This window comes from Bradyrhizobium sp. LTSPM299 (assembly GCF_000938235.1).
Taxonomy (GTDB): domain Bacteria; phylum Pseudomonadota; class Alphaproteobacteria; order Rhizobiales; family Xanthobacteraceae; genus Bradyrhizobium.
Genome location: NZ_JYMU01000055.1, coordinates 1 through 57,226, shown reverse-complemented (window position 1 = coordinate 57,226; position 57,226 = coordinate 1). Strand labels below are relative to the sequence as shown.

49 protein-coding genes, 1 tRNA gene, 1 pseudogene and 1 riboswitch (1 of these 52 cut by a window edge) are annotated in these 57,226 nt (G+C 63.8%); of the genes and pseudogenes, 23 read left to right on the top strand and 28 right to left on the bottom strand.

The genetic code is table 11. The features are described from left to right. From UP10_RS28345 to UP10_RS28305, 9 genes are all read right to left on the bottom strand, one after another. Positions 1–871: the 5' portion of an ABC transporter substrate-binding protein gene (locus UP10_RS28345; protein WP_044590520.1), read on the bottom strand. The gene continues 356 nt to the left of window position 1, outside the view; only the first 871 of its 1,227 coding nucleotides appear in the window; it begins with the start codon at positions 869–871; its stop codon lies beyond the left edge, outside the window. A 214-nt stretch (positions 872–1,085) separates the two neighbouring features. Further along, positions 1,086–2,315 carry an ABC transporter substrate-binding protein gene (locus tag UP10_RS28340; RefSeq protein ID WP_044590519.1) on the bottom strand — a complete coding sequence of 410 codons (1,230 nt, stop codon included), beginning with the start codon at positions 2,313–2,315 and terminating at the stop codon, positions 1,086–1,088. A 181-nt stretch (positions 2,316–2,496) separates the two neighbouring features. Then, entirely contained in the window at positions 2,497–3,723 is a 1,227-nt protein-coding gene (locus UP10_RS28335) for an ABC transporter substrate-binding protein (protein WP_044590518.1), read from the bottom strand. Between the two features lie 117 nt (positions 3,724–3,840). Next, a complete protein-coding gene (locus UP10_RS28330; protein ID WP_044590517.1) occupies positions 3,841–5,070 on the bottom strand; it encodes an ABC transporter substrate-binding protein in 1,230 nt (409 codons plus the stop codon). Positions 5,071–5,099: 29 nt separating this feature from the next. Beyond that, on the bottom strand, positions 5,100–6,143 hold the full coding sequence (locus UP10_RS28325; RefSeq protein WP_044590516.1) for a branched-chain amino acid ABC transporter permease: 1,044 nt from the start codon (positions 6,141–6,143) through the stop codon (positions 5,100–5,102). 2 nt (positions 6,144–6,145) lie between these two features. Continuing rightward, a complete protein-coding gene (locus UP10_RS28320) occupies positions 6,146–7,024 on the bottom strand; it encodes a branched-chain amino acid ABC transporter permease (RefSeq protein WP_044542865.1) in 879 nt (292 codons plus the stop codon). 12 nt (positions 7,025–7,036) lie between these two features. Beyond that, positions 7,037–7,750, bottom strand: coding sequence for an ABC transporter ATP-binding protein (locus UP10_RS28315; protein WP_044590515.1), 714 nt, complete (start codon positions 7,748–7,750; stop codon positions 7,037–7,039). Beyond that, positions 7,747–8,544: an ABC transporter ATP-binding protein gene (locus UP10_RS28310; RefSeq protein ID WP_044590514.1), complete on the bottom strand. Its 798-nt coding sequence runs from the start codon at positions 8,542–8,544 to the stop codon at positions 7,747–7,749. The genes UP10_RS28315 and UP10_RS28310 overlap by 4 nt, the downstream gene beginning before the upstream one ends. A gap of 69 nt (positions 8,545–8,613) precedes the next feature. Then, a complete protein-coding gene (locus tag UP10_RS28305; protein ID WP_044543177.1) occupies positions 8,614–9,480 on the bottom strand; it encodes an IclR family transcriptional regulator in 867 nt (288 codons plus the stop codon). Positions 9,481–9,661: 181 nt separating this feature from the next. Between UP10_RS28305 and UP10_RS28300 the strand changes: the two genes are divergently transcribed. The 5 genes from UP10_RS28300 to UP10_RS28280 all read left to right on the top strand — a co-directional run bounded on the left by UP10_RS28300 (position 9,662) and on the right by UP10_RS28280 (position 17,079). Continuing rightward, positions 9,662–11,758, top strand: a complete 2,097-nt coding sequence (locus tag UP10_RS28300; protein WP_044590513.1) for a 3-hydroxyacyl-CoA dehydrogenase NAD-binding domain-containing protein — start codon at positions 9,662–9,664, stop codon at positions 11,756–11,758. A gap of 154 nt (positions 11,759–11,912) precedes the next feature. After that, positions 11,913–13,577: a dicarboxylate--CoA ligase PimA gene (gene pimA / locus UP10_RS28295; protein WP_044590512.1), complete on the top strand. Its 1,665-nt coding sequence runs from the start codon at positions 11,913–11,915 to the stop codon at positions 13,575–13,577. 54 nt (positions 13,578–13,631) lie between these two features. Further along, positions 13,632–14,822 carry a pimeloyl-CoA dehydrogenase large subunit gene (gene pimC, locus UP10_RS28290; RefSeq protein WP_044542870.1) on the top strand — a complete coding sequence of 397 codons (1,191 nt, stop codon included), beginning with the start codon at positions 13,632–13,634 and terminating at the stop codon, positions 14,820–14,822. 186 nt (positions 14,823–15,008) lie between these two features. Next, complete coding sequence (pimD, locus tag UP10_RS28285) at positions 15,009–16,151, top strand: pimeloyl-CoA dehydrogenase small subunit (RefSeq protein WP_044590511.1); 1,143 nt, start codon at positions 15,009–15,011, stop codon at positions 16,149–16,151. A 154-nt stretch (positions 16,152–16,305) separates the two neighbouring features. Then, the gene (locus tag UP10_RS28280) at positions 16,306–17,079 is read left to right on the top strand and encodes an SDR family NAD(P)-dependent oxidoreductase (protein WP_044590510.1); all 774 of its coding nucleotides are present in this window, start codon (positions 16,306–16,308) and stop codon (positions 17,077–17,079) included. A 146-nt stretch (positions 17,080–17,225) separates the two neighbouring features. On the opposite strand, the gene UP10_RS28275 is transcribed toward UP10_RS28280, so the two are convergent. Next, complete coding sequence (locus UP10_RS28275) at positions 17,226–18,419, bottom strand: O-succinylhomoserine sulfhydrylase (RefSeq protein WP_044590509.1); 1,194 nt, start codon at positions 18,417–18,419, stop codon at positions 17,226–17,228. Positions 18,420–18,495: 76 nt separating this feature from the next. Then, positions 18,496–18,575: riboswitch (SAM riboswitch) on the bottom strand. Positions 18,576–18,698: 123 nt separating this feature from the next. On the opposite strand from UP10_RS28275, the gene UP10_RS28270 reads away from it, so the two are divergent. From UP10_RS28270 to UP10_RS28260, 3 genes are all read left to right on the top strand, one after another. Further along, the gene (locus tag UP10_RS28270) at positions 18,699–19,805 is read left to right on the top strand and encodes a 2'-deoxycytidine 5'-triphosphate deaminase (protein ID WP_044590508.1); all 1,107 of its coding nucleotides are present in this window, start codon (positions 18,699–18,701) and stop codon (positions 19,803–19,805) included. A 189-nt stretch (positions 19,806–19,994) separates the two neighbouring features. Continuing rightward, positions 19,995–21,044: a hypothetical protein gene (locus UP10_RS28265; RefSeq protein ID WP_044590507.1), complete on the top strand. Its 1,050-nt coding sequence runs from the start codon at positions 19,995–19,997 to the stop codon at positions 21,042–21,044. Positions 21,045–21,163: 119 nt separating this feature from the next. After that, the gene (locus tag UP10_RS28260; RefSeq protein ID WP_044590506.1) at positions 21,164–22,606 is read left to right on the top strand and encodes an MATE family efflux transporter; all 1,443 of its coding nucleotides are present in this window, start codon (positions 21,164–21,166) and stop codon (positions 22,604–22,606) included. Between the two features lie 166 nt (positions 22,607–22,772). On the opposite strand, the gene UP10_RS28250 is transcribed toward UP10_RS28260, so the two are convergent. The 5 genes from UP10_RS28250 to UP10_RS28230 form a co-directional block, all read right to left on the bottom strand. Next, complete coding sequence (locus UP10_RS28250; RefSeq protein ID WP_044590504.1) at positions 22,773–23,261, bottom strand: hypothetical protein; 489 nt, start codon at positions 23,259–23,261, stop codon at positions 22,773–22,775. A 101-nt stretch (positions 23,262–23,362) separates the two neighbouring features. Next, a complete protein-coding gene (locus UP10_RS28245; protein WP_044590503.1) occupies positions 23,363–23,779 on the bottom strand; it encodes an SRPBCC family protein in 417 nt (138 codons plus the stop codon). A gap of 156 nt (positions 23,780–23,935) precedes the next feature. Continuing rightward, entirely contained in the window at positions 23,936–24,295 is a 360-nt protein-coding gene (locus UP10_RS28240) for a VOC family protein (RefSeq protein WP_044590502.1), read from the bottom strand. Between the two features lie 54 nt (positions 24,296–24,349). Beyond that, positions 24,350–25,189: a helix-turn-helix transcriptional regulator gene (locus UP10_RS28235; RefSeq protein ID WP_044590501.1), complete on the bottom strand. Its 840-nt coding sequence runs from the start codon at positions 25,187–25,189 to the stop codon at positions 24,350–24,352. 99 nt (positions 25,190–25,288) lie between these two features. Then, positions 25,289–25,867: a methylated-DNA--[protein]-cysteine S-methyltransferase gene (locus tag UP10_RS28230; protein WP_044590500.1), complete on the bottom strand. Its 579-nt coding sequence runs from the start codon at positions 25,865–25,867 to the stop codon at positions 25,289–25,291. A 212-nt stretch (positions 25,868–26,079) separates the two neighbouring features. Here UP10_RS28230 and UP10_RS28225 point away from each other — a divergent pair, with 212 nt between their 5' ends. Both UP10_RS28225 and UP10_RS28220 read left to right on the top strand, forming a co-directional pair. Further along, complete coding sequence (locus UP10_RS28225) at positions 26,080–27,600, top strand: glycosyltransferase family protein (protein ID WP_044590499.1); 1,521 nt, start codon at positions 26,080–26,082, stop codon at positions 27,598–27,600. A 109-nt stretch (positions 27,601–27,709) separates the two neighbouring features. Beyond that, positions 27,710–27,783, top strand: a tRNA-Gly gene (locus UP10_RS28220). 71 nt (positions 27,784–27,854) lie between these two features. Here UP10_RS28220 and UP10_RS28215 read toward each other — a convergent pair. Further along, positions 27,855–28,874, bottom strand: coding sequence for an LLM class flavin-dependent oxidoreductase (locus UP10_RS28215; RefSeq protein WP_044590498.1), 1,020 nt, complete (start codon positions 28,872–28,874; stop codon positions 27,855–27,857). A 164-nt stretch (positions 28,875–29,038) separates the two neighbouring features. On the opposite strand from UP10_RS28215, the gene UP10_RS28210 reads away from it, so the two are divergent. The 3 genes from UP10_RS28210 (at position 29,039) to UP10_RS28200 (ending at position 32,428) form a co-directional block, all read left to right on the top strand. Beyond that, the gene (locus tag UP10_RS28210; protein ID WP_044590497.1) at positions 29,039–30,205 is read left to right on the top strand and encodes an NADH:flavin oxidoreductase/NADH oxidase; all 1,167 of its coding nucleotides are present in this window, start codon (positions 29,039–29,041) and stop codon (positions 30,203–30,205) included. Between the two features lie 23 nt (positions 30,206–30,228). After that, positions 30,229–31,158, top strand: coding sequence for a dihydrodipicolinate synthase family protein (locus tag UP10_RS28205; RefSeq protein ID WP_044590496.1), 930 nt, complete (start codon positions 30,229–30,231; stop codon positions 31,156–31,158). Positions 31,159–31,324: 166 nt separating this feature from the next. Continuing rightward, positions 31,325–32,428 (top strand): hypothetical protein, encoded by a 1,104-nt coding sequence (locus tag UP10_RS28200; RefSeq protein ID WP_044590495.1) that lies wholly within the window; start codon positions 31,325–31,327, stop codon positions 32,426–32,428. 274 nt (positions 32,429–32,702) lie between these two features. On the opposite strand, the gene UP10_RS28195 is transcribed toward UP10_RS28200, so the two are convergent. The 5 genes from UP10_RS28195 to UP10_RS28175 all read right to left on the bottom strand — a co-directional run bounded on the left by UP10_RS28195 (position 32,703) and on the right by UP10_RS28175 (position 38,026). After that, entirely contained in the window at positions 32,703–33,953 is a 1,251-nt protein-coding gene (locus UP10_RS28195; protein WP_044590494.1) for a DUF445 domain-containing protein, read from the bottom strand. Continuing rightward, a complete protein-coding gene (locus tag UP10_RS28190; RefSeq protein ID WP_044590493.1) occupies positions 33,953–34,801 on the bottom strand; it encodes an EcsC family protein in 849 nt (282 codons plus the stop codon). The genes UP10_RS28195 and UP10_RS28190 overlap by 1 nt, the downstream gene beginning before the upstream one ends. After that, entirely contained in the window at positions 34,798–36,891 is a 2,094-nt protein-coding gene (locus tag UP10_RS28185; RefSeq protein ID WP_245321905.1) for a heavy metal translocating P-type ATPase, read from the bottom strand. Before UP10_RS28185 ends, UP10_RS28190 begins: the two co-directional genes overlap by 4 nt. A 49-nt stretch (positions 36,892–36,940) precedes the next feature. Then, positions 36,941–37,498 carry an HMA2 domain-containing protein gene (locus UP10_RS42200; protein ID WP_050043829.1) on the bottom strand — a complete coding sequence of 186 codons (558 nt, stop codon included), beginning with the start codon at positions 37,496–37,498 and terminating at the stop codon, positions 36,941–36,943. 138 nt (positions 37,499–37,636) lie between these two features. Further along, positions 37,637–38,026, bottom strand: a complete 390-nt coding sequence (locus UP10_RS28175; RefSeq protein WP_082070411.1) for a DUF5132 domain-containing protein — start codon at positions 38,024–38,026, stop codon at positions 37,637–37,639. A gap of 506 nt (positions 38,027–38,532) precedes the next feature. Between UP10_RS28175 and UP10_RS28170 the strand changes: the two are divergent. Next, positions 38,533–40,274, top strand: a pseudogene (locus tag UP10_RS28170) (nitrilase-related carbon-nitrogen hydrolase). A 12-nt stretch (positions 40,275–40,286) separates the two neighbouring features. Here the strand turns inward: UP10_RS28170 and UP10_RS28165 are convergent. The 4 genes from UP10_RS28165 to UP10_RS28150 all read right to left on the bottom strand — a co-directional run bounded on the left by UP10_RS28165 (position 40,287) and on the right by UP10_RS28150 (position 43,806). Then, on the bottom strand, positions 40,287–41,456 hold the full coding sequence (locus tag UP10_RS28165) for a cytochrome P450 (RefSeq protein WP_044590491.1): 1,170 nt from the start codon (positions 41,454–41,456) through the stop codon (positions 40,287–40,289). A 98-nt stretch (positions 41,457–41,554) separates the two neighbouring features. Next, entirely contained in the window at positions 41,555–42,352 is a 798-nt protein-coding gene (locus UP10_RS28160; RefSeq protein ID WP_044590490.1) for a helix-turn-helix transcriptional regulator, read from the bottom strand. A gap of 73 nt (positions 42,353–42,425) precedes the next feature. Further along, entirely contained in the window at positions 42,426–42,788 is a 363-nt protein-coding gene (locus UP10_RS28155; protein WP_044590489.1) for a nuclear transport factor 2 family protein, read from the bottom strand. A 109-nt stretch (positions 42,789–42,897) separates the two neighbouring features. Then, positions 42,898–43,806 (bottom strand): LysR family transcriptional regulator, encoded by a 909-nt coding sequence (locus UP10_RS28150; RefSeq protein ID WP_044590488.1) that lies wholly within the window; start codon positions 43,804–43,806, stop codon positions 42,898–42,900. A gap of 107 nt (positions 43,807–43,913) precedes the next feature. Here UP10_RS28150 and UP10_RS28145 point away from each other — a divergent pair, with 107 nt between their 5' ends. Further along, positions 43,914–44,981, top strand: a complete 1,068-nt coding sequence (locus UP10_RS28145) for an aromatic ring-hydroxylating dioxygenase subunit alpha (RefSeq protein ID WP_044590487.1) — start codon at positions 43,914–43,916, stop codon at positions 44,979–44,981. An 81-nt stretch (positions 44,982–45,062) separates the two neighbouring features. On the opposite strand, the gene UP10_RS28140 is transcribed toward UP10_RS28145, so the two are convergent. Further along, positions 45,063–45,413 carry a RidA family protein gene (locus UP10_RS28140; protein WP_044590486.1) on the bottom strand — a complete coding sequence of 117 codons (351 nt, stop codon included), beginning with the start codon at positions 45,411–45,413 and terminating at the stop codon, positions 45,063–45,065. 127 nt (positions 45,414–45,540) lie between these two features. After that, positions 45,541–46,983 carry a CDGSH iron-sulfur domain-containing protein gene (locus UP10_RS28135; RefSeq protein ID WP_044590485.1) on the bottom strand — a complete coding sequence of 481 codons (1,443 nt, stop codon included), beginning with the start codon at positions 46,981–46,983 and terminating at the stop codon, positions 45,541–45,543. A gap of 104 nt (positions 46,984–47,087) precedes the next feature. Between UP10_RS28135 and UP10_RS28130 the strand changes: the two genes are divergently transcribed. After that, positions 47,088–47,435 (top strand): winged helix-turn-helix transcriptional regulator, encoded by a 348-nt coding sequence (locus UP10_RS28130; RefSeq protein WP_044590484.1) that lies wholly within the window; start codon positions 47,088–47,090, stop codon positions 47,433–47,435. A gap of 160 nt (positions 47,436–47,595) precedes the next feature. Then, positions 47,596–49,353, top strand: a complete 1,758-nt coding sequence (locus UP10_RS28120) for an adenylate/guanylate cyclase domain-containing protein (RefSeq protein ID WP_082077283.1) — start codon at positions 47,596–47,598, stop codon at positions 49,351–49,353. Positions 49,354–49,723: 370 nt separating this feature from the next. Here the strand turns inward: UP10_RS28120 and UP10_RS28115 are convergent, their stop codons facing one another. Further along, the gene (locus UP10_RS28115; RefSeq protein WP_044590481.1) at positions 49,724–51,382 is read right to left on the bottom strand and encodes an FAD-binding dehydrogenase; all 1,659 of its coding nucleotides are present in this window, start codon (positions 51,380–51,382) and stop codon (positions 49,724–49,726) included. Between the two features lie 285 nt (positions 51,383–51,667). On the opposite strand from UP10_RS28115, the gene UP10_RS28110 reads away from it, so the two are divergent. The 6 genes from UP10_RS28110 to UP10_RS28085 all read left to right on the top strand — a co-directional run bounded on the left by UP10_RS28110 (position 51,668) and on the right by UP10_RS28085 (position 57,123). Beyond that, on the top strand, positions 51,668–52,138 hold the full coding sequence (locus tag UP10_RS28110) for a hypothetical protein (RefSeq protein WP_044590525.1): 471 nt from the start codon (positions 51,668–51,670) through the stop codon (positions 52,136–52,138). 145 nt (positions 52,139–52,283) lie between these two features. Then, on the top strand, positions 52,284–52,511 hold the full coding sequence (locus UP10_RS28105; protein WP_349643981.1) for a hypothetical protein: 228 nt from the start codon (positions 52,284–52,286) through the stop codon (positions 52,509–52,511). Between the two features lie 22 nt (positions 52,512–52,533). Continuing rightward, the gene (locus UP10_RS28100; RefSeq protein ID WP_044590480.1) at positions 52,534–53,124 is read left to right on the top strand and encodes an SCO family protein; all 591 of its coding nucleotides are present in this window, start codon (positions 52,534–52,536) and stop codon (positions 53,122–53,124) included. Between the two features lie 93 nt (positions 53,125–53,217). Beyond that, the gene (locus UP10_RS28095) at positions 53,218–54,255 is read left to right on the top strand and encodes an ABC transporter substrate-binding protein (protein ID WP_044590523.1); all 1,038 of its coding nucleotides are present in this window, start codon (positions 53,218–53,220) and stop codon (positions 54,253–54,255) included. 168 nt (positions 54,256–54,423) lie between these two features. Next, positions 54,424–56,064, top strand: coding sequence for a lysine--tRNA ligase (locus UP10_RS28090; RefSeq protein WP_044590479.1), 1,641 nt, complete (start codon positions 54,424–54,426; stop codon positions 56,062–56,064). Between the two features lie 273 nt (positions 56,065–56,337). Continuing rightward, a complete protein-coding gene (locus UP10_RS28085) occupies positions 56,338–57,123 on the top strand; it encodes a class II aldolase/adducin family protein (protein ID WP_044590522.1) in 786 nt (261 codons plus the stop codon). The last annotated feature ends 103 nt before the right edge of the window (positions 57,124–57,226 follow it).

Below are 57,226 nucleotides of genomic sequence, written 5' to 3'. Positions count from 1 at the left end.
CCTTGGCGTAGGCCGCCGAGATCACGCCCTGCGCGTTGTCTATGCCCGCCGGTCGCATCACGGTCGCGGTCGAGGCCGAGACGTTGGAGACGATGGTGACCGGCTTCCAGTTCATCTCACCGACCTTCTTGATCGCCTGCGCGCCGAATTTCGGCGTGGTGAAGAAGATGATGACGTCGGGGTTGGATGATTTAAGCCGCACCACATGCGAGTCGATGGTGGGCTCGGCGACCTCGTAGCTCTCCTCGGCGACAATGCGCGCAGGATCGCTGGCGAAGCCATCCTTGAGGCCCTTGAGATAGTCCTTGCCCATGTCGTCGTTCTGGTAGAGCACTGCGACCTTCGCGGCAGGCTTCTCCTTGATCAGATATTTCGCGTAGATGCGCGACTCGCTCTGGTAGCTGGGCAGCCAGCCCATGGTCCAGGGGAAGGCCTGCGGCGCGTTCCACTTGGTAGCACCCGTGGCGACGAACAGCTGCGGCACCTTCTTGGCGTTGAGGTATTTCTGGATCGCGGTGTTCGATGCGGTGCCGAGCGTGCCGAACAGGAACAGCACCTCATCGCTCTCGACCAGTTTGCGGGCCTGCTCGACCGCCTTGGGCGGCGAATAGGCGTCGTCATAGGAGATGAAGTTGATCTTGCGCCCGTTGATGCCGCCGTCGTCGTTCACCTTCTTGAACACGGCGGTCATCGCCTTGCCGACCACGCCATAGGCCGAGGCAGGGCCGCTATAGGGCACGATGTTGCCGATCTTGATCTCGGTGTCGCCGGCGCCCGTATCGTATTTCTTCTGCGCCAACGCGGCGCTGCTGGTCGCAGCAGCAACGGTGAGGCCGAGGAGGGCGGTCGCGACGCGATGTCTGATCGGCATGGACACTTGAAGGTCTCCCGGTTCTTGCGCGCCTCATGGAAAGGCGCCGGCTTGTTGTTCGCTCTGCCGCATCGATACCTAGCGCATCGCCAAGTGGAGTGTAAACGGCCGGGCCGTCTTCGGTTTTATCGGTGAGGCATCGGAAGCGAAAGACAAAGCAAAACCCCCTGCGAAAGTGTCGCAGGGGGCAGGAATCTCACGATATGGGAAAATTTTAGCCGCCGACGTCGGCGCTGATCACGTCGCCGAACAGTTCCCACCTCTCGCCTTTGAACTTCATCAGCTGAAGCTGGCTGATCGGGGCGAAATCGCTCGGGCCGGTGTTGATCTTGATGCCCGGCAGCAGCACCTCGGTACGGAAGTCCTGCAGGTTCGCTGCCTGCTTCATGACGTTCTCGCGGGTCAGATTATCGCCGCACTGCTTCAGCACCTGCACCAGGGTCTGGGCCACGCCGAAGCCGACAACGGTGCCGCCGTCGAGCCTGTCGCCTTCAGGAAAATCCTTGGCCATGAAGGCATAGAACTCCTTCATGCCGGGATCATTGTCCCATTGCCTGTCGGAGGCGTCCTTCAGGTAGTTGGCCGAGATGATGTCCTGCGCGTTCTCATAGCCGGCCGGCCTGATCACCGAGCCGACCGAGGCCGACACGTTGTTGAGGAAGTGGGTCGGCTTCCAGCCGAGCTCCGTGACCTTCTTGATCGCCTGTGCCGCGAATTTCGGCGTTGCGATGTCGATGAAGACATCGGCGTTGCTCGACTTCAGCTTGACGATGTGGTTGTCGATGGACGGCTCGGAGGTCTCAAAACTCTCCTCGGCGACGATCATGCTCGCGGCCTTCTGGCCGAGCCCGTCCTTGAGGCCCTTCAGGTAGTCCTTGCCGTAATCGTCATTCTGGAAGATCACCGCGATCTTGGCGTTCGGCATGTTCTTCAGGATGTACTTCGCGTAGATCTGGGTTTCGCTCTGATAGTTGGGCTGCCAGCCCATGGTCCAAGGAAACTCCTTCGGGTCGTTCCATTTGGTGGCGCCGGTGGCGACGAACAGCTGCGGCACCTTTTTGGAGTTCATGTACTTCTGGATCGCCGAGTTCGACGGTGTGCCGAGCGAGTTGAAGACCAGCAGCACCTCGTCGCTCTCGACCAGCTTGCGCGCCTGCTCCACCGCCTTCGGCGGCGAGTAGGCGTCGTCATAGGAGATGAAGTTGATCTTGCGGCCATTGATGCCGCCGGCATCGTTGATCTTCTTGAAGTAGGCGGCCTCGGTGCGGCCGATGATGCCGTAGGCGGACGCGGGGCCGCTGTAGGGCATAATGTTGCCGATCTTGATCTCGGTGTCGGTGGCGCCGGTGTCGTATTTCTTCTGGGCGACGGAGGGGTCGGTGGTTGCTGCGAGCAGTGCGAGGGCAGCCGAAAAGGCCCCCAATCGCAAATGGATAGCAGGCATTTTGATCTCCCTTGGATCACGATGAATGTGTCATGTTTTTTTGATTGAGAGCACTTCGCGGCTCCTCGCGATATTGAATACCTTTCGCCCTTTGCCAGCAACAAAAAGCCCCCCGCGGTCGTGGCACGGGAGGCGTCATTTAGTCGAAGGCGCGGACCCGGGAAGCGCCGGGCGCGGACGATCAGTGGCTCATATTGCTTGAAATGATGTCGCCGAACAACTCCCACTTGTCGCCCTTGAAGCGCATCAACCGCAGCTGCTTGATCGGCGCGAAGTCGGTCGCGGACGTGTTGATGGTGATGCCGGGCAGCAACGTGTCGGCGGTGAAGTCTTTCAGGCTCGCGGCCTGCTTCATGACGTTGGCGCGGGTGAGATCGTCGCCACACATCTCCAGCACCCTCACCATGGTCTGCGCGGCGCCGTAACCGAAGGCTGTAGCGCCGTCGAGCCTGTTGCCTTCAGGATAATCCTGCTTGAGGAAGGCAAGGAATTTCTGCATGCCGGGGTCGTTATTCCATTGCGGGTCGGCGCCGTCCTTGAGGTAGGCGGCCGACAGGATGCCCTGGGAATTCTCGAAGCCCGCCGGCTGCATCACGCCGCCGACGGACGCCGAGACGTTGGCGACGATCTGCAGCGGTGTCCAGGCGATCTCAGCGGCCTTCTTGATCGCCTGTGCCGCGAATTTCGGCGTCGCGATGCTGATGAAGGTGTCGGTGCCGGCGGCCTTGAGCTTGACGATGTGATCGTCGATCGTGGGCTCCGAGGTCTCGTAGCTTTCCTCGGCGACGATCATCGATGCCTTGTCGCCGAAGGCGTGCTTCAGGCCCTTGAGGTAGTCCTTGCCGAAGTCATCGTTCTGGTAGAACACGGCGACCTTCGCGTTCGGCTTCTCCCTGATGATGTATTTCGCATAGATATGCGCCTCGTCCTGGTAGCTGGGCTGCCAGCCGATGGTCCAGGGAAATTCCTTCGGGTTGTTCCATCTGGAGGCACCGGAGGCGACGAACAGCTGCGGCACCGTCTTCTGGTTCATGTATTTCTGGATCGCCGTGTTGGTCGAGGTGCCGAGCGAGTTGAACACCAGCAGCACCTCGTCGCTTTCGACCAGCTTGCGCGCCTGCTCCACCGTCTTCGCCGGCGAGTAGCCGTCGTCGTAGGAGATGAACGTGATCTTTCGGCCGTGGATGCCGCCCTGTGCGTTGATCATCTTGAAATAGGCGGCCTCGGTCTTGCCGATCACCCCGTAGGCCGAGGCGGGACCGCTGTAGGGCATGATGTTGCCGATCTTGATCTCGGTGTCGCTGGCCCCGGTGTCGTAGGTCTTCTGGGCCATTGCGACATCGCCACTCGCCACGATCAGTGCAAGCGCCGTCAAGAGCGCCGTCAGGGACAGGCGTACAGCAGTCATGGTTTCCCCACCCCGTGTTCTTGGTCTGCGCATTCAATACCATCGGCACGGGCCGTCAACAAAAAGCCCCCGCGACGTCAGCCGCGGGGGCTCTCGGTTCATTTTTGCACTGCAACGTTATTCGGCAGCGACGTCACCCGAGATGGTCTCGCCGAACAGTTCCCACTTCTGACCCTTGAAGCGCTGCATCTGCAGTTGCGAGATCGGCGCGAAGTCGGTCGCCGAGGTGTTGATCTTGACGCCCGGCAACAGCGTGTCGGGCGTGAAGTCCTTCAGGCTCGCCGCCTGCTTCATGACGTTGGCGCGGGTGAGGTCGTCGCCGCACATTTCGAACACCTTGGCCAGCGTTTGCGCCGCGCCATAGCCGTATACGACACCACTGTCGGTCTTGTCGGCACCCGGCATGTACTTGTCGACGAACGCGGACCATTTCTTCATGCCGGGATCGGTGACCCATTGCGGGTCGGTGCCGTCCTTGGCATAGGCGGCCGAGAGCACGCCCTGGGCATTCTCGAAGCCGGCCGGCTGCATCACGCTGCCGACCGAGATCGAGACGTTGGTGACGATCTGCAGCGGCTTCCAGCCGAGTTCGCCAGTCTTCTTGATGGCCTGCGCGGCAAATTTCGGCGTGGCGTAGATCAACAGCACGTCCGGATTGGCGGCCTTGATCTTGACGATATGGCCGTCGATCGAAGGCTCCGACACCTCATAGCTCTCCTCCATGATGATGGTGGAGGCCGCCTTGGCGCCGAACCCGTCCTTGGTGCCCTTGAGGTAGTCTTTGCCGAAATCGTCGTTCTGATAGAGGATCGCGACCTTGGCGTCGGGCTTCTCCTTCATCAGCCATTTGGCATAGATTTGTGCCTCGCTCTGGTAGCTCGGCTGCCAGCCGATGGTCCACGGGAAGGCCTTCGGGTCGTTCCACTTGGTTGCACCGGTGGCGACGAACAGCTGCGGGATCTTCTTGGCGTTGAGGTACTTCTGGATCGCGGTGTTCGACGGCGTACCGAGCGGATTGAACACGACGAGGACCTCGTCGCTTTCGGCCAGCTTGCGCACCTGCTCGACCGCCTTCGGCGGCGAGTAGGCGTCGTCATAGCTGACGAAGCTGACCTTGCGGCCGTTGATGCCGCCCTGATCGTTGATCATCTTGAAATAGGCTTCTTCGGTCTTGCCGATCACGCCGTAGGCGGAAGCTGGTCCGCTGTAGGGCATGATGTTGCCGATCTTGATCTCGGTGTCGGTCGCGCCAGTGTCGTATTTCTTCTGGGCGAAAGCGGCAGTGGATGTCGCAGCAAAAGCAACGACCGCCACGGCAGCCGCGGCGATCCTTAGTCTCGAAAGCATAGTGTCTCCTGGTTTCTTCTTTGAGGTTCTTAGTTCTTCTTGAGTTTTCCGATAAGTTGCTGGGCAACGATCGCAACTTGCCTGGCGCCATGCGGCACGAGGAAGATGACGAGGAACAGCAGCACGCCGAACACCGCGCCGGAGAGGCCCTTGGAGAAGCTCTCGGCGATGTTGGGCACGAAGATGATGAAGGCACTTCCTACGATCGAGCCCGGCAGCCAGCCGACGCCGCCGACCACCATGCCGAGGAACAGCTGGATCGCGAGCGTGATGGTGTAGCCGTCGGGCGCCACGAATTGCACCGCGATGGCGCCAAGACCGCCGGCGACGCCGGTGATGCCGGCCGAGACGCCGAACGCCAGCGTCTTGTACAGCGCGACGTCGACGCCCATGGCGGAGGCCGCGATCTCGTTGTCGCGGATCGCCATGAAGGCGCGGCCCGAACGCGAGCGCAGCAGGTTCACCGAAGCGATGTAGATCGCGATCCCGACCGCCAGCGTGAAGTAATACAGCCACATGTCCTGCGAGATCGACTTGTGGAACCACGAGGCCACAGCCTGCAGCAATTCGGGCGCGTCCGGCTTGGTCACGACCAGGCCTTGCACGCCGCCGGTCCAGTGCTCGAAATAGCCGAGTTTCAACAGCTGCGGCATCGCGGTGGCGAGCGCAAACGTCGCAAGCGCCAGGTAGACGCCGCTGAGCCGCAGCGCCGGCTGGCCGAACAGGAAGCCGAAGCCGAAGCAGACGATGCCGGCAATCGGCAGCGTCAGGGCATAGTTCATGCCCACATGCTCCATCAGGATCGCCGAAGTGTAGGCGCCGACCGCGTAGAACGCGCTCTGGCCGAGCGAGAACTGCCCGCTGCCGCCGGTCAGGATGTTCAGCGCCAGCACCGCGAGCGCGTAAATCAGCAGCATCGTCAACTGAAAGATGATGAAGTTCTTCACGAACAGCGGGACGAGGATGAGCACGGCCAGCACCACGAGTGAGGTGCCGAAGCCGAGCGTCATGGCTCGCTTGGGAACGGCCTCGACGGCCGGGGCTTCGGTGACGATGTCTTCAGCGGTGCTCATGATCAAACTCGCTTGACGATGGGCCGGCCAAACAGCCCAGCCGGTTTGACGACCAACACGGTGATGATCAGCGCAAGCGCGATCGGTAGCTTCAATTCATTGCCGACGCCGGGGATATAGGTCCCGACCAGGTTTTCGAAGATCCCGACCAGGAAGCCGCCCATGACAGCACCGAACGGACTGGTCAGGCCGCCGAGCACGGCGGCGGCAAATCCGTAAATCAGCACGCCCAGCATCATGTTGGGCTCGAGGAACACCACCGGCGCGATCATCATGCCGGCGACCGAGCCGATCGCGGCGGCCATGCCCCAGCCCAGCGCGATCATCCACGAGGTGTTGATGCCGACCAGCCGCGCCGATTCAGGCAGCGACGCGGCCGCGCGCATCGCGAGGCCCACCCGGGTGAAGCGAAAGAAGAAGAACAGCATGACCAGCATCAACAGCGTAATGCCGATCATGCCGGCCTGATGGGTCGAGATCAGCTGGCTGCCGAGGAAGGGCGAAGAGCCGAACGGCGTCGGATATTGCTTGATGGTGAAGTCCCAGATCAGGCCGGCGACGCTGTTGATGATCGCATACAGCGCGATGAAGCCGGCGACGTTGGTCAGGATCGGCGCCTTCGCCAGCGGCTTGAACAGCAATCGCTCGATCGCGATGCCCGCGGCGAACGAAAACGCGACGGTGAGGACGAAAGCTCCCCAGTAGGGGATGCCCCATTGCATCAACTGCCAGGAGACGAAGGTCGAGAACATCGCCATTTCGCCCTGGGCGAAATTCAGATGGTCGATGGCCTGGTAGATCATGACCACCGCGAGCGCCATGCAGGCATAGATCGCGCCGGTGGCGATGCCGGCCAGGACCTGGTTGGCAAAAAGCTCCATTGTCCTTGCTCCTCAGTAGCCGAGATAGGATTTGCGGACGTCTTCGTTGTTGGCGATGTCCTTGGCGTTGCCCGACATCACGATCCGTCCGGTTTCGATCACATAGGCCTGGTCGGCGAGCTCGAGCGCGAGTTGCGCGTTCTGCTCGACCACCAGGATGGTGACCTTCTCCTCGCGATTGATCTTGCCGAGAATGCGGAACAGGTCGCGCACGATCAGCGGCGCAAGGCCGAATGACGGCTCGTCGAGCAGCATCAGCCGCGGCCGCAGCATCAGCGCGCGGGCGACCGCGAGCATCTGCTGCTCGCCGCCCGACAGCGTGCCGGCCTGCTGGGTGTAGCGCTGCTTCAGCACCGGGAAATGGTCGTACATCCGCTCGATGTCGGCGACGATGTTCTTCTTGTCGGATCGGCTGATGGCGCCGAGCTGCAGGTTCTCCTCCACCGTCAGGGTGGTGAAGGTACCGCGGCCCTGCGGCACATGCGCGATGCCAAGGCGGACCACGTTCTCGGTCGAGCGGGTGCCGATCGGCTTACCCTCGAACTCGATCGCGCCGGTCGAGCGCACCATGTTGCAGATCGCCCGCAACGTGGTGGTCTTGCCGGCGCCGTTGGCGCCGAGCAGCGTGGTCAGCGAGCCCTCGTTGAGCTGGAAGTTGAGGCCGTGCAGGGCCTGGACCTGGCCGTAATAGGCGCGCAGGTCCTTGACGTTGAGCATCGAGGTCATTGGTCCTTGCTCCCCAGATAGGCCTTGATGACATCCGGGTCGGCCTGGACCTGGGCCGGCGTGCCCTCGGCGAGCTTGCGGCCGAAATTGAGCGCCACGACGTGGTCGGCGATCGACATCACGAGGCCCATGTGGTGCTCGACCAGCAGCACGGTGATCTTGCGGTCGTCACGGATTTTGCGGATCAGGTCGCCGAGGACGTAGACTTCCTCATGGTTGAGGCCGCCGGCCGGTTCGTCGAGCAGCAGGATCTTCGGGTCTGCGGCCAAAGCGCGCGCCAGCTCGACGCGCTTCTGGGTGCCGAAGGGCAGGCCGGAAACCACGGTGTGGGCGGCGCTCTCGAGGTCGAGATAGCCGAGGATCGCGTGAACCTTCTTGTTCACGTCGGCTTCGCCGCGCCGAATCCAGGCCAGCCGCAGCGAGTCGCTGACGATGTCGCTCGAGCTGCGCGCATGCGCGCCGACCCGCACATTGTCGATCACGGAAAGATTGGGAAACAATGCGACGTTCTGGAAGGTGCGGCCGATGCCGATCTCGGCGATCCGGTGCGGCGGCCGCTTCAGGATGCTCTCACCTTCCATCAGGATGTCGCCGGACGACGGCTGGTAGAGCCGCGACAGACAGTTGAACAGCGTCGTCTTGCCGGCCCCGTTCGGTCCGATCAAGCCGAGGATCTGCCCCTGATGCATGTCAAAGGACACGCCATTCAGCGCGATGATACCGCCGAACACGACGCTGACGTCGCGAACCGCGAGCAGGGGTGATTGTCCCTGCGCGAGCTGTGCCTGCGTCATCTCGTCTCGCCCGCCATCTTCACGCGATGCGAGCGAACCTGCGAAACCTCTCGCTGGTCGTGATGGAGGCTATCTGATCCCCTCGGCCAAACGTGCAACTTTCCCTCCTACTCTAGACTTTTTGCTTTCTTGTTTTTTTGATTGCGGCGCCATCCCACCCAGCACCTGCTCGATGTTCCTTACCATCGCGACAAGACGAGGTCCAATGTCGTTGATCAATCGGTCTTCCGTGAAGCGGAATGCCGGCGCGCCACAATTGAAGGCGTAGGGTCCGGTTCCGTCATTCAGCGTCAAGCCGACGCCGACTGCGGCGACATCGTCCTGCCAGTCGCCTGTGGACATGGTGAACCCGTACTTCGCCACCGTCTCGCCGGAGCGCTCGATGCCATCGCGCATCTTGGGCCAGCGGCTGCCATAGTGCTCGCGCAGTTCACGCAATAAAGCGGCACGCTCGTCGGGAGGCAATGCCCAAATATAGGCACGGCCCATCGCCGTGGTTGCGATGGGTACCCGTGAACCGACGTCGAGTTGCACGCCGAGCGCCAAGCCATTCCGGCTCTGGCCAAAGTAGATCATGCTGTGACGGTCGCGGCCGCCAACCGCGACGGCGCCGCCGGTCTGGCGCATCACGTCCTCCCGATAGGGCTCGGACAAATGCCGAACGCCGAGATTGGCGAGCGCCGCATAGCCCAGCGCCATGGCCGATGGCGCAAGCTGGTACTTCTCGAACCGCGGCACGGGTGTAAGGTAGCCCAGCTTGGTCAACGTATAGGTCAGCCGGGAGATGGTCGGCTTCGGTAATTTTGTACGGGCGGCGATCTCTTGATTGCCCAGGAGTCCGTCATTGGGCTGGAATGCGCGCAGAACATCAAGTCCGCGGGAAAGCGCGACGACGAAGTTGCGATCGGTCGCTGCCTTCTTGCCAGAACGTTTCATTCCCTGCCGCTTTGTCATGCTCGTTGACAAGGCTCGTGCTTCAAAATAACCCTCCGTGTCAAGGTGTGGAATTCAATTTCGCAGTGCGAAATTAGTCTAAATCGCGAGAACGTAGCGGCTCGACGCAAGTCGGGCAGCTACTCAACACAAGTTCAAGAACAAGCATCCAGGGAGAGTCCCGGTGAGTGAAGTGGTCAAGCTCGAACGTCATGACAACATTGCTGTCGTTACGGTTAACAGTCCTCCCGTGAATGCGCTAAGCGCCGCGGTGCGCGGCGGCATTTTTGAATGCATCAAGAGCGCGATCGCCGATACGCAGGTTCAGGGCATCGTGCTGACCTGCGATGGCCGTACCTTCATCGCGGGCGCCGATATCACCGAATTCGGCAAGCCGCCGAAGCCGCCCGGTCTCGCCGAAGTGCTGAGCCTGATGGAAGATTCGCCGAAGCCGATCGTTGCCGCAATTCACGGCAACGCGCTCGGTGGCGGTCTCGAGGTTGCACTGGCCTGCCACTATCGGGTCGCCACCAAGGACGCCAAACTCGGCCTGCCCGAGGTGAAGCTCGGCCTGTTGCCGGGCGCCGGCGGCACCCAGCGCCTGCCGCGCGCGGTCGGACCCGAGCTCGCGGTCAAGATGATCGTCGGCGGCGATCCGATCTCCGCTCCCGAAGCACTGAAGCACGGCCTGATCGAGGAGATCGTGGAAGGGCCCGCGTCGGGCGGTGTGGCATTTGCGCGCAAGCTGGTCGCCGAGAAGCGACCGCTGCGCAGGCTGCGCGATGACAATTCCAAGCTCGCCGCGGCCAAGGCCGATCGTTCGATCTTCACCAACGCCGTCGCCGCGATGACCAAGAAGGCGCGCGGGCTGGAAGCGCCTTTCGCGGCTGCGGATGCCGTCGGTGCGGCGATCGACCTGCCGTTCGACGAGGGCCTGAAGAAGGAGCGCGAAGGCTTCCTCAAGCTGGTCTCGAGTGACCAGTCCAAGGCGCAGCGCTACGCCTTCTTCGCCGAGCGCGAAGCCGCCAAGATCGCGGGCGTGCCCGAGGGCACCAAGCCGCGCAACGTCGCGCGCGTGGCCATCCTCGGCGCCGGCACCATGGGCGGCGGCATCGCGATGTCCTTTGCCAATGCCGGTATCCCGGTCACCCTGATCGAGACCGCTGAGGAGCAGCTCAAGCGCGGCATGGGCATCATGCAGAAGAACTACGAAGCGACCGCTGCGCGCGGTGGCATCCCCGCGGACGCGCCCGCCAAGCGCATGGCGCTGATCAATGGCGTCGTCGGCATCGAGAACATTGGCGACGCCGATCTCGTCATCGAGGCGGTGTTCGAGACCATGGCGGTCAAGAAGGAAGTGTTCGGCAAGCTCGACCAATACGCCAAGCCTGGCGCGGTGCTCGCGTCCAACACCTCCTACCTCAACATCGACGAGATCGCGAAGGCGACGAAACGTCCGCAAGACGTGCTCGGCATGCACTTCTTCTCGCCGGCCAACGTGATGAAGCTGTGCGAGATCGTGCGCGCCGACAAGACCGCGCCGGATGCGCTGGTTACCGCCGTCTCGATCGCGCGCAAGATCGCCAAGGTGCCGGCGGTGGTCGGCGTCTGCGACGGTTTCGTCGGCAATCGCATGCTGGCGCAGCGCGGCAAGCAGGCCGAGAAGCTGTTGTTCGAAGGCGCCTTGCCGCAGCAGGTCGACGCCGTGGTGACAAAGTTCGGCATGCCGATGGGCCCGTTCGCGATGGGCGATCTCGCCGGCCTCGATATCGGCTGGCGCTCGCGCAAGGACCGCGGCATCAAGTCGGAAATCGCGGATGCGCTGTGCGAAGCCGGTCGCTTCGGCCAGAAGACCGGCAAGGGCTACTACAAGTACGAAGCCGGCTCGCGGTCGGCGCTGCCCGATCCGGAGGTCGAGAAGCTGATCGACGAGACCCTGGCGCGCCTCGGCCGCAAGAAGCGCGCCGTGTCCGACGACGAGATCCTCGAGCGCATGATGTATCCGATGATCAACGAGGGCGCGAAGATCCTTGAAGAGGGCATCGCGGCGCGGCCGAGCGATATCGATGTGGTCTGGCTCTATGGCTATGGCTGGCCGATCTATCGCGGCGGCCCGATGTTCTGGGCCGATACCGTCGGGCTGAAGCACATTGCCGATCGTCTCGCCTTCTACGCCAAGGAGACCAACGATCCCTCGCTTGAGCCGGCGCCGCTGCTGAAGAAGCTCGCGGGTGAGGGCAAGACCTTCGCGTCGCTCGCCACGCCGTCGAAAGCGGCGTGATTGGCCAAAGGCCCAACAATGTGTCGTTCCGGGGCATCGTAAAGCGATGAGCCCGGAACCCATTGCGCCTCAGAGCATGCGGCCTGATGGATTCCGGGCCTGGCCCTTCGGGCCATCCCGGAATGACGACCTTTAGAGTCCTGCGAAGGCATTCATGATCCATCCCGGCGAACCATATTATCCGAACGGCGTGCACTGGAGCGACGAGATCGCGCGTGGCACGTTGCCTGATCTGCTTTCCGCGGCCGCTGCCGAGTACGGCACGCGCCCCGTGCTCGAATTTCGCGAACGACCGATCAGCTACAGCGAGCTCGAAGCCCTGGTTGAAACCGCAGCTAGCGCCTTCATGCGCGCCGGCTACGGCAGGGGCGCGTCGGTCGCGCTGTTCCTCGGCAACACGCCGGATCATCCGATCAACTTCTTCGGCGCCCTGAAGGCTGGCGCCCGTGTCGTGCATCTGTCGCCGCTCGACGGTGAGATCGCGCTGTCGCACAAGCTCTCTGACTCCGGCGCGCGCGTGCTCGTCACCAGTAATGTGTCGGCGCTGTTGCCGACTGCGTTGAAATTCCTCGCCAAGGGGCTGCTCGACCGGCTGATCGTCTGCGAGGACGACAATTGGGGCAAGGCCGGCACAGCGCAGACGGCGTTGCCCGACAACCCTGCTGTGGTCACGCGCAGCCAGTTCATCGATGGTGCGACCAAGCCGGCGCAATGGCCTGCGATCGACGTCGAGGACGTCGCGCTGCTGCAATATACCGGCGGCACCACCGGCCTGCCGAAAGGCGCGATGCTGAGCCACGGCAACCTAACTGGGGCGGTGTCGATCTACGACGTCTGGGGCAAGCCGGCGCGGCTCGAGCGCAGCGCGATCGAGCGCGTGATCTGCGTGCTGCCGCTGTTCCATATCTATGCGCTCACCGTCGTGCTGCTGTCGGCGATCCGCCGCGGCCACCTGATCTCGCTGCACCAGCGCTTCGACGTCGAGGCAGTGATGCGTGACATCGAGGTCAAGCGCGCCACGGTGTTTCCCGGCGTACCGACGATGTGGATTGCGATCGCGGGGCTACCCGATCTCGACAAGCGCGACCTGTCGTCGCTGGTCTCCTGCGGCTCCGGCGGCGCGCCGCTGCCGGTCGAAGTCGCAAAGATCTTCGAGCGCCGCGTCGGCATGAAGCTGAAGAGCGGCTGGGGCATGACCGAGACCTGTTCGCCCGGCACCGGCCATCCGAAGGAAGGGCCGGACAAGGTGGGCTCGATCGGGCTGATGCTGCCCGGCATCGAGATGGATGTGGTGTCGCTGGACGATTCGACGAAGCTGATGCCGGTCGGCGAGGTCGGCGAGATCCGTATCCGCGGCCCGAACGTCACCAAGGGCTACTGGAACCGGCCGAAGGAAACCGCGGAAGCCTTCGTCGGCGACCGCTTCCTGACCGGCGACATCGGTTACATGGATGTCGACGGCTACTTCTATCTGGTCGATCGCAAGAAGGACATGATCATCTCCGGCGGCTTCAACGTCTATCCGCAGATGATCGAGCAGGCGATCTACATGCATCCCGCCGTGCAGGAGGTGATTGTGATCGGCATCTCCGACGATTACCGCGGCGAGGCGGCGAAAGCTTTCATCAAGCTGCGCGACGGGCAACAACCGTTCTCGCTCGACGAGCTGCGTGCGTTCCTGACCGGCAAGCTCGGCAAGCATGAATTGCCCGTTGCGGTCGAGTTCGTCGCCGAACTGCCGCGCACTCCGGTTGGAAAACTGTCGCGCCACGAATTGCGCCAGCAGCAGCCGAAAACCCTTCAACCCACACCGCAGTAGAACAATACGACCAAGACTGTTCGTTCAAAGACTGTTCGTTCAAAGGAGGATCCGATGGATCTCGCTTTCACCAAGGAAGAGATAGCGTTTCGTGAGGACGTGCGGGCGTTCTTCAAGGCCAACGTCCCGCCGGACACGCGCCGCAAGCTGCAGGAAGGCCGCCATCTGTCGAAGGATGAGATGGTCACCTGGTGGCGCATCCTCAACAAGAAGGGCTGGGGCGTCACCCATTGGCCGAAGGAATTCGGCGGAACGGGCTGGACCTCGGTGCAGCACTACATCTTCAACGAGGAGCTGCAGTCCTATCCGGCGCCGCAGCCGCTCGCCTTCGGCGTCAGTATGGTCGGCCCTGTCATCTACACCTTCGGCAACGAGACGCAGAAGAAGCAGTATCTGCCGCGCATCGCCAATGTCGACGACTGGTGGTGCCAGGGTTTTTCGGAGCCCGGCTCCGGCTCTGACCTCGCCTCGCTGAAGACCAAGGCCGAGCGCAAGGGTGACAAGTGGATCATCAACGGCCAGAAGACCTGGACCACGCTCGCCCAGCACGCTGACATGATCTTCTGCCTCTGCCGCACCGACAACAATGCGAAGAAGCAGATGGGCATCTCCTTCATCGTGTTCGACATGAAGTCGAAGGGCGTCACCGTGCGCCCGATCCAGACCATCGACGGCGGCGTTGAGGTCAATGAAGTTTTCTTCGACGACGTCGAGGTGCCCTATGAGAACCTGATCGGCGAGGAGAACAAGGGCTGGGACTACGCCAAATTCCTGCTCGGCAACGAGCGCACCGGCATCGCCCGGGTCGGCGTGTCGAAGGAGCGGCTGCGCCGCATCCGCGCGCTGGCTTCCAAGGTTGAGGCCGGCGGTCGGCCCGTGATCGAGGATCCGGCGTTCCGCGAAAAGCTCACCGCCTGCGAGATCGAGCTGAAGGCGCTCGAGCTCACTCAGTTGCGCGTCGTCGCCGACGAGGGCAAGCACGGCAAGGGCAAGCCCAATCCGGCCTCCTCGGTGCTGAAGATCAAGGGCTCCGAAATCCAGCAGACCACGACCGAGCTCCTGATGGAGGTGATCGGCCCGTTTGCCGCGCCCTATGACGAGCACGGCGACGCCGGCTCCAACGAGAGCATGGATTGGAGTGCACAGATCGCGCCGAGCTACTTCAACAACCGCAAGGTTTCGATCTACGGCGGCTCCAACGAGATCCAGCGCAACATCATCAGCAAGGCGGTGCTGGGGCTGTAAGCCACAAGTTCAGCTGTCGTCCCCCGCCTTGTGCGCAATTGCGCACTGGGGCGGGGGACCCAGCACGCCGCGGCGTCCGTAGGTCACGATGACAGCCGGTGTGTACTGGATCCCCGCATTCGCGGGGATGACGAGGGGAGATCGGGGCGGCAGTGGTGCCCCATGCGATTTTGGAGAGACGGTAACATGGATTTTGATCTGTCCGAGGAGCAGCGGCTTCTCAAGGAAAGCGTCGACGGGCTTCTCACGGATGCCTACGATTTCGATGCGCGCAAGAAGTACATGAAGGAGAAGGGCGGCTGGAGCAAAGCGCTCTGGGGCAAGCTTGCCGAGCAGGGCCTGCTTGGTCTGCCCTTTGCGGAGGCCGATGGCGGCTTCGGCGCCGGCGCGGTCGAGACCATGATCGTGATGGAGGCGCTCGGCAAGGCGCTGGTGGTCGAGCCTTATCTGGCCACGGTCGTCATCGCCGGCAGCTTCCTGCGCCACGGCGGCTCGGCCGAGCAGAAGGCGACATATATTCCCGGCATCATCGACGGCAGCAAGACCTTCGCGTTCGCGCAGCTTGAGAAGAGCTCGCGCTACGATCTGCACGACGTCGTTACGACGGCGAAGAAAAAGGGTGACGGTTGGGTGATCGACGGCGAAAAATTCGTCGTGCTCAACGGCGAGAACGCCGACACCTTGATCGTCACTGCGCGCACCAAGGGCGGCCAGCGCGACAAGACCGGCGTCGGCGTGTTTCTTGTGCCGGCAGACGCCAAGGGCATCACTCGCAAGGGCTATCCGACCCAGGACGGCCTGCACGCGGCCGACATCACCTTCACCAATGTCGAGGTCGGCGCTGATGCCGCGATCGGCGATCCTGAGAATGCGCTGCCGCTGATCGAGCGCGTGGCGGACGAAGCCCGCACCGCAATCTGCGCGGAAGCCGTCGGTGCGATGGACGAGTCGTTGACGAGCACGGTCGAGTACATCAAGACGCGAAAGCAGTTCGGCGTTGCGATCGGCTCGTTCCAGAGCCTGCAGCACCGCGCCGCGGACATGTTCGTGGCGCTGGAGCAGGCCCGCAGCATGTCGATGCTCGCGACCATGGCGTCGGACTTCGACAACGCCAAGGACCGTGCCAACTCGGTCGCCGCGGCCAAGGTGCAGATCGGCAAGTCGCTGAAGTTCGTCGGCCAGCAGTCGATCCAGCTCCATGGCGGCATCGGCATGACCATGGAGGCCAAGATCGGCCACTACTTCAAGCGACTGACCATGATCGAGAACACGCTCGGCGACACCGACTACCACCTCCGCCGCGTCAGCGAGGGCGGCGGGCTGCTCTAGCCTCATGATGACTGTCATCCCCCGCCTTGTGCGCACTTGCGCACTGGAGCGGGGGATCCAGTACACCGCGGCTTCTCGGTTCTAGCTGCGCCGCCTCTGGAATACCGGATCGCCCGCGTTCGCGGGCGACGACACCAAGTGGAGCCCAACAACAATGAAAAACACTCCATTCGATCTCACCGGCACCGTCGCCGTCATCACCGGCTCGAGCCGCGGCATCGGCCGTTCCTCCGCCGAACTGCTCGCAAAGCTCGGCGCCAAGGTCGTGATCTCCTCGCGCAAGGCGGACGCCTGCAAGGAGGTCGCTGACGGCATCAACAGCAACGGCGGTGATGCGATCGTCATCCCCTGCAACATCTCGCGCCGCGAAGAGGTCGAGGCGCTGATCTCGGGCACGATCAAACATTACGGCAAGATCGACACGCTGGTCTGCAACGCAGCGGTGAACCCCTATTACGGCCCGCTGCTCGACATCAAGGACGAGGCCTTCGACAAGATCATGGGCTCGAACGTCAAGAGCAACATCTGGCTCTGCGCGCTCGCCGTTCCGCAGATGGCCGAGCGTGGCAAGGGCTCGGTCGTGATCATCTCCTCGATCGGCGGCTTGCGCGGCTCGACGGTGATCGGCGCCTACGGCATCTCGAAAGCGGCCGACTTTGCGCTGTGCCGCAGCCTCGCCGGCGAATGGGGTCCGAAGGGCGTGCGCGTCAATTGCGTGGCGCCGGGCCTGGTGAAGACCGATTTCGCTCGCGCGCTGTGGGAGGATCCGGAGAACCTGAAGCGCCGCACCGCGTCGTCGCCGCTTCGCCGTATCGGCGAACCCGAGGAGATCGCCGGCGCGGTGGCCTATCTCGCCTCCGACGCCTCGACCTTCATGACCGGCCAGACCATCGTGATCGACGGCGGCGTCACCACGGCAGCGACGTAACGCTCAGTCGCTCGATAAAGTAGCGCTCAATCGCTCCACAAACTCGTCATGCCCGGCCTTGTGCCGTGCATCCACGTCTTGGTGTAGCGAGAAGCAAGCCGTGGATGGCCGGGACAAGCCCGGCCATGACGGATGGAGCCAGTCTCTCATACCTGCGCCAGCGCCTGATCGAGATCCTCGATCAGGTCGTCGGCATGCTCCAGCCCCGCCGAGAAGCGGATAAAGCCTTCGCTGATGCCGAGTTCGGCACGGGCTTCCGGCGCCAGGCGCTGATGTGTCGTGGTCGCGGGATGCGTGACCAGGCTCTTGGCGTCGCCGAGATTGTTGGATATCCGCGCGATCTTCAACGCGTTGAGGCAGCGGAAGGCGCCGGCCTTGCCGCCCGTCACCTCGAAGCCGACCAGCGTTGAGCCGGCGCGCATCTGCTTCTTCACCGTCTCGGCCTGCGGATGGTCGGCGCGGCCGGGATAGACCAGCCGCGTGATCTTCGAATGGTTCGCCAGCACGTCGGCGATCTTCGCCGCGCTCTCGGTCTGCGCCTTGACGCGAATGCCGAGCGTCTCAAGTCCCTTCAGCAGCACCCAGGCGTTGAACGGCGACAGCGACGGCCCGGTCTGGCGCATGAAATTATGGATGTGCTCGGCGATGAAAGCTTCGGACGACAGGATGACGCCGCCGAGGCAGCGGCCCTGGCCGTCGATGTGCTTGGTCGCGGAATAGACCACGACGTCGGCGCCGAGCGTGAGCGGGCTCTGCCAGATCGGCGTTGCGAACACGTTGTCGACGATCAACCGGGCGCCGCCGCTGTGCGCGATCTTGGCAATGGCCGCGATATCGAGCACGTCGAGTGTCGGATTGGTCGGGCTCTCCAGAAAGAAGGATTTGGTGTTCGGCCGCAATGCGCGCTGCCACTGGTCGAGATCGAGACCATCGACCAGCGTGGTTTCGATACCGTAGCGCGGCAAGAGGTCCTGCACCACGTAAAGGCACGAGCCGAACAGGGCTTTCGACGCGACCAGATGATCGCCGGCCTTCAGCGGTGCGAGGATCGCGGTGGTCACCGCGGCCATGCCGGTCGCAGTCGAGCGCGCGGCTTCGGCGCCCTCCAGCTCGATCATGCGGCGCTCGAACATCGCGATCGTCGGATTGGAATAGCGCGAATAGATAAAGCCGGGATCCTGGCCCTTGAAGCGCGCCTCGCACTGCTCTGCGCTGTCGTAGACATAGCCCTGGGTGAGGAACAGGCCTTCCGACGTCTCGCCGAATTGCGAGCGCAGCGTGCCGCCATGGACGAGGCGGGTTTCGGGACGATAGTGGGCGGTAGATTTGGCTTCAGACATGTGACCTCCGACGCGGCCATTCCCTTGGGAAAATAGCCACAAAAAAACCGGCCTGGAGAAACCTCCACAAGCCGGGATCACACTGTCCCCGGCCTGTTTAGCGACTTATTTAACGTGGCTGCAAGCCGGCCGGCTCAAATCACCACGGGATAAGTGTTGCTGATATTCCCTCACGGCCTTTCCGTCAAGGCGGTCATCGGATAACTCGTAAAAGCCCATATTTTGGGGCTTGGATGGCCGCTCAGGGTATGATTTTGGGCCATCTCGAGGGGCCGCGCCGTGTCGTTCACGCTGGAAGAAGAATCCAACGGAATCTTGCCCGACCGCATGATCGCGGAGATGGCGGAGGCCGGCCTCATTCTGCCGGCGTACCCGTTCATCGAGAGCCAGATCCAGCCGGCGAGCCTCGATCTGCGCCTCGGCGACATCGCCTACCGCGTCCGTGCGAGCTTCCTGCCGGGGCCCGACTCCACCGTTGCCGAGCGCATCGACCAGTTGAAGCTGCACGAGATCGATCTGTCCGACGGCGCGGTGCTGGAGACCAATTGCGTCTATATCGTCCCGCTGCTGGAAAGCCTGGCGCTGCCGCCGGAGATCGTCGCCGCGGCCAACCCGAAGAGCTCGACCGGCCGGCTCGACGTCTTCACCCGTGTGATCGCCGACGGCACCCGCCGCTTCGACATGATCGGCGCCGGCTATCACGGGCCGCTCTATGCCGAGATCAGCCCGAAGACCTTCCCTGTGCTGCTGCGCGAGGGCTCGCGGCTGAGCCAGGTGCGCTTTCGCATCGGCGACGCGGTCCTCAGTGCCGATGAGCTCGACGCGCTGCATGCCGCCGAGCGGCTGGTCGATATCGACGATGCCGATCTGGTCGAGGGCGTTGCGCTCTCGGTCGATCTCTCCGGCGAGAATTCGAACGGCTTCGTCGGCTACCGCGCCAAGCGCCACACCGGCGTGGTCGATGTCGACCGCCGCGCCGGCTACGCGGTCGACGATTTCTGGGAGCCGATCAAGGCGCGCACCGACGGCAGTCTGATCCTCGATCCCGGCGAATTCTATATCCTCGCTTCAAAGGAAGCCGTGCAGGTGCCGCCGGATTACGCCGCCGAGATGGTGCCGTTCGATCCCCTGGTCGGCGAATTCCGCGTCCACTATGCCGGCTTCTTCGATCCCGGATTCGGCTATGCCGGCGCCGGCGGGAAGGGGTCGCGCGCGGTGCTCGAAGTGCGTTCGCGCGAAGTGCCGTTCATCCTCGAGCACGGCCAGATCGTCGGTCGTCTGGTCTATGAGAAGATGCTCGAGCGGCCCGACGCGATGTACGGCCAGCGCATCGGCTCCAACTACCAGGCGCAGGGCCTGAAGCTCTCGAAGCATTTTCGGGTGTAGCGATATTCTCTCCGTCGTCATTCCCCGCGAAAGCGGGGAATCCAGTCCGCCGCGGCCCCTGAATAGATAACGTACGCCTCTGGAATACTGGATCGCCCGAACGAGTCGGGCGATGACACTGCATGTGCGTTGGTTGCGTCGCTTCTCCGGCGATGACACACTCTGGCAAAACAACAAACGGGAGCGAACATGACCGGAGAGCAGGGCGCGCAAGAAGCGCAATGGCGGAAATGGCGCAGCGTCGCCGATCTCTACCATGCCTTCTTCACCGGGCTGATCCTCACCGTGGTGACGCGGCGCGGCACCGCCGATGCGGCCGAGTTCGTGTTCCGGGTGTTTCGCCGCCAGCAGCAGGAGCGCTTCCTGCCGGGGCTCAAGAAGCTCGGCCTTGACGACCTGCCGCCGGCGGTCGCCGCCGCGCAATATCACTACCTCTCGAACTGGATCGGCGGCGTGCATGTCGAATACATGCACGAGACCGACCGCAAGGCCTGGATCCGCTATCCGCCGCCGCGCTGGATCTGGAAGGGCACCGCGATCTGCGGCGTGCCCGGCGAAGTCTCGCGCGCGATGCTGCGCGGCTGGCACGCCAACAATGGTGCAGCCCTCGGCGATCTCAGGCTCGGCTTCGTCTGCACCAAGCAGAGCGTCGACGGGCAGGATGGACTTGAAGGCTATTACTGCGAATACGACCATCCGCTCGAGCTCGACCAGCGACTTGTCTTCGCGCGCCATCTCGAGGCGCCGCTGTTCGATTCCAGCACCGCGCCGGCACTGCCGGTCGATAGCTGGCCGAAGCCGCGCCTCGAAAAAGCCTATCGCAACTACGCGATGGAATATGTGAAGACGGCAGCACCCGTGATCGTGCAGGTGTTCGGCCCGGAGGATGCGAGCTATCTGCTGCATCTCACCGGCAAGCTGATTGGCATGCAGTATTTCGACGAGGTCGCGCATGCGCTTGGTGGTCGTCGTGGCCGTGCGGCGGAATTTGCCGCGTTCCTGCGCGTGCTCTTCGAGTCGCAGGACGATGTCGCCGAGATCAGCGAATCCGAGGGTCAGTTCGAAATCCGCCAGCAGGGCTGGAAGCTGATGGCCGACGTCGCCGATTATCATCCGGCCTGCGCCAGCGTGCTGACGGGTATGTTCGAGGGGCTGGCGGCCGGCTGCGGGCGGCATATTCCGGTGCATTTGCAGCTGAACGGAAGCGCCCGCGCGCAGTTGGTGTGGTCGGTGGGGTAGTGCGAAAGTTCACCTGCAATCGCGCAGGTCCCCCTTGCGTCCCGCGCAGGTGGAATCGGCTGCCACCATGGTAGGGAAACACCATGCGCGGCTCCCGAAGATCGCGCACGGGAGACGAAATGTCCGATCTCGGCCTCGCCGAAATACCCGTCGACGAACACGAGCGGCCGCTGCCGCCGCCGGTGGCCAGGCCGGCGCGCAATGCGCTGCTCGACGGACCGATCCTGCGCACGCTGCTGTGGCTGGCCTGGCCGAATGTCATCGCGCTGTCCGCCGGCACCTGCGTGGTGATCGCGGAGACCTCCTATATCGGCCGCCTTGGTGTCGAGTCGCTCGCGGCGATGACGCTGGTGTTTCCCTGCGTGATCCTCACCATGACGATGTCGGGCGGCGCCATGGGCGGCGGCGTGGCATCCTCGATCGCGCGCGCGCTCGGCGCCGGCGAGATCGAGCGCGCCTCGACGCTCGCGGCACACGCGTTGCTGATCGGCCTGACCTTCGGTCTGACATTCATGCTGGGCATGTTGATCTTCGGTCCACGTCTGCTCGAACTGCTCGGCGGCCGCGGCAATGTGCTGGCGCAGGCAGTCGGCTATTCGCAGATCTTCTTTGGCGGCGCGATCCTGCCCTGGCTGATGAACACCATGGCCGGCATCCTGCGCGGCACCGGCAACATGAAACTGCCGTCGACCATGATCCTGTCGTCGGCGGTGTGGCAGATCTTGCTCGGCGGCACGCTCGGGCTCGGCCTCGGTCCGGTGCCGCAATTCGGCATGCGCGGCGTCGCCGCCGGTTCGCTGATCGCCTATTCGATCAGCATCACCGTGATGGGCTGGTATCTGTTCTCCGGCCGCGCCCGCGTCGTTCCGAAGCTCAGGGGATTGCGGGTGCAGGGGGCGATGTTCATCGACGTCCTGAAGGTCGGCGCGATCTCCTGCTTCTCGCCGCTGCAATCGGTTTTGACGATCTCGATCTTCACCCACATGCTGGCGCAATTCGGCACCGCGGTGCTCGCCGGCTACGGCATCGGTGCGCGGCTCGAATTCATGCTGACCTCGGTCGCGTTCGCCGTCGGCATCGCTTCGGTGCCGATGATCGGCATGGCCGTCGGTGCCGAGCGCATCGCCCGTGCCCGGCGCATCGCATGGACCGCGGGCACGATGGCATTCCTGATGGTCGGCGCGGTCGGCAGCTTCATCGCGGTGTTCCCCGACCTCTGGGTCAATCTCTTCACTGATGATCCGCATGTGCGGAGCACCAGTCATCAATATCTCTCCACGGCCGCGCCGATGTACGCCTTCATCGGGCTGGCGATGTCGATGTATTTTTCCTCGCAGGGCGCCGCCAAGGTGCTGGGTCCGGTGCTGGCGCAAAGCGCGCGGCTGATCTTCATCGCGACCGGCGGCTGGTGGCTTTCGACGCATGACGCGACCGCGCAAAACTTCTTCACCCTCGCCGCTGCCTCGATGGGCGTGCTCGGCACATTCTCCTGCCTCAGTGTGATCCTGACGCGCTGGGGCAAGCCCGCGCCGATCGCCAAGGTGCAGCCGGCGTTGTCTTGAGGCCTTGATTCAAGCAAGCCGTCATTGCGAGGAGCGATAGCGACGAAGCAATCCATACTTCCGCGCGGGCGGTGCGATGGATTGCTTCGCGGAGCCTGTCATCGGGCGCGCATTCGCGGGACCCGTTGGCTCGCAATGACGGGGATAGAGCTGCGCGCCGGTCGTATCACCGCTGCCGGTGCCGCCGGCCGTGACGTCCACCGCCGCCGAAATTCGCCATCCGCATGATTTGCGGGATCATGCCCATCAGCTCGCCGCCGCCACCGCCGCCGAGCATGCCCATGATATCGCCGCCACCGATGCCGCCCAATCCGACGCCGTAGCTCTCGGGGGTGCTCGGTATTCCGCCGCCATATGTGCTGGCGCTGCCGCCGCCAAAGCTGCCGGGGATGCCACCGAAGCCGCCGCCGAGGCCGGGAATTCGGCCGCCGCCATCCAACATGCCGCTCATCATCGGGCCCATGGTCTGCATCATCATGGCGAAGCGGCGCTTGCCCATCTTCGCCTTCATCATTTCCAGCATCGGCGCCATTTGCGTCATCATGTCCTGGCCGCCTCCGCCGCCCAGGAATTGCGCCTTCGCGGGTGTCGATGTCAGCGCAAACAGCAGAAGCAGCGTGGCCGCCTGGCACACGACCTTGTCGGCTCCCGTCATGGCAAACCCTCCCGTGCGCCCGCAGCCCACGATTGCGGGCGAGGATCCGGACGCACGGGGTGAGGCTTAGAGGCGGAAGCGGCCCTCTTCTGTGAGGAAGGTCACGCAGCTTTCCCATCCCTGACCGAGCGGGCCAGTGCGGTCTGCATCGCAGCCGCGCCGAGATCCATCTGCGCGTCCATATAGGGCGCGACCTCGTGCGGCAGCACGTCGGCGATCCACACCACGCGGCAGCGGCCGTCGGCCTCGGCGAACACCTGTGCCGACGCCGAGTGCTGCTTCAGCCGCTCGCTGGTGATCGCATAGACCAGCCGCTGCCGTTTGTCGTCGCAATCGACCAGCGTCTCGCGCGCCACCGAGCCGTTGCCGAAGGTGACGATGCGCACGTCGCCCTCGAGCTGGGTGTCGGTGACGAAGCCCGGCGCCAGCCGCGTATGCAACGCCCCGAAATCGCGTAGCGCGTCCCAGACGTGGTCGGCCGGCGCGTCGATCGGGATGTCCTTGTAAATCGAAGCCATAGTTCAGTCCTTTCTATTTGAAGAGGTCGTCATTGCGAGGAGCCAACGGGTCGCGCGAATGCGCGCCCGATGACAGGCTCCGCGACGAAGCAATCCATCCGTCCGCATGCGCGGGCCTGTGGATTGCTTCGCTTCGCTCGCAATGACGGTGGAAACTTAGGTGCACACCGCCTCGACATTGTTGCCATCGGGGTCGATCAGGAACGCCGCGTAATAAGTCGGGCTGTAATCCTTGCGATGGCCCGCGGCGCCGTTGTCTTTGCCGCCGGCCTTGACGCCTTCGGAATAGAATTTCTTGATCGCGTCGTGGTTCGATGCGCGGAAGGCGATGTGGGCGCCGCCCGCGGACTTGCCCTTGTGCAGATGCAGCCAGAGTGCGGGCTCGCTCTTCGGGCCGAAGCCGGCGCCGCTGTCGTCGCGCGAGCAGAGCACAAAGCCGAGCGGCGCCAGTGCGGCGGCGTAGAAGCGCACGCTGGCGTCGAGGTCACTGACGCGCAATCCGATATGGTCGTACATGATTGGTCTCCAGATGGGGGCCCGTCGATGACGCGCGGCCTGGAGAAACCCTAGCTATTGCAGCGCGAGACGTTCTTGGAAAATCTTGCGGTCGCCGCGGGAGGCCTGGCGGAATTTCAGCGGCGAGGCGCCGGCGGCGCGGTGGAAGCTGCGCACGAAATTGGAGAGATCGCCGAAGCCGACGTCATAGGCGATGTCGGTGATCGGGCTATCATCGTCGGCAAGCCGGCGCGCCGCATGACGCAGCCGCGAGCGCACCAGATATTGATGCGGGGTGACGCCGAGCACCGCGGAAAACAGCCGCAGGAAATGGAATGTGCTGAGGCCGGCCTGATCGGCCGTATCGTCGAGATCGATGCCGCGATGCGAATTGGCATCGATCCATAGCGCGGCCTCGACCGCGCGACGGCGGTCGCGCAAGCCGGCGGTGAGGGGTTTGGCCTTGCGGTCGGAGACCAGTTCGACAAGGCGGCTGACGAGGAGATGCCCGACCTCGTCGAGGCCGACGTCGCTGTTGCCATCTGCCGCCGTTTGCGCGAGTTCGCCCAGCACCATCAGCTCGGACAGCGGCGGCACCGAGCCGACCTGCCAGACCGCGGCGCGGTCGCCGATGGTCTCCACCAGCTCCGGATCGAGGAAGAACGAGAGGCACTCGTCGCCGACCACGTGATCGTGGGTGCAGGTGTATTCGTCGCCGGGATGGCCGATCAGGAACGATCCGGCGACCAGTTCATGGAAGCGGCCGCGGCAATGGCAGCCGAAACTGCCCTTGCGCACATAGGACACCGAATGGCTGGCAAACTGCTCGACAAACGGCTTGTCGCCGGGCTCAGCCGTGCAGCAAAACTCGTTGACGGTGATGCGATCGCGCTGCAACAGCGTGGTGCGGTTCATGCCTAGGATTTAGTGCATGATCCGGAAAAGTGGAGTCCGGTTTTCCGATAAGATCATGTACAAACAAAAAAGTTAGGTCATGTGCGAAGCGCACATGACCTAAGGATGCGGCCGCGGCGGCGCAACCGGCAGCAGCACGTCGAACAGGGTCTTGTTCGTGATCGTCTGCGCGCCATCGATCGAAAGCAGCCGCCGCTTCGAGATGCCGCCGCCGTGCGGCGAGATCGGGTCGGCATAATGGCCCGCTTCCAGCACGCGGTGGCAGGGCACGATGATCATGAAGGGATTGCGGCTGATCGCCTGCGCCACCGAATGGACCGCGCCGGAGGCGCCTAACGCACGCGCCACCTCGTCATAAATCAGGGTTTCGCCGCGCGGAATCGTCCGGACAAACTGGTAGACGCGCTGGTTGAAAGCCGGGATGTCGGTCATGTCGAGCGTGACGCCGGACAGGTCGCTGTTGCCGCCGCGCAGGATCGCGGCGATGCCCTCGATCGCGACCTCGATCTCCTCGGATGGCCGTATGTCGCGGGCGTCGGGATAAAGCTGGAACAGCCGCCTGCGGGTCTCGATCTCGCGTGCTTCGGGAAGCTGCACCCCGACCACGCCCATCTCTCCCCATGCGATGCCGCATCGGCCGATTGCCGTGTCGAAAATGGTATACCCACGCCCCGCCATGACAGCACCAACCCCGGGAGAGATGTTAGCACCCTTGCCATCGCGCGCACCTGGAATCTTAACGTTCGGTTAAGGATGTCGCTGATGGCTCCGGACCGCCCGTCCGGTGTCCAAAGCCCGGCCTCCGGTCACGCATCTTAAAGGCATGGGCGCTATCTGTTCGTCGGTGCTGCTCCACGAGGCCCGGGCCTCTCGATACGGTCGGCGGAACGATGACGAGAACGAGCGCCGATCGATCGCCTGGCCACACGGGCGAGGTCGGACCAGCGACCGGGCGCTTTCACCCCCTGGCGGCATTGCTGTTGCTGGCCCTGGCGATCCGCCTTCCGCTCGCTGTCTGGCCCAACATCATCCATCCCGACGAGATCTTTCAGTACCTCGAGCCGGCCTGGCGGCTGCTCGGCCATGACGGCATCATCACCTGGGACTGGCGTTACGGTATCCGCGGCTGGTTCCTGCCGACGTTGCTGGCGGGGCCCGTCGCTGTCGGCGACCTCGTTGTGCCTGGTGGCGCGGGGGCCTTCGTGGTGCCTCGCCTGGTCGCCGCGCTCGCATCGCTGTCGATCGTGGCCAGCGCCTGGTTTCTCGGCGCGCGGATCTCGAGAACCCACGCCATCGTTGCGGCCTTTGTCGCCGCGATCTGGTTCGAGTTCATCCTGTTCGCGCCGCACACGTTGAGTGAACCGTTAGCGACGGCGCTCATCGTGCCGGCGGCGCTGCTGTTGACCGGCGGGCCATCGCAGCGACGCCTCGTCATCGGCGGTGCATTGCTCGCGCTCGCCTTTGTCTGCCGCTTTCAATATGCGCCTGCGATTGCCGTGCTGGCTATCGGCGTGTGCTGGCGAAACTGGCGGAATCTGATTCCGCTGGTCGCCGGCGGGCTCGTCGTGCTGCTGCTCGCTGCCATGGTCGATGTCGCACATGGCGTCGTCCCGTTCCGTTGGCTGATCGCGAACATCGAGCAGAATCTGCTGCACGACCGTGCGGCCGAGTTCGGCCTGCAGCCTGCGGTGACCTATCTCGTCAGTTTCTGGATGGTCTGGTCAGTGGCGGTCGTGCCGCTGCTGTGGGCGATCTGGCGCGGCGCGCGACACGCACCGTTGTTGCTGGCCGTGGCGCTCGTGAACCTGGTCTTTCACAGCCTGATCGGACACAAGGAATACCGTTTTGTCTTTTTGTCGATAGTCCTGCTCATCATCGTGGCGGCGCTGGGCTCGGCCGACTGGATCCAGTCGCTGCGCGCGAAGCGCGCCTGGCGACGGTGGGCGCTGCCGCTCGTTGCCGGCGGATGGGCGCTGGTCTCGGTGGCACTCGCCGGGGCAAGCGAAGAAATGCATGACGACTGGATGCGCGGCGTCGGCGCGTCACAGCTGGCGGCGGAATTGCGCAGCGATTCCAAATTGTGCGGTCTCGCGCTTTACGATGTTCCCTTCCATTTGCTGCCGGGGCAGGAACGGCTGGCGGGTTCGTCGCCGCTCTACGCGCTGCAGCCCGGCGATCCCCTTGCGAAGGGAAATCTTCCGGCTCTGGTGCAGGCGACAAAGCCAGCCTTCAATCGCATCCTGGCACGCCCGGCCTCGGCAGCCGATCTCCCTGCGGATTTTTCACGGCGCAGTTGCGCGGCCGTCGGCAACGGCGATGCCTGCGTCTTCGTGCGAAGCGGCACCTGCGACGCGGTGGCGGCTGTAGCACCATTCGTCATCAATGACGTGCTCGTGCGGCTCGACTATTAGCGGCGAGTGACCCGTGACCGCTGTGAATGCACGCTTGATCCTTGCCGTCGGCCCGGGCTATTGTCCGGCACGGTCTTGAGCGGTAAAGCGGACTTAAGCGATTGAGATCGCGGGCGTAGTTCAATGGTAGAACGGCAGCTTCCCAAGCTGCATACGAGGGTTCGATTCCCTTCGCCCGCTCCAATTCGTTCAGCGATTTAGCGGTTGACCGATAGCGGCTCCACGGCACGCTCCAAATGTTGCCGTTCCGCTCCTCACCGCCACCCAAGCGCAGGCGCGATCTGGGTCAGAATAGTCTCGATCACATGCGAATTGTAGGCGACGCCGAGCTGATTGGGGACGGTCAGCAGCAGGGTATCGGCCTCCGCGATCGCCTCGTCCGTCTTGAGCTGCGCGATCAGTGCCTCCGGCTCGGCGGCGTAGCCGCGGCCGAAGATCGCGCGCGTCCGCTCATCGATGAAGCCGATCTGGTCTTCCTCCTGCCCGTTTCCGAAATAGGCGCGGTCGCGATCGTCGACCAGCGCGAAGATGCTGCGGCTCACCGAGACGCGCGGCTCGCGCGCATGACCGGCCTCCTTCCAGGCCGCACGGTAGGCCCGAATCTGGGCCGCCTGCTGGACGTGGAAGGCTTCTCCGGTCTCGTCGTTCTTGAGGGTCGAGCTCTGCAGGTTCATGCCAAGTTTGGCCGCCCAGATCGCCGTGGCGTTCGAGCCGGCGCCCCACCAGATTCGGTCGCGCAGGCCTTCCGAGAGCGGTTCGAGCCGCAGCAGACCGGGAGGATTTGGAAACATCGGCCGCGGATTCGGCTGCGCAAAGCCTTGCCCGCGCAGCAGGTCGTAGAAAATCTCCGCGTGACGCCGCCCCATGTCGGCGTCGGTCTGGCCCTCAGGCGGCTGATAGCCGAAATAGCGCCAACCATCGATCACCTGCTCAGGCGAGCCCCGGCTGATGCCGAGCTGCAGGCGTCCGCCGGCGATCAAATCGGCTGAGCCAGCGTCCTCGACCATGTACATCGGATTTTCGTAGCGCATGTCGATCACGGCGGTGCCGATCTCGATGCGGCGGGTCCTGGCGCCGACCGCCGCCAGCAGCGGGAACGGCGAGGCGAGTTGGCGGGCGAAGTGATGGACGCGAAAATAGGCGCCGTCCGCGCCCAGTTCCTCGGCGGCGACGGCGAGGTCAATGGATTGCAGGAGCACATCGGCGGCCGAACGCGCTCCCGATTGCGGTGAGGGCGTCCAGTGTCCGAACGAGAGGAATCCGATCTTTTTCATACCGGCCATGTAGGCATATTCAGGGTGATTTGCGAACGGCGAAGTGCGCCATCATGCGTCCAGGTCGTATGGCCTGCGTCGTTGCGCGGCTTGCGATGAGGCGGCGAGCCGCCTAGCTTTCGCTCCCCACCATTTCCCCGCCATCACGCTCCCCGCAGGTCCCGATGTCGCAGCCGCTTCTGTTTCAGCCGATCACGCTTCGCGGTGTGACATCCCGGAATCGCATCCTGATCTCGCCGATGTGCCAGTATTCGGCGATCGATGGCCTCGCCAATGACTGGCATCTCGTGCATCTCGGTAAATTCGCGCAAGGCGGCGCCGGGCTCGTGATGGTCGAGGCCGCGGCGGTTACGGCGGAGGGCCGCATCACCCATGGCGATGTCGGGATCTGGAACGACGAGCAGATCGCGCCGCTGGAACGCATCGCGGCGTTCCTGAAGGATAATGGCGCGGTGCCGTCGATCCAGCTCGCCCATGCCGGCCGCAAGGCCAGCATGCAGCGGCCCTGGTATGGCAATGCCGTGCTTGACGATTCCGACCGCGCCCGCGGCGATTTGCCATGGCGGACGGTCGCGCCGAGCGCGATCCCGATGGAGGAGGCCTGGCTGATGCCGCACGCGCTCGAAGTGGCCGAACTCACAGCGCTGCGGGAGCAATGGCGTCGCGCCACCTTGCGCGCGTTGGAAGCCGGCTTCGAATTCGTCGAGGTGCATTGCGCGCATGGCTATTTGCTGCACGCATTCCTGTCGCCGCTGTCGAACCGCCGGACCGACGCCTATGGCGGCGACCGCGCCGGGCGCATGCGCTATCCGCTCGAGATCATCGAGACCGTGCGTGCCGCCTGGCCCGCGGAGCGGCCGCTGTCGGTGCGGATCTCCTCGGTCGACGGCATCGATGGCGGGTTACAGCTTGAGGACCAGATCGCGTTTGCCCGCGAGGCCAAGGCGCGCGGCGTCGATCTGATCGATTGCTCCTCCGGCGGCCTGCTCGGCTCGGCGACCGCGGCGCGGATTCCGCGCGGCTATAGTTTCCAGGTGCCTTATGCCGACGAGATCCGCCGCTCCGCCGACATCGCCACCATCGCGGTCGGTCTGATCTTGCATCCGCAGCAGGCGGAAGATGTCCTGGCGAAGGGCCATGCCGATCTGGTCGCGATCGGCCGTGAGGCGCTGTTCGATCCGAACTGGCCGCTGCATGCCGAGCTTGCGCTTCGCACCGGAAGCGGCGAAGTATTCGCGTCCTGGCCGAAGCAATATGGCTGGTGGCTGGAACGGCGCGAACCCGGCCTGCGCAGGCTCGACGGGCCGCCGCTGCCGTTTCGCAAGGTGTGACGGATCGCGAGCGAGGTTTTGACATGACATCCCCGGCACAGCGTCCCTATCGCGGCGTCTTCCCCGTGGCGCCGACCGTGTTCGACGCCAACGGCAATCTCGACCTCGACGGGCAACGGCGCTGCATCGATTTCATGATCGATGCCGGCTCGCACGGCATCTGCATCCTGGCCAATTTCTCCGAACAGTTCGTGCTGACCGATGCCGAGCGCGACACCGTGATGCACGCGGTGCTGGATCATGTCGCCGGCCGCATCCCCGTCATCGTCACGACCACGCATTTCTCCTCTTCGGTGTGCGCCGCGCGCAGCCGACAGGCGGAGGCCGCCGGTGCCGCCATGGTGATGGTGATGCCGCCCTATCACGGCGCGACGTTTCGGGTGCCGGAGCCCAGCATCTACGACTTCTATCGCGTGGTGTCGGACGCCATCACCATTCCGATCATGATCCAGGATGCGCCGGTCGCGGGCACGCCGCTCTCGGTCGACTTACTGGCGCGGATGGCGAAGGAACTCGCCAACATCAGCTACTTCAAGATCGAGGTGCCGATGGCGGCAAACAAGCTGCGCAGCCTGATCGAGAAGGGCGGTAGCTCCATCGAGGGTCCGTGGGACGGCGAGGAGGCGATCACGCTGATGGCCGATCTCGATGCCGGCGCCACCGGCGCGATGACCGGCGGTGGTTATCCCGACGGCATCCGCCAGATCACGGATCCCTTTTTCGCCGGTCGCCGGGACGAGGCCGTGCGGGCCTATGCGCGCTGGCTGCCGCTGATCAACTACGAGAACCGTCAATGCGGGCTGCAGGCCTGCAAGGTGCTGATGCGCGAGGGCGGCGTCATCAAGTCCGACATGGTGCGCCACCCGTTGCAGCCACTGCATCCCGCGACCCGCGCCGGCCTGATCGAGATCGCGCGCGCGCTCGATCCGGTCGTGCTGCGCTGGGGGCGCTGACCGCGCGCCATCCGGCTCCCGTATCGCGCGTCGCCGCTGCGCGACCGGCTGCATTCACATAACTGTCAACAAGGGTATCTACCGTTCCCGTCTGGCAATGGCGGCGGGATCGTGCCCGCACGTCAATTCGGGATACGGCGCAGCGAATCGCTCAGGCAGACAACGGATGATCGACACCTTCCGGATTGGCTCCTTTGCGATGCGCTACAGCCACTTTGTGCCACGGCTCTACAATTATTGCCGTTCGCTGGGCTTCGAGCGCGAGCGCATGATGCCGTCGCGGGCGTTCTGCTCGGATGAGAGCCAGGGCTATCCGGTCATGCTGCTGGTCCAGCATTTCGGAACGTTTCCGTTCGACCATGGGCGCGTCGGAGGCAAGGTCGCGATCAACCGCCACGGGCCCTATGCCCATCATGGCGAGGACCTGGTCATCATCCAGGCCAGCCATGTCGGCTATGATCCCGACGATGGCCGGTTCGGCGTCTACCAGCGCCACCGCACCGACGGCTGCGGCTTCGGAGACTGCTGTGGAAAGCTTTGCAGCGTTCTGCACTGGTATCAGGACGAATACGCGCATGCCTGCCGGCAGGTGCAGTGTGGCCGGCTCGGCGGCGAGCCGGCTGTCCAGATCGACAACCAGTATCTCGATGACGGCCGCAGCGAGGGTCTCTTTCTCCGGCTCGACCGCATGGTCGAAACGCCGCTTCAGCCGCTCAGCGTGCTCAGCACGTCAAAGGTCTTTCGTACCAGCGAGGTGCTGCGCGAACGCCTCGGCGAGGGTGGTTTCCGCGAGAAGCCTGCGCCGATCGGCGCGGCGCTATCCTCCGATCTGTTTCATTTCCGTCGCGTGCCCGCTGAAGGCCCCGAAGGCCATGATATCCTCGAAGCGGCGCTCGCTCCGGTCATGCCGGCGCTGGTGACGTCGGCACATCCGGCGCTCGATGCCGCCCGCTTCGTCACCCAGGCCGAGTTCGACCGCACTTACCGGAGCATTTTGCGGGAGCCGGCGTTCCGCACCAAGAACGTCCTGTTCGTTTCCGGCGTGAATATCGACGTGTCGCCGCGCGAGGGATTTCCGTTCCCGTTCACCAAATTCGTGCCATGGGCGGCCCATGCCAGCCTGCGCGACGGGCGCTCATTGCTGCTGGAGCAGGAAGAGCTCGTCGAGACATTGCGCAGGATGCCCGGTGAAAACCCCGATTGCCTGTCGTTTGACGACACGATCGAACGGATGACCGCTGCGCCGGAAATCCTTCTTCCCATCGGTTGACGCGGCATGACGACACTTCCCGCACTACGTGAGCACGCGCTTCCCGAACCTCGTCTTGTACGTCTGGGATTCGCAGACCGCGGTGTGTGCTTGACCCGCCGTCACTTCCTCCTTGGCTGTCTTGCCATGGTCGCAAGCAGAGCGGCCAATCTGTTCGACAGGCTCGCGCAGTTGCCCCTGCTTCGAATTCGCTTTCCCTGATCGGGTCACGTCAGAGCGTTTTCGAGCGAAGTGGATCCCGGTTCGCGTAAAGAAAACGCGTCAAAATAAGACTCTAGAACCACTGCGATACGGAGAAGATCAGGAGGCCGACGAGGCCGCCCACCACGGTTCCGTTGATCCGGATGAATTGCAAATCGCGCCCGACCTGCAATTCGATCCGCATGATCAGCGTCTCGGTGTCCCAGTTCTCGACCACTTTCCGGATGAAGGCCGCGATCTCCTGCCGACGCGATGCCACGGCGCGCAGTGCGGCAACACGGAGCCAACGGTTGATCCGGTCGCGGAGATCGATGTCGTCGTCGATCCGCGCGGCGACCGACATCAACGCCGTTTCGATCGCCTCGGCCAGGGTTGCCGATGTCACGGCGGAGTTCAGCCGCGTCTCGATCGCGCCCCACATCGCGTCGATCTGGCGGATCACGGCGGGATTGTCGAGCAGCCGCTGCTTCAGCTCCTCGCCGCGGGCGAGAAATTCGGGATCGGTCGCAAGCCGGTCGATCATGCGCTCGACTTCGGCCTTGAGCTCGATGCGCCAGGGATGGTTCGGCTCGCGCATCTCGTCCAGGGTCTGGCTGACGCCATTGATGATCCGGTCGGCGACCATGCCGTCGACCCATTTCGGCATGAACCGATAGGAACGCTGCGAGATCTTCTTCCGGATCGTGTCCCTGTTGTTGGCGAGCGCCGAGCTCGCCGAGACGACCAGCCGCTCGATCAACGTCTGAGCATCGCCGTGCGCCCACAACAGCGACAGTAGGCGCGAGGCCAGCGGCGCCGCCTGGAGCGTGGCGAGCCCCTCCCGCGTCCGGCGGGTCAGGAAGGCATTGACGTCGTCGGTCGGCGTGGCCTGCAGGGCCTGATGCAGTGTCGAGACCGTGCGTTGCGCGGCACTGTGGGCATTCGACGGCCGCTCGATCCATCGCGCGGCCCATCCGGCGATGTCGACGTCGCGGATCCGATCGCCCACCACGCGCGGCGACAGGAAGTTGTTGGCGACGAAACGTCCCAGCGCGACCGCGATGCGCTGCTTGCTCTGCGGGACGATCGCGGTGTGCGGAATCGGAATCCCGAGCGGATGACGAAACAGCGCGACGACGGCGAACCAGTCGGCGCAGGCGCCGATCATCCCGGCCTCCGCGAAGGCGCGCGGATAGACCAGCCACGGCCATTGCGCCTGCAGCATCGAGGTCGCCACGAACAGCAGCAGCATGAGCACGAGCAGCGCGGTGGCAAGCGCGCGCATGCGGCGCAGATCACGCAGCCTGGTGTCCTCACGCGGGAGCACGGCGTCGCTGTTCGCCATTATCTGGCAGTTGATGCGGTCGCGACGCCGCGCGGCACGGCGAGATCATTCGCGATTTCAGCATAATGGTGACGAACGGTGGCGCTGCCATGGACCCGCTCTAACCTGCGCAAGGTGAAATGCCCCTTCGCCATTTTCTGGAAGTGATCCATGAAGATGACGTTGACGGTCGCGCCGAACACCGCGCCGATGATCGGCACGGCGCCGGCAGCAACTTTGTCCGACACCACCAGGCCGAACCGTGAGACAATCTCACTGACGAGATTGGATATCACGGGCGCGGAGGCATCCACCGCGCCACGCTCGAGGATGTAGGCCGCCGCGTCGCTGGTGTATTTGCTGATCAGCGCGCGTGCGGCGTAATAGCCGACATCGACACCTTCGCTGGTCTTCTTTGTGCCATAGGCGAAGACCTCGAGGCAGGCCAGCCGCGCCTCGAGCTTCGAAAGGTCCTCGCCCTCGTGCTGGGCGATCTCGGCGATCGCACGAAGCATCAGGGTCGTCGTCAGCGGCAGTTCGACTGTGAGCGCGCCGAAGCCGAACAGGCCGCTCACCCCTCCGGTCACCCCGGCAAGGAACGACGAGAATCCGACAGCGGGCGAAGGCGGCGGCTTCTCGTTCAGTGTATCGACGGCAACTTCCAGCCCCGTCAGGACCGCCGAACGCACCAGACCGCTGAGCTGGCGGTTGGCGGCTTTTGGCAGCAGGTTCAGGACGCGATTGACGGGAATGCCGGCATAGTCGGCGATCTTCGCCGCCAGATTGGGGCTCTCGAGCGCCTTGACGGCGACTTTTAGCGCGGCGTGATCGCCTGGAGGGAGAACAAGCTGGGTGACATCCTGGCTCATCGATACCGCAGAATTGGCCGTATGCCGTTCAGGCTCGCCAGGATGGCCGAGCCGTTGCTGATCAGCGCCGTCATCTCGGGCGTGATCAGGCCGCCGGGCAACGCCAGTCCGAGCGCCAGGGTGTTGAGCGCCGCGACGATGGCGTAATTCTGCCGGATCAGGCTGACGGCGCCTTGCGAGATCTCGACGGCCTTGACGAGTTTCCACAGCGAATCCTCCATCAGGATGACGTCAGCGGATTCGTGCGTGACCTCGGCGCCGTGCTTCATCGCGATCCCGACATCCGCGAAGCTCAGCGCAGGGGAATCGTTGATGCCGTCGCCGACCATGGCGACCCGGTGTCCCCTACGTTGCAGCTCCTGGATGACATTCGCCTTATCGGCCGGCAGCATGTCCGCGAAGTGCTCGGTCAGCCCCAGCCTGTTGCAGACGGCGCGCGCCACGACGGCGTTGTCGCCGGTCAGCATGATGCTGTTCTTGACCCCGAGAGCGTGCAGCCGCTGGATCACCGCGCGGCTCTCGGCGCGGATTTCGTCGGAGTAAGGCACGAGGCCCGCGAGCTTGCCGTCGACAGCGATGTAGAGGCTCGAATAGCCGCGCTCGTCCAGCGCGGCACGATCATGCACCGCCGCGCCGACCGCGATCTCGCTCTCGCGCATGAAGCGCTGGTTGCCGACATGGAGATAGTAGCCATTGACCTGGCCCTCGACGCCGAGGCCGAGGCGATAGGTCGTCTCGTTGCATGGCGGGATGTTGACGGCCAACTGCCGTGCCCGGGTGCGCAGCGCCTCGGCGACCGGATGCTGCAGCTTGGTCTCCGCTGCTGCGGCAAGCCCGAGCAAATGGTTCGGCGTGATATTCCTTTGATAGGAGATCACGTCGATGACGGCCGGCGTGCCATGGGTCAGGGTACCGGTCTTGTCGAACACCATCGTGTCGATCCCGGCGAGCTTTTCCATGTGGCCGCCGCTCTTGATGATCATGCCGGTCCGGGCGGCCAGCGTCATTGAGGACAGTACCGAGGTCGGCGCAGCGACGCGGATGCCGGTGCCGTAGTCGACGATCACGAGCGACAGGAAGCGGTTGAAGTCGCCGGAGACCATCGCGGTGCCGGTGGCGAGCGCCAGCGTCGGCGTTACCAGCCGGTCCGCGAAGCGCTCGGCATGGTTCTGCATCCTCGTGTCGCCGATCGGCGCCGATTCGATCAGGTGCACGATCTGGCCGGCGGTGGTGGCCGACCCGACGCGCAGTGCCCGCAGCGTGATCTGGCCTTCGCGGATCACAGTGGCGGCGAAGGCGGCTTCACCCTTGCCGCGATGCACCGGCAGGCCTTCACCGGTGATGGTCTTCTGGTCGATGGTGGCGGAGCCTTCGAGGATCTCGCCGTCGACCGGGATCATCTCGCCCGGATACACCACGACGATATCGCCATTCTGCAACTCGATGGCGGGAATCGACACGACATTGCCGTCGCGGAGCACCCAGGCCGTCTTCGACTGGAATTCCAAGAGCTCGTTGATGGCCCGCCGCGAACCCGCCGCAGTGAGGTCACGGATCCAGTCGCCGAGCTTGATCAGCCAGGTGACGATGCAGCCCGCCAGCGGGTTGCCCTGGAGCATCGACGCTGAAATCGCGAGCGTATCGAGCACGTCGATGTTCAGCCGGCTTTCGTTCGACCAGACCTTCCAGGCCCGCTTGGCGATCGGGATCGCGTTCCAGAGCATCAGCGGCATGTTGATCGCCATGACCACCGGATTGGCACTGAAGGCCATGACCAACGACAGCGTCGGCAGCGTCAGCGGCGACCGCTTCGAGACCTCTGTCGCGCCGGCGCGTGGCGTAACCGCGTCCTGCGCGGCACGACTGCTCAAGGCCTTGAGCTCAGCCAAGCTCATGCTCTTGAAGTGCCCGAGCAGCAGCAGGAGCCGTTGCTCCTGCGCCGGATCGTATTCCAGCACGAGGCTCGCGCAGTCGTAATTAATCCGCGCGCTCCTGACGCCGTCCTGCGCCTTCAGCCACGCCAGACAGGCCTCGCCCAGCTGGTGGCTCTGTCCGAGCGCGGGGATGCTCAGGCGAAGGCGGCCTGGCATCGAATGTCGGAAGCAGAAGTCCATGACGTTGCACTCTCGCCGGTGGCGGTCAGGCCGTCGCGCGCGCCGGTTCCGCTTCCGCAGCCTCGGCCATGTTCGACTGGATCATGTGGTTGAGTGCAAAGACCGCCAGCGTGACCCAGACCGGCGTCGCCGCACTGGCGCCGACCTCGAAGATGGTGAAGCCCGCGATGCCGGTGGCGAGCAGGATTTTCAGATCGACCACGTTTCCGGTGGCGACCTTGATCCCGTTGTCGAAGTCCTTGAAGAAATCGACGATCACTCTCGCGGCGTGCGAATGTTCGGCGAGATACTCGGCTTCCTGCTCGATCTTGCTCGCCAGCGCGTCGATCTCGTCGGCCGGCGGCTTGTGGTGGCCGCCGGTGTGATGTTCCAGCCGGCCATGAAACTCGTCGTGCCGGTCGGTGTCGTAATGGAGCACGACGCTTCCCGTCGCAGGATTGACCGTGACTTGCTCGACGCCGGGAATGACCTTGAACGTCTCCTTGATCTGTTCGAGCAGCTCGGGATTTTCCTTGGCTGACGGTATCTTCATGCGAATCCGGCCGGGAACCTGATGCGCAATCTGCAGCTTCATCTTGGTCATCGCAGTCCTCTGGCAACTCGGGAGCCGGCGTCGGGCACAAATGCCGCCATCGTCAAGCGCAATTGCTTGCAGCGCCGCTGTCCACGTCGCAGAGACAGCTCTCTCGGCTGTCTCGCCCTATGCGCGGTCTTGTGCGACTCAGGCCGCCGACGGAGCCCGGCCGTCCGCAGCCTTGGCGTCCTGCGCGCCTTCAGCTTTCACTTCCGCGACGATGTCGTTGACCTGCTCATGCGCCTCGGCAAACATCTCGCGCGACTTCTGCGCGAATTTGTAGGTGCCACGAACGGTGGATTTGAATAGCGGGTTGAGTGCGCCAGCGAGCTTCGGCAGGTACTTCGGCGCCGCGACCGCGGCGACGCCGAGCGCAAGTCCCGGAAGCAGGGCAGCTTCGAACACGGCAGCACCGACGGCCACCACGGCGACAATCGCGACCGTCTTGCTCACACCGTTGCCTTCCTCGGCATGCTCATCGGCGACCTCATCGTGAGGGGCGGCATTATGGGCGCTACCATTATGGTTCGGGTTCATCGCTAATCCCTTATGACGGCACAAATTACTGGACTTCCACCCATAACGGCGGATTGAAATAGATTCATGACACTTGAGTGACAGTCCTTCGGGGCTCATCGCCGCATGGGTTACGGCGCGGCACACAAGCAATCTTGCTCGCAACCGCTGCAGAAGAGAGGCCGATAGTGATCGCGACGGGTGATCCGGGGCGCAGCTGACGTCGGCCTGACAGCGGGCCGGTTTTGTGAGCATTCCGTGCCGGCTTTTGCAGCATTGGGCAGCTTGCCTTCATGGGACGAACCTGCGAGCTTCGTCCGGTCCAATCAGGACATCATCATATCCTTTGGAGCGGGGCAGCTCCCGACCGGCAACGGACGGGTGCTTTTTGTTTGGTGAACGGTCATGTCGCAACCGGACACGTGGCGGGTAGGGGTTTTTGATCCCAGCCCAGGCTCTATTGGACTGCCTGTCTTTATCTCGCCTCACCTCAACACGATTGATCCGCCCTCAAAGGCCAACGCAACATGACATCGACGACAACTTTCAAGGCCGCCACCGTCCAGTTCGAACCGACCATGTTCGAGAAAGAGCGCAACATCGAACGGCTGCTGGCGCTGTGCGCGCAGGCCGCGGCAGAGGGCGCGCGTCTCATCGTGACGCCGGAAATGGGCACCACCGGCTATTGCTGGCACGATCGTGCCGAGGTGAAGCCCTTCGTCGAGACGATTCCGGGGCCGACCACCGACCGCTTCGAGTCGCTTGCCGCAAAGCACGGCTGCTACATCGTCGTCGGGATGCCCGAGGTCGATGCGGCGACCGATCTTTATTACAACACCGCCGTTCTGATCGGGCCTGATGGCGTGATCGGGCGTCATCGCAAGTCGCATCCCTATATCTCCGAGCCGAAATGGGCGGTCAGCGGCGACATCGCGCATGAGGTGTTCGATACCGAGATCGGACGCATCGCGCTCCTGATCTGCATGGACTGCACTTCTTCGAGACCGCCCGCATCGAGGCGCTCGCGGGCGCCGACGTGATTTGTCACATCTCGAACTGGCTGGCCGAGCGGACGCCGGCACCGTACTGGATCAACCGCGCCTTCGAGAATGCCTGCTACGTGATCGAAAGCAACCGTTGGGGGCTGGAGCGGACCGTGCAGTTCAGCGGCGGAAGCTGCATCATCGAGCCTGATGGCCGGGTGTCGGCCTCGATCGATGGCGGCGATGCGGTTGCCTACGGCACGATTGATCTGGCGCGGGCGAGGCAGCGCGAGGTGTTGTCGGAGCAGGTTTTCAAGGCACGCCGTCCCGAACTCTACACCAGCCTGATGACCAACAGCTTCACCTGGAATCCAAACGACTTTTTCAAGCTCTATGGCCATCAGCCCAATCCACCAGGCCGCAAATCCATTCTCGCGGTTGCGCAATTTGCACCGTCGAGCGGGACCGCCGGAAATCTCGCAGCCATCAGCGCGATTGCAACGGAAGCCAGGAGTGTCGACGCGCCCGACATGTTGGTGTTTCCCGAGCTGTCGCTGACCGGACCGGATGTGCCGGCGGCGCGGGCCGAGCGGCTGACGGGGCCCGCGGTGACAGCGTTCGTGCGGCTCGCCATGCGTCTTCGAATGTATCTGGTCGCGGGGCTGGCGGAAGCGGCCGACGGCAAAGTCTACAACACCGCCGTGCTGGCGGGACCGGAAGGCCTGGTTGGCTTCTATCGGAAGACTCACCTCGGCGGCAGCGACGCCGGCTGGGCCAGCGCCGGCGACAAGTGGAAGGTGTTCGACCTGCCGATCGGGCGCGTCGGGCTCGCGATCGGCCATGACGCGCTGTATCCGGAAGCCATTCGCTCATTGGCGTTGGAGGGGTGCGACATCGTCGCTTGCCCCGCCGCGTTGCGCGGGACCTTTACCGGAGCGCATGCGGGAACGGCCATCCCGCACAATTATCCGATCCCAAAAGGCGCCGATCCCTATCACTGGCACGCGATGCGGGTCCGCGGCGGCGAGAACAACCTCTATTTCGCCTTCGCCAATGTGCTCGATCTGCCGCGGGGCTATCAGGGCAAGAGCGCCGTGTTCGGTCCTGATACCTTTGCCTTCCCGCGACAGGAATCGGCCATCCTCGATGAGGACGGTGTCGCGTCGGTGGTCGTCGACACCACCAACCTCGACACGCCCTATCCGACCAATGTCGTGCGCCGGAAGGACCTCATCACCATGCGATTGCCGCATCACTATCTGCCGCTGGTCAAATGGCATCAGTAGGCGGCGTGCGCCTTACGCGTCCCAGGTCACCGGCAGGTCCACCATTCCCCGGAACGCCCAGCCGCCGATCCGCGGCGGCTGATCCGCGATCAGCCGCAAGTTCTTCAGCCGCTTGAAGATCGCGGGCAGCGCGACGTCGGCGACCATGGCGCGCGAGGCCCAGGCGCCGGCGCAGAAATGCGGTCCGGCGCCGAATGCGATGCTCTTGCTCACATCGCGGCGCACGTCGAACGCTTCGGATCTTTCGAAATGCTTCTCGTCGCGGTTGGCCGAGCCGAACATCAGGAACACGCGCTCGTTGGGTTCGAACGCGATGTCTCTGATCGTCCAAGGCTTTGCGATCCGCCGCGGCGACATGCCGATTGGCGAGATCCAGCGGGCGTATTCCTCGAAGGTCTGCAGCCACGGGATCGCGCCGCTGGTTGCCAGCGCGAGCTGCGCCGGATGGGTGAGGAGCGCCCACACCGTGCCGGCGATGGCATCGCGCGGCTCGTTCTGGCCGCCGGAGATCGCAAGCTTGATGTTGGCGCGCACGCTGTCCATCGGCATACCGGATTGCAGCATCACGCCGAGCAGGCTGAGGTCGGGTTTCCGGCTAAGTACCGGCACCATGTCGTCGATCGCGGCATCGATGCCCGAAGTCGCGGCGTGGCAGCGCGCTTCAATCGCGGGATCGCCGGTATAGTTGGCGATGCCGTCGATCATGCCCTGCGACCAGGCGTTCATGTCCTGGAAGCGCATGCTGGTGAGGCCGGTGATCGACTTCAGGCATTCCGCCGAGAACGGCAGTGCGAAGGCCTGCACGAAATCGACCACGCCGTTCGGCGTCAGCTCTTCGAGGATCCGCATCGCGTGTCCCTCGAACTGCGCTGTCCAGTGCGATCTGACGGTCTTGGGTGAAACCGCCGGAAAGATCGCCTTGCGCTCGTTCATGTGCGCATCGCCGTCCTTGCGCATCATGTTGTGGCCCATCAGCCGGTTCATCAGCCCTTCGGGCTGGTGCGATGAGAACACGTCGATCTGCTTTTCCGAAACGAAAATGTCGTCGCGGCGGCACAGCAGGGTGCTGCCAAGCTGTGGGACGAAGGCAATCGGCGCCTCCTTCCGCATCCGCGCAAGCGCCGGGTAAGGGTCTTGCCAGAAGGCTGGTACATCGATGTCGAAATGCGGCGCGGTGCTCACGGATGTGTCCTCGGATTTCGGACCGAGCGTAGGACAGCACGCGCCCCCGGTCTGTCCCTAGCGTTTGGGACAACCGCAAACCGCCCGGCCAGATCACCTCAGTTCAGCTGGCGCGTAGAGGACACCAGGCGCAGTGCGATGGCGAACAGCTCGTTCTGCGAGGAGATGCCGAGCTTGTCATAGGCGCGCTTGCGGTAGGTAAGGGCGGAATGCAGCCCGATTCCGAGGTCGGCCGCAATCGCCTCCGAGCTGAGGCCGGAGAGGATGCGCAGGCACACCTCCTTCTCGCGTCCGGTCAGGATCGTGAACGGCTCGGCGGTTGCGAACACGGTCTTCAGGCGGCCCATCGGATCATGGTCCGGCGCCGCGTCGCGCTGGAAGTGACGTGCCACTGCGGCGCTCACCGCCGGCGCGACCGCGGTCAGGCGCTGGATCTGGTCGCGGCTAAAGCGGCCCTGTTCGGTGATACGATAGAAGTTCACGTAGAAGCAGGTGTCGTCGACCCAGATCGCGGACGCGAATTTGTCGACGATGTCGGAATCGTCGAAGAACATCTTGCGATAGCTGTCGCTGTACATGCGGCGGGCAAAGGCCGGCAGCACAATCGGCACTGTGCGCGCCTGCCCCTCGAACACCGCATCGCGGTTCGGGTCGGTCCGGTGGAAATGCTCGGAATAGGCGATGCCGAGGTCGCGGCCAGTCGGAATATTGCCGACGTCGAGCAGGCACGCCGCGGAGCACGGGCCTGCAAACGAGAACACCATGCAGTGGCCGACATCGGCGACACGCCGCAGCGCGCCGATCAGTGCCTGCGGAAAGCCGTCGCGGCCGATCGCCAGCAGTGCCGGTGTGATGTCGCTGATAGCAGACGTCGTGAAGGCGGAATCGGCCTTCATGGTGTCCTCCCGATCTGTTCCGGGAACACTATCAGCGACATCGCCGGTGTGGAAGTGTTCGTCGAACCGAAGCTCAGGCGCCCGGCAGCTGGTCCAGGAAGCCCGTGATGCTCCTGATGCGGCCGTCCTTCAGCACGGCGAAGTCGGTGCCCTTGATCGGGCTGTCGACGTCATCAGGGCCAAGGCCCCAGGAGAAGCGAACATGGTCGCCGTAACCATTGGGCTCGCCGATCAGCTTGAAGCGGAAGTCGGGAAACTTCTGCTGCACGCCTGCGATCAGCGCGTCGACGCCCTCATGGCCGTCGCCGCTCATCAGTGGATCGAGATAACGTGCATCCGCGGTCCAGCTTTCGCTGAGCAACTCGCGGCGCCGGCTCGGCGTCCGCTCGTTCCAGAGGTCGATATAGCTGCGGGCGATGCTGGCATGGTCGGTCATTGTGCTCTCCTTCGATGGCGCCGGACTGTTCGGCTGTCACGACTATCGAAGGTTTGCCGGTGACGATCGATTACCTCGCACGTCATGCTGCGCGTGATCACAACGCAGGCTACGGCTTGATGTAGGCCTCAGGATCGCCGCGCGCGTGGGCCTCCATCGCGTCGAGGAAGCAGCGCGCCTTGGCCGGGACATATTGCCGCGCCGGCAGCAGCGCATGCACGTTTAGGGGTTCGCAGGCATGGTCCGGCAGCAGCCGTCGCAACTGGCCGGACGCGACCGCGGCGCGGGTGTAGCTCGCGGTGACCCGCAGCACGCCGTGGCCGGCGAGCGCCGCCTGCAGGCGGACATGCGCGTTCGAACTGGTGAGGCGCGCCTTGTCGACCGCGAGATGCTCGACCGCTCCGCCGGGCGCGGTAATCGCCCACGGCGGGTCACTCGGGCCGGTCAGCAGCGGCAACTTCCTCAATTCCTCCAGGGTGCGCGGTTCGCCGAACATTTCCAGCAGCGAAGGCGCCGCGAACAGGCCGCGCTCGAGGGTGAAGACACGGCGGATCACGATGCCGGCCGCCGGCAGCGGCGCTTCCAGCATCGCAAACACGATGTCGTAATTCTCGGTGATCGGATTGACGATGTCATGCTCGACATCGATCCGGATCGCGAGGTCCGGATAGCGGCTCATCACATCGCATGCGACGGGGCCGGCGTGATGCGCACCGAATTCGTAGGGCGCCTTGATGCGCAGCGTGCCGGCGACGGCGCTGCTCATCGCCAGCGCCTCGCTGTGGGTGTCATGCAGCGCTGTGAACAGCGGGCGCACCTTGCGATAGATGGTTTCGCCGGAATCGGTCAGCCGCAAATGCCGCGTGGTGCGCTCGATCAGCCGCAGCCCGAGATTGGCCTCAAGTCGCTGCACCGCAGCACTGAGACTCGATTTGGGATGCCCGAGCACGCGCGCGGCGGCTGTGAAGCCGCCATGCTCGACAACCTCGCAAAACAGCTCCCAGTCGCGCCACTCCATGGCTGATTGTCCATCCGCCTGCACAGTGTGTCCAGCCAAATCGGGTTATCGGGATGACCGCGATCACCTAAACCTCGTTGCAACGAATATTGCATCGGGAGGGTGAGATGGCTGACGACGACGGAATTTTCCTGCGCAACGCCTGGTACGTGGCGGCGTGGAATCACGAGCTGATCGACGGCAAGAAAGTGGCGCGCACCATCCTGGAGCGGCCGATCGTACTCTATCGCGGCGCAAGCGGACAGGTCGTCGCGCTCGACGACCGCTGCTGCCATCGGGCGGCGCCGCTGTCGATGGGGCGGGTCGAGGGTGATGATATCAGGTGCATGTATCACGGCATGAAGTTCGCCGCCGACGGCAAGTGCATCCAGATTCCCGGCCAGGATGTCATTCCCGCCAAGCTCGGTGTGCGCAGCTATCCCGTGGTCGAGCGCTACAACATGATCTTCATCTGGACCGGTGATGCCGAAAAGGCCGATCCGAAGCTGATCCTCGACTATCCGCCGCTCGAAGATCCCAAATGGCGGGGGCTGCCGGGCTACATGCACTACAAGGCCAATTGGCTGTTGATCGTCGATAATCTCAGCGACTTCGCCCATCTCGCCTTCGTGCACACCACCACGCTCGGCGGCTCCGAGGAATACGCCTACAAGACCAAGCCGGTCGCGATCGAGAAGCTGGATGACGGTTTCCGGGTCGAGCGCTGGCACATGGGCGCCGAGCCGCCGCCGTACCACAAGAAGGTGATCTCGAACAAAACCGACGCGATCGACCGCCGCAATGTCGGCCACATGAGGATTCCCGGTATCTTCACGCTCGACACGACGTTCGCGCCCGCAGGGCAGGGCGTCGAGACGGGCGTGCAGGTCCCGGGCACGCGGCAATACCGTAACGCGCAGTTCATGACGCCGGAGACGCGCTCGACCACGCATTTCTTCTGGAACTATCTGCACGATTTCGACATCGACAATCCGAACATCGCGCTGTCGCTGCGGCATTCCCTCGAGGAGGCCTTCAACGAGGACAAGGACATCATCGAGGCGCAGCAGAAGGTGTTCGACGCCGATCCGAACTACCAGCTGCTTGCCATCGGCGCCGACGCGCCACTGACCTATTTCCGCTGGCTGTTTGCGCGGAAGGTCGAGGCGGAGAAGAGCGCCGCCCGCGCGGCCTGAACAAGGTTGTGTCAAACAAAAATGGCGCGGAAGCCATCGGCTGCCGCGCCATTCTCTCAAAATGATCTGAAGCCGTGTCGCCTACTTCGCCGCGATCACCATGATCTCGACATTGTACTGCGGGGCCGCAAGCTTGGCCTCGACGGTGGCACGCGCCGGCGTGTCGCCCGGCGAGACCCAGCCGTCCCACGCCGCGTTCATCTCGGGGAACGTCTGCATGTCGGTGATGTAGATCGTCGCGCTGAGGAGTTTTGACTTGTCGGTGCCGGCTTTCGCCAGGTGACCGTCGATGATCGACAGGATGTCCTTGGTTTGGTCGGTGACGCTGCCGCCGGCGGCCTTGCCGGCGACGACGCCGGCGAGATAGACGGTGTTGCCGTGCACGACGACCTGGCTCATGCGCGGGCCGGTTTCGAAACGCTGAATGCTCATTTAATTCTCCACTTGAATGGCGGGCACTCTCTAGCGTGTCAGGACGACCGCCGCCACTGCGCATTTTGCAAGCCACTTCACGAAATCGATCGAAATTGCACCGAGGTCGCCTCGGCGCAATCTCCGATCAGGCTTGGGGCCTTGGCGCGCTGGCCCAGCGTGCGAACAGCGCCACCCGCTCGGCCGGCCAGGCGCCATCGCAGGGCATGGTGCCGGCCTGCAGGCGTGTCAGGATTGCCTGACGATGTTTCGTCACGTCCTCCTCCTTCCAGAGGTCGAACGCGAACAGCATCGAGTTGCGGTCCATCGGCCGGAACAGCGGCCGGATGTGCTGCTCGAAGAGCACGGCCTCATCGGAGCCAGGCAATGCCGGACCAGCGTCGTTCGTGGTCTGCGCGTTGTCGGCGAGCGCGGATGGCCGCGTGCCGGGTGTCGCGTTGCAGACCCACCACCATCGCGGCACCGGCATGTTCGGCGGCGGCTTGGCGCCGGCCCCGGAATTCTCCATCGCGATCCGCGAGCCCCATTCGATATAGGCGACGAAGGCGGCGCGGAATTCGGGATCGGACGGTAATCCGGCATCGTCGGCGCTCTGCACCATGTAGGTCGCCCACAGCGCGCGCTGCACCGGCTGGATCTCCTTGCCGATATGCTGCGAGACCATTCGCTGATAGCCGCCATAGCGCTCGGTGTAGAGGCGCGGGCCGCCGAACACCTCGCTGAGCCAGGCCGCGACCCTTTCAGGATGGTCCGACGACATCCCGGCGAACAGCGGTCCGAGCAGCGGGTCTTCCGGCACGTAGCGGCTGTAGAAGATGCGCGTCATGTCGAGCAGCGCCGGATAGCCGCCGGCCCATTCGAACAGCGTCGGCTCGCGCAACGGATCGGGGACGGGATCGTGAAATTCGACGTTCCAGTGCATCCCGCTGCAGAACGGCTTGTTCAGCGACGCGCCGCAGCGGCACAGGCTGACATGCTCCTGCGACGCGCCCGCATTTTGCGCGATCGCGACACCGTCCTCATCGACCAGTTCGACATGCCCGGTGACGCGGTAGGGGCCGTCCTTGGACACCTCGATTTGCGGCGGCCGGTTGATATCAGACAGCGCGGCATCGCGCGCAGGTCCGATGCCGATACCGAGCGCGCCCGATGGACACTTTCGCACCGCGTTGATGAGATCGTCGAGCCGCGCGCCGCTCGGCGCGATGAACGGCTCCTCGCCGAGATGAAACACCGACCTGAGACGATCGGTGCAGAAGCCGGAATGCGCACAGGTGCCGCGATTGTCTGATACAAAGGCCTGCTGGCCCGCATAGACGTTGAGCTTGTCGGGCACCCGCCGCGGATCCTTGGCGTCGGTGAAGCCGCGCCTGATGTGGCTGTCGTCACAGTACGGCTTGGTCTGCGATTGGCCGCAGCGGCAGAGCCTGACCGGCGTCTCGGCTGCGATCGGCACGCCGAGATGATCGACGATCGCAATGCTGGGATCTGGTTGATAGGGCCCGTTGCGCGTGACGACGATGCGGGGGCGTGCCGTGCGTGGGGCCTCGGCGGAACTGTCCTCTGTCATGCCTTGCAATGATCCCTAAGTTCTCCCCAACCCGCGCAAGCGTGCTTAAATGGATCGGTAGCGGCTCTCAACGAACCAGATGGAAAGCGCCGCGGGAGAGCGGGATGATACGCAAGACCAAGCGGAAATATGGCTGCCCGGTCGAGTTCTCGATCGATCAGCTCAGCGGCAAATGGAAAACGGTGATCCTGAGCCGGCTAAAAATCCGCCCGATGCGCTATGGCGAATTGCGCCACGATATCCCGTCATTGAGCGACAAGGTCCTGACCGAGCGCCTGCGCGATCTCTGCAATGCAGGCTTCGTCAAGCACGAGCGCGCCGGCAGCAACTCGCGCTACAGCCTGACCAGGCGCGGCGAGATGCTGAAGCCGATGCTGCAGGCGCTGTACGATTGGGGCGAGGCCAACGCCGACACATTCGGCGTCCGATTCCTCAGCGCGGAGGCGGACTAGGGTGCGGTCTCATTAAGGCGCAGCCATAGCCTTCAACCTGCCGACTATCCCTGATGAATCCGTCGAAGATGTCCCAACCCGGACATTGCCGGCTCGATAGACACACGCTGTTCCCGAGCCTAGACTTTGCCTGAAACCACGGTGGATCAGGACGATCTTTATGACCGGGGCGCGCGTCGAACGACGACTGGCTGCCATCCTCGCTGCTGATGTTGCGGGCTACAGCCGTCTGATGGGAGCTGACGAGGAAGGCACGCTAGCCTCGCTTCGAGTCCATCGGCGCGATATTCTTGATCCCAGGATTGCCGCGCATCGCGGCCGTATCGTCAAGACCACCGGCGATGGACTTTTGATCGAGTTCGCAAGCGTCGTTGACGCCACGCGTTGTGCAGTGGAGGTTCAACTCGACCTTCACGAACGCAACATCTCCGTGCCGCGGGATAGGCGTCTTGAGTTTCGGATGGGAATCAATATCGGCGACGTCATCGTGGAAGACGACGATCTCTTTGGCGACGGTGTCAATGTTGCCGCCCGGCTTGAAGGCGTCGCCGAGCCGGGTGGCATCGTCATTTCCGCCGCCGCCCATGATGCGGTATTGAATCGCGTCACGGCAGAGTTCCGCGACCTTGGCGCACTCTTGCTCAAGAACATCGAGCGCCCCGTGCATGCATTTCAGGTCGTCTTCGGTCCCGCCGCCGGTGCAATGGAGCATTCCCGCCGCGTGCAAGCTGGTTCGGTCGCCGAGGGGCCGTCGATTGCCGTTCGACCGTTCAAGGTTCTGTCGGAGAGTCGTGAGCTCGAATTTCTGGCCGAAGGACTGGCCGAAGACGTTATCGCGCTCCTCGCAAGGGTGCCCGGCTTCTTTCTGATCTCGCGGGCATCGTCTTTTCTGTTTCAAAATCCCGAAACGCCGGCTTCAATCGTCGCCCGACAATTGGGGGTCCGCTATGTGCTGGACGGAAGCGTTCGAGGTGCCGGCCCCCAGGTCCGCGTTTCGACCCAACTTGCCGAAGCCGCGACAGGCCGCATTCTGTGGTCCGGGAAGTTCGAGGCCACGCGCGCCGAGACACTGGAACTACAGGACGACATCGCACGCGGAATCATGATCGAACTGGAACCTGCACTCACTCAAGCACAGGTCAACGTCATCCGGCGTCAGCGTCCGGAGAATGTCGATGCCTGGGGCTGCTACCACCAGGCCGCGGGCGCGCTTGGAGGGAAGGGGTGGAATGAGCTCGTTGTGACGGAGGCACAGAACTTCCTCCGACGGGCGCTCGAACTCGACGGCAACTTCGCGCTTGCACGCGCGCAACTGGCCCTTCTATCGGCGCTGGCGCAAAACACCGGCTTGGTCGAACCGTCGGCGGAGCGAACCGAGGAGGCGCGGACGACGGCCGAAATGGCCATTGCGGCCGATACAGGCAGTTCCGAAGTCCTGGGCTATGCCGGCTGCGCACTCGTCGATCTTGGGAACAGGGAGCGAGGGGTGGAAATCCTGAAGCAGGCTGTCGAGATCGATCCAAGCAATGCCCAGGCCGAAGTTGCCCTCGGCGCGGCGCTCGCGATGATGGGCGATCTCGACGCGGGAATTGCACGCATGCGCCACGGAATCAGGCTTAGTCCCCGCGACAGGCGGTTGGCATTTTGGGGCTGGGCGCTGGGTGGGTTTCTTCTGCGTGCCAACCGGCCTGAGGAAGCGCTGGAAGAGGCTCGCATCGCCGCACGACGAGATCCCCGCCTTTACCTGCCGGCGATTCTTGAAGCCGTGGCCCAGGCAGCGCTCGGGCGGACCGAACTTGCCCAGTGCGCGCTGATGTCCGCGAGGCGTCTCCGACCAGAGCTTACGCGGCAAGAGATCGAAAGGTCTCACGGGCGGCACGCCGCCAAGATTCTGGCAGGTGTTTGGGACGCCAATTAGACAGGGTTTCCCAGGCAAGCATGCGCGTCACTGGCTAGGCCTCCGGAAGCGCAGCCGATGTCCGCCCGGGGTTCATTTTCGACGGATTCATCAGGGATTGTCGGCGGGTTTGCCCGCTCAGGCCCGTAAGCGCCGAAACCGGGGCCGAGCCGGAAGCGTTGCATTTCGTCGCTGTCGCTCCTCGCAATGACGATGAAGGGAGCACCTGACCCAGTAACACTATTGCGTGGTGGTCGGTGCTTTTACTATTTCGGAATAATGGAAAATACAACTGAGTTGCCCGACGTGTCAAGTCGCTTTTCCGCGCGGCGGCGGCCGCCGGCTACTTTGCTTGGGGTTGTTTTCGATATTTTGAGAGCGCGCGGTAAGACTACCCCACCGCCTTCGCCGCCGCACGTCCCGCATTCCGTCCCGAAAACAGGCAGCCGCCGAGAAACGTGCCCTCCAGCGAGCGATAGCCGTGCACGCCGCCGCCGCCGAAGCCTGCCGCTTCGCCGGCCGCATAGAGGCCGCGGATGATCTGGCGGTCGTTGCCGAACACCCGCGAATCGAGATCGGTCTCGAAGCCGCCGAGCGTCTTGCGGGTCAGGATGTTGAGTTTTACCGCGATCAGCGGACCGTGTCCGGGATCGAGGATGCGGTGCGGTTTCGCGGTGCGGATCAATCTATCGCCGATATAGCGGCGCGCATTGTGCAGGTTCATCACCTGCGCGTCCTTGACGAAGGGGTTGGCGATCTCGCGGTCGCGCGCCTCGATCTGCGCCTTGATGTGATCGAACTTCAAGAGATCGTTGCCGACCAGCGTGTTCATGGCGCCGACGAGGTCGGCGAGATTGTCGCGGACGATGAAGTCGGCGCCGTGCTGCTTGAACGCCTCCACCGGCGCCGGCGCGCCCTTGTTGGTGGCGCGCTTGATAGTCATGCGCCAGCTTTTTCCCGTCAGGTCGGGATTCTGCTCGGAGCCCGAGAGCGCGAACTCCTTCTTGATGATGCTCTGGGTCAGGATGAACCACGAATAATCGTAGCCGGTGCTCATGATGTGGTGCAGTTGCCCGAGCGTGTCGGAGCCCGGGAACAGCGGCGCGGGGAAGCGCTTGCCGGTCGCGTCGAACCACAGCGACGATGGCCCCGGCAGAATGCGGATGCCGTGACGTGGCCAGATCGGATTCCAGTTCTGGATGCCCTCGACGTAATGCCACATCCGGTCGCGGTTGATCAGCCGTGCGCCGGCGGCCTCGGTGATGCCGATCATGCGGCCGTCGACGTGTTCGGGCACGCCTGAGATCATGAACTTCGGCGGTTCGCCGAGCCGCTTCGGCCAGTTCTGCCGCACCAGATCATGATTGCCGCCAATGCCGCCGGAGGCGACGATCACCGCTTGCGCGCGAAGCGTGAAATCGCCGATCACCTTGCGCGAGGAACTCTTGCCGCGCTCCACATCGGTCGGTTCCAGGATCGCGCCGCTGACGCCATCGACGCTGCCACTGGTGACGCTGAGCGCATCGACACGATGGCGGAACTTGAAGATCAGATGTCCGTTTTTCGCGGCCTCGCGCGCGCGCCGCTCGAACGGCTCGACGATCCCAGGGCCGGTGCCCCAGGTCACATGAAAACGCGGCACCGAATTGCCGTGACCCATCGCGTCATAGCCGCCGCGTTCGGCCCAGCCGACCACCGGGAAAATGCGATGGCCCATCGCGCGCAGCCAGTCGCGTTTCTCGCCGGCGGCGAAGGCGACATAGGCCTCGGCCCATTGGCGCGGCCAGTGATCATCGTCACGATCGAAGCCCGCGGTGCCGATCCAGTCCTGCATCGCCAGCTCAACGGAATCCTTGATGCCGAGCCGGCGCTGCTCCGGAGAATTCACCAGAAACAAGCCGCCGAACGACCAGAACGCCTGGCCGCCGAGGTTCTGTTCCCCTTCCTGGTCGAGCACGATGACGCGCTTGCCGGCGTCGGCGATCTCGGTTGCGGCGACCAAGCCCGCCAAGCCGCCGCCGACCACGATCACATCTGCATCGTCAGCCATTCCGATTCTCCCCCAGCCCGGCGCGATTGAAGACCGCGTCATCGTGCGCGGTCAACGCCAAATGGCTCTTGATGGCCCTTGCCTGTGGCGGGGACGCATCAAGCGGTTGCGGCAGATTGTTCCAGTTTGGGACCTTGGATTGAGCAACTGCAGCGCGCGCGCAACACCCAATTTGAATTTGTTTTGATCGGCATCGCTTGGCTGGACAAAATTCCAGTCTGGCAACACGCTCACCTCGACTGCATCACCAAAACAAACAGATTCGGTTTCGACTGGGGCTGGCCAATGAAGTTGATGACGGGGTTGCTCGCGGCGGTTCTCCTGCTGGCGGGGATGGGGGCGTCTCACGCCGTTGTCAGGATCGCCGATGATCGCGGCGGCCGGATCGGAACCTACGTCGACAAATATCAGGGCTTGCGCACGTCGGGCGAGACCGTGATCATCGATGGCCTGTGCGCCTCAGCCTGCACCATCGTGCTCGGCGCGGTCCCGCACGATCGGATCTGCGTCACCTCGCACGCCAATCTCGGCTTCCACGCCGCCTGGGACTTCGGCGACAATGGCCGCGCCGTCACCAATCCCGAAGCAACCCAGATGCTGTATTCGATGTATCCGCCCGCGGTGCGCAGATGGATCAACGCGCGCGGCGGCCTGACGCCACACATGATCTTCCTGCGCGGCAAGCAGCTGCAGGCGCTCTACAAACCCTGCTATCTCGACGCCCAGGCCTCGGTGCTCAGGCCGGCCTCGCACTAGGGCTAATTCCGTTCCGATGGAATCGGAACGGAGCTCTAGATTCTTGTTTTGACGCGTTTTCTTCACGCGAACCGGTATCCACTTCGCTCGAAAACGCTCTAAGGTCGCGCACCCTCCGCATGACGTGATCGGGCAGGCTGCCATTGTGCTTGCCGCCTGTCGGAACCCGGCCTATCTGAACCGGATGGTTCAGCCGATCTCCGCCCAGCCACAGCTCGTCGCCGCGCCACAGGGCCGGGCGGCGTCCGTGATTCTCTGGGGCGCGGCTGGCATTGGCGGTCTTGCCCTGCTTGCCGCTGTGGCACTCTGGTTCCATTACGGGTCCACGGTGTTCTTCGAGATGATCGCCGCCGGCATCTCAGCCTGCTTCTGACCGACAAGGACGTCCCGACATCATGCCCCAAACCACCCGCCCGCTGGTGATCTTTGCCGCCTTCGCCGCCAGCCTGGCGCTTGGCCTGGTCATCATGCTGTGGGCCGTCGGGGGCTTGCGCAGCGTCACCGCGCCGGCCGCGATCGGCGGACCGTTCCAGCTCACCGACCAGTCCGGCCAGACCGTCACCGACAAGGATCTCAAGGGCAAGCCGACGCTGATCTTCTTCGGCTTCACCCATTGTCCCGACGTCTGCCCGACCTCGCTGTTCGAGATGTCGGAGGTGCTCCGAGCGATGGGCAAGGACGCCGATCGCGTGAACACCTATTTCGTCTCGGTCGATCCCGAGCGCGACACCCAGACTGCGATGAAGGATTACCTCTCGAGCTTCGATCCGCATTTGAAGGGCCTCACCGGCGATCAGGCTTCGATCGCCAAGGTGCTGTCGGAATATCGCGTCTATGCCAAGAAGGTGCCGCTCAAGGATGGCGACTACGCGATGGATCACACCGCGCTGATCTATCTGATGGACCGCGACGGCCATTTCGTGTCGCCGTTCAACCTGAAACGGACGCCCGAGGACGCGGCGACCGATTTGAAACGTTATCTCTGATCGCTTTGGCCGCTCGTAATTGGCCCAATCGGCGCTCGCATCGCGCCCCGGATGGTCTATAAGGCCGTCCAATTCCTTCACAATCGTCCATTTATGCCAGATCAGCCCACCCAGCCCTTTGCCGTCCGGTCGCGCCAGGTCGTCCACTTGGCCGCGGCAATGATGGTGGCTGGATTGTTGGCATCCGCTGGTCCCGCGGCCGCACAGACCCCTCCGACCCAGCCCGCGCAGACGCCGCCGGCCAGGACGGCTCCGGTTCCGGCCGCCAAGCCGGCACCCGCGCAGGCCGCTCCGGCTGCGCCCGCGGCCGCGCCCGCTCCGCCATTGGCGCAGACCGCGCCGCAGAAGGCTGCCGCCGAAGGCGCGCCGCAGGCGGTGCCGGGCTTCTGGGATCCACGGCGCCGGCCTGACCGGCCGGACCTGTCGCGGCTGACCGTGATCCGCTTCCTGACCGAGACTGATTATCCGCCGTTCAACTTTACCGGCCCGGACGGCAATCCCGCCGGCTTCAACGTCGATCTGGCCCGCTCGCTCTGCGACGAGATCAAAGTCACCTGCACCATCCAGATGCGCCGCTTCGAAACCCTGGTCGATGCGCTCGCGACCAACCGGGGCGATGCCATCATTGCCTCGCTCGCGGTGACGCCGCAGCTTCGCGCCAAGGTCGATTTCACCGATCCCTATTACCGCGCCCCGGCGCGCTTCGTTTCACGCCGCGACAATGTACTGCCGGAGATCCGTCCCGAATATCTCGAGGGCAAGAAGGTCGGTGTCATCACCGGCACCTCGCACGAGGCCTATCTCAAGGCGATGTTCACCGACGCCGAAGTCCATTCCTATCCGAATGACGACGCGCTGCGTGGGGCGCTCCGCCGCGGCGAGGTCGACTTGATTTTTGGCGATGCGATCGCGCTGGCGTTCTGGATCAACGGCACCGATTCGGCCGAATGCTGCGCCTTCTCCGGCGGCCCGTTCGTCGAAAGCCGCTATTTCGGCGAGGGCGTCGGCATCGCTGTGCGCAAAGGCAACGACCTGCTGCGGCAGTCGCTCAACTGGGCGCTGTTCCGCCTCTGGGAAAAAGGCCGCTTCACCGATCTGTGGCTGCGGTATTTTTCGATCAGCCCGTTCTAGGAATCATCTGACGTCGTCATTCCGGGATGGTCCGAAGGACCAGACCCGGAATCTCGAGATTCCGGGTTCGATGCTGCCGCATCGCCCCGGAATGACGATGACCTTCCATCGTTTTGCATTTTGCCACGAAAACGCTAGTTTCCGCGTCCCCTGGAGAAAGCCTGAAGAATGTCCGTGATTGATCCTCCCTTCAGCCCGAGCGATTTGCGTGCGCTCGCCGAGCAATCCAACGCCTGGCCGTTCGAGCAGGCGAAAGCGATTGTGGCGCGGCTGAAGAAAAATCCGAAGGAGGAGGTGCTGTTCGAGACCGGTTACGGTCCGTCGGGCCTGCCGCATCTCGGCACCTTCGGCGAGGTCGCGCGCACCACGATGGTGCGCCATGCTTTCCGCGTGCTGACCGAGGACAAGATCAAGACGCGCCTGCTCGCCTTCTCCGACGACATGGACGGCCTGCGCAAGGTGCCCGACAACGTGCCGAACAAGGAGCTGCTGGAGAAGCATCTCGGCATGCCCTTGACCAAGGTGCCGGATCCGTTCGGCACCCATCCGAGCTTCGGCCAGCACAACAATGCGCGGCTGCGCGCCTTCCTCGACCAGTTCGGCTTCGACTATGAATTCGCGAGCGCGACCGAGTATTACACCTCGGGCAAGTTCGACGCCGCGCTGCTGCGCATGCTGGAGCGGATCGAGAAGGTGATGGCGATCATGCTGCCGTCGCTGCGCGAGGAGCGCGCGGCGAGCTATTCGCCTTTCCTGCCGATCTGCCCGCGCACCGGGCTCGTGCTCTACGTGCCGGTCACGGCGCATGACGCCAAGGCCGGCACCATCTCCTACGAAGACCCGGAGACCAAGGAGAGTGTCACCGTTCCCGTCACCGGTGGCCATTGCAAGCTGCAATGGAAGCCGGATTGGGCGATGCGCTGGTACGCGCTCGGTGTCGACTATGAAATGGCCGGCAAGGACCTGATCGACTCGGTCAAGCTGTCAGCCAAGATTTGTTCAGCGCTCGGCGGCACGCCGCCCGAGGGCTTCAACTATGAACTCTTCCTCGACGACAAGGGCCAGAAGATTTCGAAGTCGAAGGGCAACGGCCTGACCATCGACGAGTGGCTGCGCTACGCTTCGCCGGAATCGCTGTCGCTGTTCATGTATCGGGAGCCGAAGGCGGCGAAGCGGCTGTATTTCGACGTCATCCCGCGCAATGTCGACGACTATCAGCAATTCCTTGACGGCTTTCCCAAGCAGGAAGCACGGCAGCAGCTGCAGAATCCGGTCTGGCACATCCATTCCGGCAAGCCGCCGCACGCTGACATGCCCGTCACGTTCCAGCTGTTGCTGACGCTGGTGTCGTCGTCGAACGCCGAGAATGCCGAGACGCTGTGGGGCTTCATCGGCCGCTACCGTCCGGGCGTGACGCCGCAGTCGCATCCGAAGCTCGACGACATGGTCGGCTACGCCATCAACTATTATCGCGACTTCGTGGCACCAACGAAGCAGTTCCGCGAGCCGACCGACGGCGAACGCGCTGCGCTGCAGGATTTGCGTGATGCGCTCGCCAATCTGGCTCCGGGCGCGAGTGCGGAAGACATCCAGAACGTGGTCTACGAGATCGGCCGCCGCGAGCCGTTCCTCGACCCGGTCAAGAAAGGGAAGGACGGCCGTCCCGGCGTCTCGCTCGACTGGTTCAACATGCTCTACCAGGTGCTGCTCGGTCAGGAGAAGGGCCCGCGCTTCGGCTCCTTTGTGGCGGTGTATGGCGTGCAGAACGCGGTGAGCATGATCGACCGCGCGCTGGCGCGGTCGTCGTAGGCTTCTTCCTTCTCCCCTTGTGGGAGAAGGTGGCGCGGATGAAATCCGCGCCGGATGAGGGGTATCTCCGCGGAGACAGACCCCTCACCCGTCCGCGATGCTGCGCATCGTGGCCACCCTCTCCCACAGGGGGAGAGGGACAAGAGCCTGCAAAATCCGGATGGCTGATCCTCGCCAATTTCACCAAGAGGCGCTGCCCGATTGCGCTACAATTGCGCCCATCAAATCAATCCGGCCTCAGCCGACGGGACCGGCACAGATGGGAGCACGCGCATGCAGTTCAGGGTTTCGCCGGATTCGCTACAGAACGACAGCAGCGCCGAGGAATGGCAGGCGCGGGTCGATCTCGCAGCCGCCCATCGGCTCGCCTTCAATCACGGTTTTTCGGAAGGCATCTTCAACCATCTCACCCTCGTGGTGCCCGGTCGCACCGATCGCTACTACCAGATCCCGTTCGGCATGCACTGGTCGGAGGTGACGGCGTCGTCCTTCATGGAAGTCGGTATCGACGATGCCGAGGTGAAGCGCGGCGAGGGTGAGGTCGAGCGCTCCTGCTATTGCATCCACGCGCCGATCCACAAGGCGCTGCCGCAGGCCAAGGCGGTGTTCCACACCCACATGCCGTTTGCCAGCGCGCTGACGCGCCTGGAAGATCCGCGCATCAAGGAGATCGGCCAGACCGAGGTCGGGCTGTCGGAAGCGATTGCCTATGACGATGTTTACACCGGCCCCGCGCTCGATCCCGCTGAAGGCGCGCGGCTGGCAAAAGTGATCGGCAACAAGACCGTGCTGTTCATGGCCAATCACGGCATCTCGACTGTCGGCGAGACCATCGCCGATGCCTACGACAGGCTCTATTACGTCGAGCGCGCCGCGCAGGTGCAGATCTACGCGATGTGGACCCAGCAGCCGCTGAAGCAATTGCCGCCGCAGGTGGTCGAAAAGACCAAGCGCGATTTTCGCGACGACCACCTCTACAACGGCCCGAGCCCGTCGCAGCGGCATTTCGATGCGCTGAAACGGATGCTGGACCGGAGAGAGCCTGACTACGCGACGTGAGGGAAGTCTCAAATCCGCGCCACAACCTCCGCCGTCGTCCCGGCGAAACAGGCTGTGCGAGAAGTCGCGCTGCTTGCGACGGGATGGCTGCATCGGCCAGCAA

Coding starts and splice junctions, on each gene's coding strand:
- UP10_RS28240 (WP_044590502.1), bottom strand. CDS start 24,295: ATGTACGACCATATCGGATTGCGCGTCAGTGACCTCGACGCCAGCGTG.
- UP10_RS28110 (WP_044590525.1), top strand. CDS start 51,668: ATGAAGTTGATGACGGGGTTGCTCGCGGCGGTTCTCCTGCTGGCGGGG.
- UP10_RS28330 (WP_044590517.1), bottom strand. CDS start 5,070: ATGCTTTCGAGACTAAGGATCGCCGCGGCTGCCGTGGCGGTCGTTGCT.
- UP10_RS28235 (WP_044590501.1), bottom strand. CDS start 25,189: ATGAACCGCACCACGCTGTTGCAGCGCGATCGCATCACCGTCAACGAG.
- UP10_RS28280 (WP_044590510.1), top strand. CDS start 16,306: ATGAAAAACACTCCATTCGATCTCACCGGCACCGTCGCCGTCATCACC.
- UP10_RS28100 (WP_044590480.1), top strand. CDS start 52,534: ATGCCCCAAACCACCCGCCCGCTGGTGATCTTTGCCGCCTTCGCCGCC.
- UP10_RS28195 (WP_044590494.1), bottom strand. CDS start 33,953: ATGGCGAACAGCGACGCCGTGCTCCCGCGTGAGGACACCAGGCTGCGT.
- UP10_RS28185 (WP_245321905.1), bottom strand. CDS start 36,891: ATGCCAGGCCGCCTTCGCCTGAGCATCCCCGCGCTCGGACAGAGCCAC.
- UP10_RS28205 (WP_044590496.1), top strand. CDS start 30,229: ATGACATCCCCGGCACAGCGTCCCTATCGCGGCGTCTTCCCCGTGGCG.
- UP10_RS28155 (WP_044590489.1), bottom strand. CDS start 42,788: ATGACCGACCATGCCAGCATCGCCCGCAGCTATATCGACCTCTGGAAC.
- UP10_RS28245 (WP_044590503.1), bottom strand. CDS start 23,779: ATGGCTTCGATTTACAAGGACATCCCGATCGACGCGCCGGCCGACCAC.
- UP10_RS28325 (WP_044590516.1), bottom strand. CDS start 6,143: ATGAGCACCGCTGAAGACATCGTCACCGAAGCCCCGGCCGTCGAGGCC.
- UP10_RS28215 (WP_044590498.1), bottom strand. CDS start 28,874: ATGAAAAAGATCGGATTCCTCTCGTTCGGACACTGGACGCCCTCACCG.
- UP10_RS28200 (WP_044590495.1), top strand. CDS start 31,325: ATGATCGACACCTTCCGGATTGGCTCCTTTGCGATGCGCTACAGCCAC.
- UP10_RS28150 (WP_044590488.1), bottom strand. CDS start 43,806: ATGGAGTGGCGCGACTGGGAGCTGTTTTGCGAGGTTGTCGAGCATGGC.
- UP10_RS28095 (WP_044590523.1), top strand. CDS start 53,218: ATGCCAGATCAGCCCACCCAGCCCTTTGCCGTCCGGTCGCGCCAGGTC.
- UP10_RS28310 (WP_044590514.1), bottom strand. CDS start 8,544: ATGACGCAGGCACAGCTCGCGCAGGGACAATCACCCCTGCTCGCGGTT.
- UP10_RS28190 (WP_044590493.1), bottom strand. CDS start 34,801: ATGAGCCAGGATGTCACCCAGCTTGTTCTCCCTCCAGGCGATCACGCC.
- UP10_RS28230 (WP_044590500.1), bottom strand. CDS start 25,867: ATGGCGGGGCGTGGGTATACCATTTTCGACACGGCAATCGGCCGATGC.
- UP10_RS28085 (WP_044590522.1), top strand. CDS start 56,338: ATGCAGTTCAGGGTTTCGCCGGATTCGCTACAGAACGACAGCAGCGCC.
- UP10_RS28115 (WP_044590481.1), bottom strand. CDS start 51,382: ATGGCTGACGATGCAGATGTGATCGTGGTCGGCGGCGGCTTGGCGGGC.
- UP10_RS28260 (WP_044590506.1), top strand. CDS start 21,164: ATGTCCGATCTCGGCCTCGCCGAAATACCCGTCGACGAACACGAGCGG.
- UP10_RS28305 (WP_044543177.1), bottom strand. CDS start 9,480: ATGAAACGTTCTGGCAAGAAGGCAGCGACCGATCGCAACTTCGTCGTC.
- UP10_RS28265 (WP_044590507.1), top strand. CDS start 19,995: ATGACCGGAGAGCAGGGCGCGCAAGAAGCGCAATGGCGGAAATGGCGC.
- UP10_RS28130 (WP_044590484.1), top strand. CDS start 47,088: ATGATACGCAAGACCAAGCGGAAATATGGCTGCCCGGTCGAGTTCTCG.
- UP10_RS28135 (WP_044590485.1), bottom strand. CDS start 46,983: ATGACAGAGGACAGTTCCGCCGAGGCCCCACGCACGGCACGCCCCCGC.
- pimD (WP_044590511.1), top strand. CDS start 15,009: ATGGATTTTGATCTGTCCGAGGAGCAGCGGCTTCTCAAGGAAAGCGTC.
- UP10_RS28145 (WP_044590487.1), top strand. CDS start 43,914: ATGGCTGACGACGACGGAATTTTCCTGCGCAACGCCTGGTACGTGGCG.
- UP10_RS28210 (WP_044590497.1), top strand. CDS start 29,039: ATGTCGCAGCCGCTTCTGTTTCAGCCGATCACGCTTCGCGGTGTGACA.
- UP10_RS28315 (WP_044590515.1), bottom strand. CDS start 7,750: ATGACCTCGATGCTCAACGTCAAGGACCTGCGCGCCTATTACGGCCAG.
- UP10_RS28090 (WP_044590479.1), top strand. CDS start 54,424: ATGTCCGTGATTGATCCTCCCTTCAGCCCGAGCGATTTGCGTGCGCTC.
- UP10_RS28320 (WP_044542865.1), bottom strand. CDS start 7,024: ATGGAGCTTTTTGCCAACCAGGTCCTGGCCGGCATCGCCACCGGCGCG.
- UP10_RS28250 (WP_044590504.1), bottom strand. CDS start 23,261: ATGACGGGAGCCGACAAGGTCGTGTGCCAGGCGGCCACGCTGCTTCTG.
- pimA (WP_044590512.1), top strand. CDS start 11,913: ATGATCCATCCCGGCGAACCATATTATCCGAACGGCGTGCACTGGAGC.
- UP10_RS28120 (WP_082077283.1), top strand. CDS start 47,596: ATGACCGGGGCGCGCGTCGAACGACGACTGGCTGCCATCCTCGCTGCT.
- UP10_RS28160 (WP_044590490.1), bottom strand. CDS start 42,352: ATGAAGGCCGATTCCGCCTTCACGACGTCTGCTATCAGCGACATCACA.
- UP10_RS42200 (WP_050043829.1), bottom strand. CDS start 37,498: ATGACCAAGATGAAGCTGCAGATTGCGCATCAGGTTCCCGGCCGGATT.
- pimC (WP_044542870.1), top strand. CDS start 13,632: ATGGATCTCGCTTTCACCAAGGAAGAGATAGCGTTTCGTGAGGACGTG.
- UP10_RS28340 (WP_044590519.1), bottom strand. CDS start 2,315: ATGCCTGCTATCCATTTGCGATTGGGGGCCTTTTCGGCTGCCCTCGCA.
- UP10_RS28275 (WP_044590509.1), bottom strand. CDS start 18,419: ATGTCTGAAGCCAAATCTACCGCCCACTATCGTCCCGAAACCCGCCTC.
- UP10_RS28175 (WP_082070411.1), bottom strand. CDS start 38,026: ATGAACCCGAACCATAATGGTAGCGCCCATAATGCCGCCCCTCACGAT.
- UP10_RS28140 (WP_044590486.1), bottom strand. CDS start 45,413: ATGAGCATTCAGCGTTTCGAAACCGGCCCGCGCATGAGCCAGGTCGTC.
- UP10_RS28225 (WP_044590499.1), top strand. CDS start 26,080: ATGACGAGAACGAGCGCCGATCGATCGCCTGGCCACACGGGCGAGGTC.
- UP10_RS28335 (WP_044590518.1), bottom strand. CDS start 3,723: ATGACTGCTGTACGCCTGTCCCTGACGGCGCTCTTGACGGCGCTTGCA.